This window comes from Vibrio sp. 10N.286.49.B3 (assembly GCF_002873395.1).
Classification (GTDB): domain Bacteria; phylum Pseudomonadota; class Gammaproteobacteria; order Enterobacterales; family Vibrionaceae; genus Vibrio.
The window spans coordinates 1-57,671 of sequence record NZ_MCUV01000046.1; the positions used below are offsets into that span (position 1 = coordinate 1).

Genomic DNA, 57,671 nt, shown 5'->3' on the forward strand with positions numbered 1-57,671 from the left:
TTTGATTCCTAAGAATCAATGATTACCTAAGTAATCTTTTTGATTATCATCAACGAGTGCCCACACAGATTGATAGGTCTAAATTGTTAAAGAGCTTACTTTAAGCTTTTGCTCAAAGTGGACGGCTATTCTATCGATTTAACTTTCAGTGTCAAACACTTTCTTGTTATTTCTTTAACTACGTTAAGTAGTTAACCGTCATGGTTGACCGGTAACACCGTGTGGTGTTTATCGTGACAACGGGAGCGAAGTATAGAGACTTAACCAATTAACGCAAGAGAAAAACCAACAAAAAGAGACAATCATGCACTGTTCGTTCAAAGGTTAAGCAAAGCACTCAAAAAAACAGCAAAAAGGGAGTCCTAAGCCTCCCTTCCTTTAATCAAACACACTAAGGTTAAACTTGATGGGCAATAATTTTGTCGTTATGTACCAATAGCGTCACGCTTTTATCTGGTATCACTTTCCCAGCAAGAATAGCTTTAGCTAATGGGTTTTCGATACTTTGTTGAATCGCGCGTTTTAATGGTCTTGCTCCATAGACAGGATCAAAGCCAACTTGAGCGATCCACTCTAATGCCGCTTCCGATACATCAAGGTGATACCCCTGCCCTTCCATTCTCTGACCGAGGCGCTTCAATTGAATGGCTGCAATTGACTGAATATGCTCTTGACCTAAAGGATGAAAAACAACACTTTCATCGACACGATTTAAAAATTCAGGTCGGAAATGCTGGCTAACAATATCCATCACCCCTTGCTTAATACCCTCGTAATCTAGCGTTGCGAAATTATCTTGAATCTGAGATGAGCCTAAGTTAGACGTCATAATGATAACAGTATTGCGAAAATCAACCGTACGCCCTTGTCCATCCGTCAAACGTCCGTCATCAAGAACCTGTAATAAGATATTAAAAACATCTGGGTGTGCTTTCTCTATTTCATCTAACAAAATGACAGAGTAAGGCTTACGTCTGACGGCTTCTGTTAGGTAGCCACCCTCTTCATAACCCACATAGCCAGGAGGCGCTCCCACCAAACGGGCAACAGAATGCTTCTCCATAAATTCAGACATATCAATTCTGACAATGGCATCTTCACTATCAAACATAAAGTGAGCAAGCGTCTTACATAACTCTGTTTTCCCGACACCCGTTGGACCTAAAAATAAAAATGAGCCAATTGGACGATTGGGATCAGACAAACCAGCACGACTACGGCGGATAGCATTAGAGACCACTTCGACCGCTTCAACTTGCCCAATCACACGTTTATGTAATACATCTTCCATACGTAATAATTTTGATTTCTCAGCTTCCAGCATCTTTGCAACGGGTATTCCGGTCTGCTTCGATAAAACCTCAGCAATTTCTGCATCCGTCACTTTATTTCTTAATAAAGTCATTTCTTGCATTTCTGCTTGAGTGGCTAAATCGAGTTTCTTTTCTAACTCAGGAATACGACCGTATTGAAGCTCAGACATTCGATTTAAATCACCCGCACGGCGAGCAAAGTCCATATCCATTCGCGCTGTTTCTAATGCCGCTTTAATATGCTGAGTGCCAGAGAGCGCCGCTTTTTCACTATTCCAAATCTCTTCTAACTCTGCATACTCACGCTCTTTCTCATTCAGTTCATCGACTAATATAGATAAACGTTTAACACTGGCATCATCATCTTCATTAAATAAGGCTTGTTGCTCTATCTTTAATTGGATAATTTTGCGTTCTAGTTTATCAAGGGCTTCTGGTTTAGAGTCAATTTGCATACGAATACTAGAAGCCGCCTCATCAATAAGATCGATAGCTTTATCTGGCAATTGGCGGTCCGAAACATAACGGTGCGATAAACTTGCAGCAGCAACAATCGCAGGATCGGTAATTTCAACATGATGATGAAGCTCATAGCGCTCTTTTAGACCACGTAAAATAGCCACTGTGTCTTCAACGCTTGGCTCATCAACTAATACTTTTTGAAAACGACGCTCTAAGGCTGGGTCTTTTTCAATATATTGGCGGTACTCATCTAAGGTCGTGGCACCAACACAATGAAGTTCGCCACGTGCTAACGCCGGTTTTAGCATGTTACCGGCATCCATCGAGCCTTCACCTTTGCCGGCACCCACCATGGTATGCAGTTCATCAATAAAGAGGATTACATTACCCTCTTCTTTCGATAACTCATTTAAAACCGCTTTTAATCGCTCTTCAAATTCACCACGATATTTAGCACCAGCAATCAACGCGCCCATATCTAAAGAGAGAACACGGCGTCCACGCAGACCTTCTGGCACTTCATCATTAATAATGCGTTGAGCTAAGCCTTCGACGATCGCTGTCTTTCCGACCCCAGGCTCCCCAATAATGACTGGGTTATTTTTAGTACGGCGTTGTAAAACTTGAATCGTGCGACGAATTTCATCATCTCGACCAATAACAGGATCGAGTTTCCCTTGCTCAGCTCGTTCAGTAAGATCAATGGTGAACTTATCTAGCGCTTGGCGGGTTTCTTCGGCATTAGGATCATTGACTTTTTCACCACCGCGGATTTGGTCAATGGCTTTAGTAATGCCAGCTTGGGTCAAGCCCGAGTCTTTGAGTAACTTACCTAACGGACCTTTATCCTCTATGGCAGCAAGGAGAAATATTTCTGATGAGATATAGGTATCTTGGCGTTTCTGAGCAACTTTATCGCATAAGTTAAATAACGACCCCATCGCACTGGATAGTTGAACATCGCCACCAATGCCACTCACCTTTGGAACTCGCTCTAAGATTTCACTCAATTTAGAGCGCAGTTGCACGACATCAATATCCAAAATCGTTAATAAAGGACGGATAGTGCTGCTATCTTGGTTTAGCAAAGAAACCATAAGATGCACGGGTTCAATATATTGGTGATCTCGACCTAAAGCCAAAGACTGGGCATCTGATATAGCCACTTGAAATTTACTGGTAAAACGATCTAAACGCATAGCAACCTCCGAACTCAACTGAGACGTTTCTTACTTAAAAGATGGTTACACGATAGATTGTTTTCAAGGGGGGAGCAGGAAAAGAGAGGAACTTAAAAAAAGCTTAGTCTTCCAACCAGATAAAGCTCGCTTGTCTCCCAGTCACGCCATCACGGCGATACGAGAAAAAGCGTTCAGGATCTTGATAAGTGCATAAATCACTCATCGTTATCGCACTAACACCAATACAATTAAGACGCTGCTTAACCAATAAAGGCATATTCGCTAGCCATTTATTCGGCTGTTCAGATTGGTTTGATTTACTTTGAAATGCGAGGTGAGCATTAGAGTCAACATCCATAAAGGCTTGACGAACATCGTCACCCACTTCAAAGGCACTTGGTCCAATCGCTGGACCAACCCAAACACTGACCTCTTGAGAAAATTGCTCAATGGCATTTTCCACAATACCATCAGCAAGCCCTCGCCAACCGGCATGAACGGCTGCGACTTGTTGCCCTTGCTTATCACAAATAAGAATAGGCAAACAATCTGCTGTCATTGCTGAACATACTACGCCCGTTGAACGAGTAAACACACCATCGGCATCTAAAACTTGTTCAGTAGGATGAGAAACTTCAACAACACGAGTCGAGTGCGTTTGATTTAACCAAACTGGTGCAGACGGCATCGTTGCTGCCTGCATCAATTGCTCACGATTTTCAGCAACAGAGCTTATCTTATCCCCAACATGCGCACCCACGTTTAAACTTGCATAAGGCGCAAGTGATACACCACCTCGTCGCGTTGACGAAATCGCTTTAACGTGTTTTGGCAGCGACCAGTTAGGGATAATAAAAGGCATTAGATATCCTCAGAGATATTCTCTTTTGCATCTTGACGTAGTGCTTCTGCCATCACAATCATATCTGTTGGAATAGGTGCGTGGAATTCCACCTCTTCGCCCGTGATTGGGTGATCAAAACGCAGCATTGCAGCGTGTAGAGCTTGACGATCAAAAGCACGGATCATAGTCGTTAGCTCTTCTGATGCACCACGTGGAATACGCGCACGACCACCATAAGCAATATCACCTAATAGTGGATGCTGTAGGTATGACATGTGAACACGGATTTGGTGAGTACGACCCGTTTCTAGGCGTAAACGAAGACGTGTATGCTCACGGAAGTGCTCAGCAACGCGATAGTGAGTAATTGCAGGCTTACCTGTTTCATTTACCGCCATCAGAGTACGTTTCGTTGCGTGACGGCTAATCCCTTTCTCAACCATGCCACCAGCGGTCATTTTGCCGATTGCAATGGCTTCATATTCACGAGTAATACGACGCTTTGCCAACGCTCGAACTAAGCGAGTTTGAGCAGGAACCGTTTTTGCAACAACCATCAAACCCGTTGTGTCTTTATCCAGACGGTGCACAATACCTGCACGAGGTACTTCAGCAATCGATGGGTAATGGAATAGCAATGCATTCAATATAGTACCGTTTGGAGTACCTGCACCTGGGTGAACAACAAGATCACGCGGTTTATTGATTACAATGATATCGTCATCTTCAAAGACAATGTTTAATGGAATATCTTGTGCTTCCCAGCGCTCTTCATCTTCAAGTTCAGCCTGAACAATGATCTCTTCGCCACCCATAACTTTGATGCGAGGTTTGGTTATAACAACGCCATCCACTTGGATTTTGCCGTCTAAAAGCCACTCTTTAATACGAGAGCGGGAGAAATCAGCGAAAAGTTCAGCAACGGCTTGATCTAAACGTTGACCAAGCTGGCTATCTTTTACTGTGTTTGTTAATGTGATTTGTTGGGCCATATCGAACTTTTTTAAAAACCGTGAGACTAATACCCATTACTATGGATAGAATAGGACAATAGTATCATTGTATCTGTTACTGTGATGAAAGTAACGGAACCTTACGAAATATTTACTTCAAGGAATCGACTCCTGACATGAAACACCAAACTTTAATTGGCTTACTTGCCTTCTCTCTACTCGCCGGCTGCTCAAGTAGCAAAGAAGCGATAGTACCGGATCTTCCACCATCAGAGCTTTATTCGGATGCCACCATACTGCTTCAAGGTGGTAACTGGCTTTCTGCTATTGAAAAGCTAGAAGCATTAGATTCACGCTATCCATTTGGTGCTTATTCTGAGCAAGTCCAACTTGATTTAATTTATGCTTACTATAAAAACGACGATCTAGCGCTTGGTCTCGCGACTATCGCTCGCTTTACTCGATTAAACCCAACCCATGCTAAATCTGACTGGGTACTATACATGCGCGGTCTAAGCCAAATGGCTCAAGATCGTAACTTTATGCATGATATATTTAATGTTGATCGCAGTGATCGAGATCCTGAGCCGGTTAAGTTAGCCTTTAGCGATTTCAAAACGCTTCTGCAACGTTACCCTGATAGCCCTTATGCAGAAGATGCGCAAAAGCGTATGTTTTCACTTAAAAATCGCTTAGCTGACTATGATTTGGCAACGGCTGATTTTTACTTGCGCCGTGAAGCTTGGATCGCTGCTATCAACCGTAGCCAAGAATTACAAAAGACCTACCCAGATACAGAAGCAGCAAGAAAGTCATTAAAAATCCAATTAAAAGCTTATCAAGCACTTGGATTAGAAGATGCGATAGAAAGAACCCAAACTTTAATTGCTCTTAACTCAATCAATTAGTCTCCATTTTGCAAATATTGAGTATAAATTGCCAAAAGAAGGCTTGTATTCATTACTGCTGCGAAATAAAAAACCACCACAGATTGGTGGTTTTTTATTATCTATGAAAATTGATGTCTCTTAAGTCTGTACCTATGCTGAATAGTAAATCTTCAGATATGGGACCGACATCGCATGAAAAAGATAGTAACGCTACTGTGCGTTTGGCTCTTGTCATTGCCAAGCTACGCGCTTGAGTTATCCCCTATGACAAGAACGCCTTATACTGGTGACTTAGATACTTTAGCTGATACTCATGTGTTACGCGTTCTCGTTGCAGCAGATTTAGGCTTTTACTATATCGATAATGGTAAGCCAACGGGAATTGTTGCAGAACTGCTTTATCACTTTGAAGTCTATAGCCAGAAAAAAAATAGTGCCTTAAAGATACAAGCTATCCCAGTGCAAAGGGATGAGTTGCTGATTACGTTAGAGCGCGGTTATGGTGATATGGCAATCGCTAATTTAACCATTACCGATCAACGATTAGAACGTATCGATTTTAGCGATCCAATCATCACAGGTGTTGAAGAGTGGTTAATTACACGCGATAAAAGCAAGGATATTACCCAAATTTCACAACTCAGCGATCGTGATATATGGGTAAGAGAAAGTTCAAGCTATTATGAAAGCCTGCAAAAAATTAATGAGCAGTTAAAAAAGGATAACCTTTCACCAAGCAAAATCCGTTTTATTGACGAGTCCTTACAAGATTATGAAGTAATAGAAATGATCAAACAGGGCTATATCAACACCACAGTACTCGATAGCCATAAAGCTTACCTTTGGGAGTCAGCGGTAACTGGTCTAAAAGCACACACAAAACTCCCTCTGCGCAGCGAAGGTAAAGTAGGTTGGGCAATAAGAAAGGATAGCCCTAAACTCAAACAACTGATTGATGGGTTTATTAAAGAATCGAAGAAAGGAACTCTGCTCGGTAATGTTATTTACAACAAATACATCACTCGTACCACTTGGCTAAAGAGTGCATTAAACCCCAAAGAGTTAGACAAGCTCGGTCAACTCTCTACATTATTTAAAAAATACTCTGATGAATACGATTTTGACGCTTTGCTTATCTCAGCACAAGCCTATCAAGAATCCGGGCTTGATCAGCGCAAAATATCCAGTAAAGGTGCGATTGGTATTATGCAAGTCCTTCCTACCACTGCGAAGGATCCCAATGTAAATATCAGTAATATTCATAACATTGAGAACAACATTCATGCTGGTGTAAAGTATATGCACTTTGTTAAAGACCGTTATTTTTCAAATGCTGATATGACGGATGATGACAAGATTTACTTCTCATTAGCGGCTTATAATGCTGGTCCTGCCAGAATTACTCGTTTACAGAAACTGGCTAAGCAACATGGCTATGATCCGAATAAATGGTTTAAAAACGTCGAAGTGATTGCCCGAAGAAACATTGGTACCGAAACCGTTTCTTATGTCGCAAATATCAACCGCTACTATGTCATTTATAATCAGCTAACGAAAATACAAGAGGTGCGTGAGTCTCAAAACGCTTGGTTATCACCTATGCTCCCTGTACTGATGGCACCAGTACTTGACCCATAAAAAAATGGCGCAACCTATCATGTTGCGCCACTCTTAAATTTGAATCATGGCTGTACTTATTCGTATCCATATCACAAAAATCGGGTGAGCATTTATTAACCAACCTTAAGTCTCGGCTCATAAAAACCCCCTAAAAACAGTACATTTTTAGCGTATAACCCTTTCCAATCTATCAATATTTCGAACAATAACAAGGAATTTCGGAATAAAAAAAACCAACATTTGCGAAAGATCACATTTAATTTTTGCAGTACATATCACCACTATTACTGTGATCTGCATCACATTTATTCCAGCTCAAATGAGTAATCTGTAGTTAACCCATAAGGGATGACACAGAGGAAATAATTTATGAGAGTAAACATCACTGGCAAAAACATCGACATCACCTCTGCTATCCGTGAGCATATAGAAAGCAAATTTAACAAATTAGAAAAATGGCAAGTCGACGTCATTAATTGCCAAACGAGCTTTAATGAAGAGCCGAATAAACAGAAAAAATTTGAAGCTGTCATCACTATTCCAAAAGGACAACTCATCGCCTCTGCGATTCACAACGATCTTTACGCTGCCGTTAACGAAGTTGAACAAAAACTCGAACGTCAACTCAATAAACTAAGACACAAACCAGAAGCTCGACGAGCTGAAAAGCCTGACTTCGAAGAAAAAATAGAACAAGCTGAAGAACAAACTGAAGAAGAAGCGGTTCTATAAGTAAAACTCCCTTCCCTATAGCGCCTTTAAGGCGCTATTTTTTTGCTTGACGCTCTACCCTACCTTGCTTATTGTGGTAATGCATTCATACGGATAAACAAATTAATGACATTAACCCAGCTGTTCTTTTTTGACTTCTTTTTCTCATTCTTTTCTCTGCCATATTAGAGAGAGGCTCAATCGTTTAAGAACAATAAGTCAAAAACGAGCAGGAAGCCTCCCATAACGGGGGGCTTTTTTATAAGGAACTTTTTGCATGACAGACAACCCGCTATCTCTTGATGATATTCGCCTCAGATTGAATGAGCTTGATGATCACCTATTACGTTTATTATCAGAACGACGCCAACTCAGTATTGAAGTGGCAAAAAGTAAAGTTGAGACATCAAAACCTGTTCGTGATGCCGTTCGTGAGCAGCAATTACTGGTCAAGTTGATTAATAACGGTAAAAGTAAATATCAGCTGGATGCACAATACATCACCAAACTCTTTCACACTATTATTGAAGACTCGGTTTTACTTCAGCAGTCTTACTTGCAAAACCTCGCTAATCCACAAAGTCGCAAGCCATTAGCAAGAGTGGCATTTCTTGGCTCTAAAGGGTCATACTCTCACCTTGCTAGCCGTGAATACTTCAGCCGTAAGAACACTGAACTGATTGAACTCAACTGCGAGCATTTCAAAGATGTGACTTCAACTGTTGAGTCCGGTCATGCAGACTACGGGGTACTGCCAATTGAAAATACCAGTTCAGGTTCTATCAATGAAGTGTATGACTTATTGCAGCACACTACGCTTTATATCGTTGGTGAACTAACTCAACCCATTGAACATTGCTTAGTGGCAAAGAGTGATATTCGCTTAGAAAGCATTAAAACGCTCTATTCACACCCTCAACCACACCAGCAGTGCAGCGAGTTCTTAAGTCACCTGAAAGGAGTAACACTAGAGTCTTGCGTAAGCACCGCAGATGCTATGCGTAAAATTAAAGAGTTGGATCGTGATGACGTTGCAGCTATTGGTCATGCATCAAGTGGAAAACTGTATGGCTTACAGTCTATTCAAGGCAATATAGCAAACCAAACCGAAAACCATACTCGCTTTATTGTTGTTGCGCGTAAGCCCGTTGAAGTATCGCCACAAATTCCAGCCAAGACGACCGTTATTATGTCAACGTCCCAACAAGCAGGATCATTAGTGGAAACTTTACTCGTTTTACAGCGATACGGCATTAACATGACGAAGCTAGAATCTCGTCCTATTATGGGCAATCCATGGGAAGAGATGTTCTATGTTGATCTAGAGTCTCATCTTGATTCACAAGAAATGCAACAAGCCATTGCTGAGCTAACTAAAATTACTCGCCACTTGAAAGTGCTTGGTTGCTACCCGAGTGAAAATGTAAAACCAACCCAAGTGAAGTTACTTTAGGGGATCCATCGCAATGAAAATCGTGGTTATTGCTTCATTAAACCCTGCGAAAATTAATGCGGTGAAAAGTGCCTTTCAAGCGGCACTTCCTCAGCAGATATTTGACTTTAAAGGTATCAGTGTTGCCAGTGGCGTTGCTGATCAACCGATGTCAAATGAAGAAACACACCTTGGTGCCTCTAACCGAGTTGCCAATGCTCGTGTCATGCACCCAGAAGCTGATTATTTTGTCGGACTTGAAGCGGGTATTGAAGAAAACATCACTTTTGCTTGGATGGTGATTGAATCTCAAAATCAGCGTGGAGAATCTCGGTCTGCGAGCCTAATGCTTCCACCTCTTGTGATTGAAAAACTCAAAACAGCCCATGAACTTGGCGATGTCATGGATGAGCTATTTGGCACTGATAACGTGAAGCAAAAAGGCGGGGCAATTGGCTTGCTTACTCAAGATTTACTCAGTCGAAGTGCGGTCTATCATCAGGCATTAATTTTAGCCTTGATTCCGTTCATCAACCCAGAGCACTTCCCTGACAACCTGTAGTGCTCTAATGACTACTTAGCTCTAGTGACTACTTAGCATCAATAACCTAAGCACTAGAATAGCGTATACAACTATCTCAGGCATAATAAAACCTTAGACATAATAAAACGCCACTTAAAAATAACACCATATCGGTATTATCTTTAAGTGGCGTTTTTGATCTTATGTGGATTAAAGATTAAGTAGTAGCTGCTCTAAAGCCTGTTTCTCTTCTACCGATTTTCTTTTTAATTCATTGGATCCACGGGTTATGGTTGCAACACCCACCCCAAGCTTTTGACTCACTTGACGCTGAGATAACTCACCTTTAAAAAGCTCACACAAAATGTTTGCCCTTGCGACTAAAGATTCTCGCTCATCAGGTGTCATCATCATAGTAAGTAACATATCATGCTGATCACTGTCCGCGGCTTTTTTTACCAATGCCATCAACTGCTGCCAATCATAGTATTCAGGATTCTGTTCCATATTACTCTTCGCTTTATCCATCGAACTTCTATTGTAGAGATTTATCTCTCTTTTTTAATCAATATTTTGCTTTGTTTTCAGACTCAGTCAAAAAATCCCCCTCTACATTGAGAAGATTTCGATAATAAGTCTCAAACATTAAGATATTTTGCACATAACCGCGTGTCTCTTTAAATGGAATAGACTCAATAAACGCATAAGGGTCAAGTTGACCAGCACTACGCTCACGCCACTGTTTCACTCGATTAGGACCTGCATTATAGGCTGCTAAAGCAAAAATTCGGTTATTATCATATTGATCTAATAAGCTCGCTAAGTACTGACTGCCAATCTCAATGTTTTTTTCCACAATATATAAATCATCAGCACCACTATAATCTATCTTAAATTTCTTAGCGGTATGACTGGCTGTGGTTGGCATAATTTGCATCAAACCTCGCGCACCAACCGGCGAATTAGCATCGACATCTAACGCACTCTCTTGCCTTGCCAATGACACTAAAGTGATTGGGTCTAAGTCATGTTTTTCAGCGTAGAAGTTAAACCACCAGCGATGGGCAAGTGGAAAGCGCAAGTCCATATAATCCCACATTTTTGCAGAGATCGTCGCCAGTACCGTCAAATGATGCCAACGTTGCTGACCGGCATAAGCGGCTAACATTTGCTTCTCATCAATCGATGCATTGCGTAATAACCAGCGCCACTCACTTTTTGCTGCTGATATTTTATCAACATCAATTAGTTCTTTAACTCGTTCAAGGGCTTTTTGATCAGCGGCTAACTTCGTTTTATCAAAAGTGATACTTTGCTCTGGATACTGAATCGTTTTATTTAAAGCGGTTGCTGCTGCGACACTATAGAAATTGCGCTCGCCAAGAATCGCATTTAACCGCTTCTCCCCTTGAGATTGACGACCTAACGCCATTTCAGCTCGTCCCTGCCAATACTGCCAGCGTAAACTGCTTTGATTACTTTGCGGCAGACGGCTAATCCAACGGATGATCCCTTGCCAGTCGCCATGCTGAACGGCTAGCTGTGCACGTCTCTCAAGCATTGCACTACTTGCAGAGCTCATCAGTGCACTATCACGCCATTCAATGACCTTAGGATCGTCGCTATTTATCACTCTAAAGATGGCGTAATCTCGTAGTGCTTGCGTGCGCTGTTCGCCTAAGTTTTGCGACAAACTCGCCCCTTCAATTACTTTACTGGCAGCGACGGCATCTTTTCTTGCCCAAAGTTGTACCGCTAGCTCGGTTTGCTTTTGATAAAAAGGGGTGATTTTATGTTTCTCGGCAAAAACGGCAGCGAGTTGCGGCTTTTGAAACAATGCCAACATATCCTTCGCTTGCACTTGAGCTAAGTCGGACGCGGGTAACTTAGCTAAATACTGTAGCGTGCTTAGATTCCTCTGCTCAAAAGCAAGCAGCATGCGCTGTAAAATTAATTCATCCGTGCGCAGTCCCGCCTCACTCCATGCTGAAAACAAAGGATCGCAACGAGCAGAAATATCCTTACCGCTTAACCACAACTGCTCAGCCCCGGCAAAAGCGGCTTGGCTCTGCTGGGTTTCATACTGTGCATAATGATAAAGACACAGGTACTCTTCACCGACAGGCGGTTGCTTTTGAAACTCTAATAAGGTTTGCCACTTTTCTTGCTGGGCGAGAGATCGTAAATAAGGCGCACGTATTCGCCCTGAAAAAGGCAAACCATCAAATTGCGTAATAAAGTGATTCACTTCATCGGGTGACTTCTCATCTAAGTTAACTAAAAAAGCGCGATAATCGGTGTAAGGTGTTAATGAATACGTTTCTATTTTCGGTCTTAACTCTTGATAAGCTTTAATATCTTTCTTATCAAGTAAATCTTGTGCTTGCTGATACGCTAGACGCTGTTGCACTAAGTTTTGCTCTGCTGCAGTCGCATATGAAGCCCCGAAACTGAATGCACTCACCGCTAACATCGTTGAAGCTATTGATGTTCGACCGGTGAGGAAAGTGAGATGTTTGATAGACGACATCATGAGTTTGATTCCTTGCAGTGGACCTTGATATTGAACAGATAAGTACCATAGACGTTAAAATTGTACGCTATGAAATCATCGTTTCTATGACAGTACTATAATGAAACCTTATTGATCATAGAACAGCTTCTGCTATTAGAATGTAATTAAGTGTTATAAACGACTTTAAATCTACCCTAGGAGTAACAAACAGGGTCATCTTGGTATAAAATCATGCTTTTCATATCCAATAATATTAGGACATCACGGTAATGGCTGAATACGTATATACCATGTCTCGGGTAAGCAAGACGGTACCCCCTAAACGTCAAATTCTTAAAGATATTTCTCTTAGCTTTTTTCCTGGCGCTAAAATCGGTGTTTTAGGTCTGAATGGTTCAGGTAAATCAACGCTATTGCGCATCATGGCTGGCATTGATACTGACATTGATGGTGAAGCTCGCGCACAACCAGGTCTTAATGTTGGTTACCTTCCTCAAGAGCCGGTACTAGACGAATCAAAAACCGTTCGTGAAATCGTTGAAGAAGCGGTGGCTGACGTTGCCCATGCATTAACTCGTATTGATCAGGTTTACGCTGAATACGCAGAACCAGATGCTGACTTCGATGCACTAGCGAAAGAGCAAGGTGAACTAGAAGCGCTGATCCAAGCAAAAGATGGTCATAACCTAGAGAACGTTCTAGAGCGTGCTGCTGATGCATTACGCTTACCAGAATGGGATGCAAAAATTGAATTCCTATCTGGTGGTGAGCGTCGTCGTGTTGCTATCTGTCGTCTGCTACTTGAAAAGCCAGACATGCTACTACTTGATGAACCAACCAACCACTTGGATGCGGAATCTGTTGCATGGCTAGAGCACTTCCTTGTTGATTACAGCGGTACTGTTGTGGCAATTACCCATGACCGTTACTTCCTTGATAATGCAGCAGGTTGGATTCTTGAGCTTGACCGTGGTGAAGGTATTCCATGGGAAGGTAACTACACATCTTGGCTAGAACAGAAAGATGAGCGTCTAAAGCAAGAGAAAGCGGGTGAAAGTGCTCGTCAAAAGACCATTGAGAAAGAGCTAGAATGGGTTCGTCAAAATCCAAAAGGTCGCCAAGCGAAATCAAAAGCGCGTATGGCACGCTTTGAAGAGATGACAACTGGCGATTACCAAAAGCGTAATGAAACGAATGAACTGTTCATCCCGCCAGGTGAGCGTTTAGGTGATAAAGTTCTTGAAGTTAAGAACCTAACTAAATCATTCGGTGATCGCGTTCTTATCGATGACCTATCATTTAGCATGCCTAAAGGGGCTATCGTTGGTATCGTTGGTGCCAATGGTGCTGGTAAATCGACACTATTTAAGATGTTAAGTGGTGCAGAGCAACCTGACTCAGGTACTGTTGAATTAGGCGAAACCGTTAAACTGGCTTCGGTTGATCAGTTCCGCGATAGCATGGATGACAAGAAAACCGTCTTCCAAGAGATCTCTGAAGGCGCTGACATCATCAAGATCAACAACTTTGAAATCCCAGCGCGTGCATACTGTTCTCGCTTTAACTTCAAAGGCATCGATCAGCAAAAAATCATCGGTGAGTTATCTGGTGGTGAGCGTAACCGTGTTCACTTAGCAAAACTGCTAAAAGCGGGCGGTAACGTACTGTTACTCGATGAGCCTACCAATGACTTGGATGTTGAAACGCTACGTGCTCTTGAAGAAGCACTGCTTGAGTTCCCAGGCTGTGCAATGGTTATCTCGCATGACCGTTGGTTCTTAGACCGTATTGCAACGCACATCCTAGATTACCGTGATGAAGGTCAAGTGAACTTCTACGAAGGTAACTACACGGAATACAGCGAGTGGATCAAGCAAACGCTTGGTGCTCAAGCTGCTGAACCGCACAGAATCAAGTACAAACGCATCTCAAAATAGTAATATCATGATGTAAATGCTTGAAATTCAACCTAAGGCCGCTAATAATAGCGGCCTTAATTATATGAAAATACTATATTTGTTGTTCTACTTATTATGTTGCATAAAATTTCTGTCGCTATCCCCACACCTAAAGGGTTACAAACCTTTTACTTTGGTCGTACCGCATTAGTGCTGATTATTGCCACTACCCTATTACTTCCTACTGCTCTTGGTACTGCTCTTGGTACTGCTCTTTATCTTGAATATAAAGAAAAGCGCGATGCTCAACATGAATTGATACAAACCCAACATGTTTTACAGCAACAACTCAGTGAAGTGACGAAAGAAAAGCAAAGCATTGAAAATCAGTATCAAGTGCAAGTGGCAACAACGCACTCCTTATCACAGGATATCGCGGATAAAAATGCTCAAATTCAACTGCTCGGAAAACGTGTTTTCGATGTGGAAACGGTACTTGGTTTAGCCGATGAAGATTTGCTTGCCGATGATTCTAATTTAGAAGAAAGAATGGATGCCGCTGCCATTGATTCTGCGGTTAGAGCGACAATGTTTCGCCTTATCCCCAATAACAGCCCAATTAATTATCAGCGTATTTCTTCCTCTTATGGCAGTCGTACCAACCCTATTTATAAGAAAAACCACTTTCATACCGGCATTGATTTAACCTGTAAAGTGGGTGATGAAGTCGTTGCGCCAGCTGATGGTGTGATTGAAACCGTACGCCCAAGTAAGCAGGGTTATGGTAACTTCCTTACCATGCGCCACTCTTTTGGATTTATGAGTTCTTACGCTCACTTAAACAGCTTTAAAGTTCGCAGTGGTCAGTTTGTCAGTAAGGGGGATGTGATTGCTCTGTGTGGTAATACGGGCAGCTCAACCGGTCCACACCTTCATTATGAAGTGCGCTTTTTAGGTCGTACTCTCAACCCTCAGTACTTGATGGATTGGACGCCTGATAACTTCAACTATCTATTTGAAAAAGAGAAGAAAGTGAAGTGGGCACCGCTGGTTAAATTAATCGATAATATGGTTCGCTTACAAGTCAACCTGACAAGCATACCTTACCTTGATAAGAGTATGGATACGGCGGTTAATGAGAGTGTACAAGATGAGCATTACTCAACGAACTAGTTGCTACTCGTTCATTACTGCTTGTTAACTGAAAGGCGATGAAATAACAATGCGATAAGATAGCAAAGGGCGCATATGCCCTTTGCTCAATTGAAATGATGAACTGAGATGGCTACCCACGATGTATCGCGTCATTCGCTTGCTTGAGCAGATTCTGACTTTCATCTAAAAACTGCTTTGAGTAATCGCCAAACCAATCACTTACCTGATTAAAATTATCAACAAAAGCGGCTTTGTCATGACGGTCAAGCAGAGCAATCGCTTCACCAAAACTGTGGTGGAAACGCTTTATCATATCGATATTGTCTTGTGATGATAAAATGATATCACCATAAAGATTTGGATCTTGACCAAATAGTCGCCCTACCATTGCGAGCTCTAAACGATAAATCGGTGAGCTTAACTGCAAAAGCTTCTCTAAGTTCGGGTTCTCTTTACTCAGGTGTAAGCCATAAGCAAACGAAGTAAAGTGACGTAATGCTTGAATCAGGGTCATTCCATGATCATGCTCACTGGCTTCAATTTGGCACAGACTCGCCCCCCAAATACCAAACTGCTCTAATAGCCATTGATATTTGTCTTCACCACGGCCATCACAATACACAATCACCTGCTTGGCTAAGCTTGGCACATCTGGACCAAACATTGGGTGTAAACCGACAACTGGACCTTGGTGATGAGTGAGCATGGTCTGTAATGGTTTCGATTTTATTGAGGTCAAATCACATAAAATGCAATCTTCAGGTAAGTTACCTAAACGCTCAATAACACCTTCGGTTAAATGAATCGGTACCGTGACTACAACCAAACCAGCGTCATTTAAAATCTCATCAGCACGGTCCCAATCTTGGCTACCCAGCACTTTGACATTGTAACCTGACAGCGTAAACATTCGACCAAATAGACCACCTAACTGACCGTGACCACCAACAATAACAACGGAACGCAATTGCGGATTGAGACATTTAAAGCCCGAATCTTTTTCACTTGCGTACGACTCACGCATGGTTCGGCGTAAAATATCTTCGATCAATTGTGGGGGAACGCCCTGTTTTGCAGCTTCTTCACGACGAGAAGCCAACATAGAAGCCTCTCGCTCAGGAACATAAATCGGTAATCCATGTTCACTTTTTACTTCACCCACTTTTTCAACTAATGCCAAACGGCGAGCAAGTAGCTCAACCATTTGTTTATCAACTGCGTCAATTTGGTCGCGTAATTCATTCAGTTCAACGGCCATAGGATATCCTTCTCTCTACCCTTGTAAACGATCTTCTAAAAACGGTACTAACTCTTTGTGAGCTTGACGTAATAGTGCCTCAGTTGTATCCCAATTGATACACGCATCGGTAATAGAAACGCCGTATTCCATCTCACTCAGAGGAATATCAGAAGATTGATTACCTTCATTAATATGGCTTTCAATCATCAAACCGATGATCGACTTGTTGCCTTCACGAATCTGATGAATCGCATTTTCGGCGACGAGAGGCTGACGACGGAAATCTTTGCATGAGTTGGCATGGCTACAGTCAATCATTAGCGACGCATCTAAGCCACCTTTTGCTAACTCTTGCTCACACTCATGAACCGACACTGAATCGTAGTTTGTCTGTTTGCCGCCACGTAAAATCACGTGACCATTCGGGTTACCTTGAGTGGTTAATAAAGCAACCTGCCCTTCTCGACTAATACCCATAAAGCGGTGGCTCGATGAAGCAGCTTGCATCGCATTGATCGCTGTCCCTAAGTTACCATCAGTGCCATTTTTAAACCCAATTGGCATGGATAAACCACTGGCCATCTCACGGTGAGTTTGTGATTCTGTCGTACGCGCACCAATCGCTGCCCAGCTAAACGTATCAGCTAAGTATTGTGGACTAATAGGATCTAATGCTTCAGTTGCCAGTGGAATATCCATTTCAGCTAAATCCACTAAAAGCTCACGCCCCACATGCAGACCGTGCTCAATATCAAACGTACCATCAAGTTGCGGATCGTTAATTAAACCTTTCCAGCCCACGGTTGTTCTTGGCTTTTCAAAGTAAACGCGCATCACAATGTACAGTTGGTCATTAAGCTCTGCAGACAAGGCTTTCAGACGCTTTGCGTACTCTTTCGCTGCATCAATATCATGGATAGAACACGGACCACACACAACAAGTAGGCGATGATCTTTTTTATGGATAATGTTAGCAATCGCATCGCGTGAATCTTGAATAGAACGACGAGCTTTCTCACTCAAAGGTAGCTTCTCTTTTAGCTGCGCTGGTGTAATTAGCACTTGCTCGTCAATGATGTTGATATTACTTAATTCACTTTTTTGCATAACATTACCCGTACATTTATTTTTACACTTAATATTAATGAGATATCGCCAAACGGCTTAACAACTAACATAACAAGATAAAAACCAAATGCAAGTGTAAATATTAAAAAACATAACCGTAAATATTAATTTACACTAACCATTTGACCGCTTGATAAGCTCTGCTGTTTGCTTCCACTGCGTAGTTAAACGCAAATCCGACAAACTAAATGAGTGTTTTTTCAGGAGTGTAGTGGCATGAGACACAGAGCTAATCGGCAGGTTATCTAATACATTGGCCGCAGCATCACGATTATTACACATCAACAGCATGTCACAGCCCGCTTGTAATGATTGCGCTGCTCGTTGAGCGGGACCACCCATAATACTCGCTCCTTCCATGTTCAAATCATCAGAAAAAATGATGCCCTGAAAACCGAGTTGCTGACGTAATACCTGCTTTAGCCAATACTCTGAACCACTTGCTGGTTGATCGTCATATTGTGGGTACACCACATGGGCAGGCATCATAGCATCGAGTATTCCCGCCTCAATTTGCGCCTTAAAGATGGTCATATCATCCGCGAAAATTGTCTCTCTTTGATCATAAGGCGTCTCTAAATGAGAATCGGCAATCACGCCACCATGGCCTGGAAAGTGCTTACCGGTTGTTGCCATTCCAACCGATTTCATCCCCTGCATGAACGCAGAACTATGACGCACAATGGTATCGATATCTTCACCAAAAGCGCGGCTGCCAATCGCCTTGCACTCATGACCTTTATCGAGAACCGGTGCAAAACTCAAATCAATATCATGGGCAATCAACTCCGCGGCCATTAACCACCCTGACTGCTTCGCCAGTGATTCACCATCACGATGTTGAGCATACTCTTGCGCTGCTGGAATTAAGGAGAAACCATCTCGAAAGCGCTGCACTCGCCCACCTTCTTGATCAACACCAATCAGTATCGGTCTTTTCGCCGCCACTCTTATCGCCTTATTTAAAGCAACTAACTGATCGCTTTCTGCATAGTTACGCGCAAATAAGATCACCCCACCCACTGTTGGATGTTGCAGTATCTCTTTATCTTCAGCGCTCAGCTCATAGCCTTCCACATCTAGCCACAGTGGTCCCATCTTTGCCTCTCGATTCATAGTCACTATTTTATTATTTGAGATTATTCGCTTTAATTTTGCTTTACAATGTTTTTCATTACCTTGTAGAGGAAAGCAGTGATGACAGGAAAAGAGCTTTATATCGGTGTGATGTCAGGCACCAGTTTAGATGGCGTTGATACGGTACTGGTTAGTATTAATAAAGGTGACCTAACTGGCAGCAGCATTCGGTTAATTGCTCACAATGAATTCGCCCTACCCGATGATCTTAAGCAGGGGTTACTTGGTATTTGTTTAGGTCAAGCGACCGACTTAGTCACTATTGGTCAGCTCGACCACCGCTTAGGGCATTTATTTGCTGATGCCGTTAATGCGCTTTTAGATAAGCAACAACTCAAAGCAGAGCAAATCACTGCGATTGGTAACCATGGGCAAACCGTATTCCACCAGCCAAATAGCGCAATGCCTTTTACCATACAACTCGGCGATGCCAATATTATTGCCGCTAAAACAGACATTGATACTGTTGCTGATTTTCGCCGTAAAGATATGGCGTTAGGTGGTCAAGGTGCGCCTCTTGTTCCCGCTTTTCATCACACTATTTTTACCCCTAAGGACTCAACGATTGTGGTACTTAATATTGGTGGGATAGCGAACCTCTCGGTCTTACGCCCTAATCAGACAGTGATTGGTTATGATACAGGACCAGGCAATATGTTAATGGATGCTTGGGTTAACCTGCACAAGGGATGGAAATACGATAAAAATGCGGCGTACGCGCAATTAGGCAAGGTCAATGATGCCCTTCTCTCCTTATTAATGGCCGAGGAATACTTTCAGCTTTGTGCGCCCAAAAGTACGGGAAGAGAACTGTTTAACTTACCTTGGCTAGAAGAAAAGTTGGCTCTGTTTAACCAGCAAAACCAAAACCTCACAGCCGAAGATATCCAGGCAACATTGACGGAGTTTAGTGCTGTCACTATCGCCAATGAAGTTGCCCAATACCAACAGGGGCCACAACCTGAACTACTGGTGTGTGGCGGCGGAGCACATAACCCACTGCTGATGAAAAAGCTCACACAACACCTACCAGACTGGCAAGTGGCATCAACCAGTCAGCGTGGTGTGGATAGTGACAATATGGAAGCGATGGCGTTTGCATGGCTTGCTCAGCGCCGCATCTATGGATTAACCAGCAATTTACCTGAAGTTACTGGCGCAAAAAAACTCGCCTCTCTTGGTGTTATCTACCCTGCGAATTAATCAAATCGGTATACAGAGAATGACTGAGTACGGCGCTAGTTTTGCGTCGTAAAGTCATTCCAGCCACGCTGCCATTCCATACGAAATTTTTGTCCATCTTTAGTACCAGAACAAACACCTTCATAGGTAAAACCAGACATACCAATTTGATAAGCATGGTTAGGATCGCAATACTCATCAACACCAACCGCATAACCTTCACTATAACGACCTGGATCAGCATCACCTAACGCTAAGAGAGAATTATAGCTACGCGCAATATTGCCTTTAACCCCATCTTGATAACCGATCTGATACCAATTTCCCTGCTCTGCTAAAGTGTCAACATTGCTACTACACCCAGCAAGACCAGCCGTAATGAACATTAATGTAACTAATGGCTTACTCATCTTTTAATCCTTTTTATATCCGATAGCAACAGTTTATGTCGACTAACGCTTAACTGCTAGTTACATACACACAATAGCGATCATTCATCCCATTCTTCAAGTAAACAAAGTCATCATCGAGCAAACAAAATGTGCACATCCAATAAAGCATAAAACCGCTTAACCAGAGCAACAACCACTCAAACGGCTATTTGACCACTCAGCGAATAAGCCCATGACATAACCATAGTCACCTCCTAACATCCAACATGAATCATTCATCTAATTTAGGGATAACATATTATGCTATGGTTTCTAACCTGTGTTGCCGCACTACTCGGTGGCTACTTCATCTACGGCCTATTTATTGAAAAGATCTTCGGTGTAAAACCACAGCGTACCACGCCGGCTTACACGAAGCAGGATGGGGTTGATTTCGTACCGATGTCGACACCCAAAGTCTACCTAGTCCAGTTACTTAATATTGCAGGGGTTGGACCTATATTCGGCCCTATCATGGGTGCTTTATACGGCCCAGCCGCCATGTTATGGATCGTCGTTGGCTGTGTCTTTGCTGGTGCTGTGCATGATTACTTTTCAGGTATGCTTTCCATACGAAATGGTGGGGCGTCGGTTCCAACCATCACTGGCCGATACCTAGGCAATGGCGCTAAACATTTTATGAACATTTTTGCCGTTGTCTTATTACTGCTTGTCGGAGTGGTATTCGTCTCAGCACCAGCCGGTATGTTAACTAACCTGATCACTGACCAAACCGATATTACGATGAGTGCAACGACCATGGTTGTGATCATCTTTGCTTACTATATCGTTGCGACCATAGTGCCTGTCGATAAAATCATCGGTCGCTTCTATCCTCTCTTTGGCGCACTTCTCATCTTTATGTCGGTTGGCTTAATTAGTGCTGTTGCCTTGTCAAGTGAGCACCAAATTTTAGGTGGCTATAAGATGAGTGATATGTTCACCAACATGAACCCTAATGATTTACCACTTTGGCCAGCACTCTTTATCACCATTGCTTGTGGGGCAATTTCTGGCTTCCATGCGACACAATCCCCACTGATGGCTCGCTGTATGGAAAACGAAAAAAATGGTCGTTTCGTGTTTTATGGTGCGATGATTGGTGAAGGTATTATTGCCCTTATCTGGTGTACGTTAGCGCTCTCTTTCTTTGGCTCTATGGATTCATTAGCCGAAGCGGTGAAAAATGGTGGTCCAGGTAACGTAGTTTACAGCGCATCCTTTGGCCTGCTTGGTGTATTTGGCGGTATCTTAGCCTTCTTAGGTGTGGTGATTCTGCCAATTACTTCTGGCGATACGGCTTTCCGCTCTAGTCGTTTGATTTTAGCTGAATACTTCAATTTAGATCAGAAGACATTGCGTAACCGCCTACTTATGGCAATGCCGCTGTTTGTTTTAGGTGGCATTCTGACCCAAGTTGATTTTGGTATTATTTGGCGCTACTTCGGATTTGCTAACCAAACGACGGCAGTCATGATGCTGTGGACGGCATCTGCTTACTTACTGCGTTATAACAAGTTCCATTGGATCACCACCGTACCAGCCATGTTTATGACCACGGTATGTATTACCTTTATCCTAAACAACAGCCAATTAGGTTTTGGCATCCCAATGCAAATAGCAACGGTAACAGGGATGGTGGCAACGCTACTTATCACTCGCTACATCATCACTATCTCTAAAGGAAAAGGCGATACTGATTATGCGGATTTGAAAGAAGATAAGAAGAAACCAACCACCGAAGCCAATTTATAAAGCAAAATAACAAAATCAATCGCTTTAACCGTGCCATCAACATCATAGGTAAACAAATCGTCCTCAATTGATGTTTCTTGTCACACTATAAGAAAAGTTGCCCACACTGATCAAAATTCAGTGCTGGGCGCTACTCTTTTTACTGGCTACTAATGCTATGGTTTATTTTACATTGCACTCCTTTCGCTAGGTTTTCCCTCTATGGAATTAGTCGTTTCTCTGCTGCAACAAATGTGTGTTTACCTTGTACTGGCCTATACCTTAGCCAAAACACCATTAATCTTACCCTTACTTAATATCTCACCACGCATTAGCCATAAAATATCCTGCTATGTAATTTTTTCCTCTTTTTGTATTCTTGGCACCTATTTTGGCTTGCAGATCAACGATGCAATCGCTAATACCCGAGCCATTGGTGCTGTAATGGGCGGGGTATTTGGTGGACCTATTATCGGCCTTCTGGTGGGATTAACTGGTGGCATGCATCGCTACAGTTTGGGTGGGTTTACCGATGTGGCATGTGCTATCTCAACCACTAGCGAAGGGTTGATTGGCGGGATTTGTCATATCTACTATGTGCGCCGTAACAAGGCTAATGAGCTGTTTAATCCTCGGGTACTATTTGGCATAACCTTAATTGCAGAAGTCATGCAGATGGCTTTGTTGCTCTTAATTGCGAAACCTTTTGACCAAGCGTTAACGCTCGTTTCTGCGATTGCTGCGCCGATGATCATCACTAACTCCATTGGCGCTGCATTTTTTATGAGTATTATCCTCGATAGAAAAACCATTTTTGAAAAATACTCTGCCACCTTTTCTCGCCGCGCTTTAACCATCGCAGAACGTTCAGTGGGAATTCTACACTCTGGTCTAACTCATCAAAATGCGGATAAAATAGCTCGAATCGTTTATGAAGAAACCAATGTTGGCGCTGTTGCGATTACTGATAAAGAAAAAATTCTCGCCTTTGTCGGCATTGGTGATGATCACCACCAGCCAAATACTCCCATATCATCAGCCAATACGCTTTCATCCATAGCCAGTAATCAAATCATTTATTTAGATGGGATCGAGTCAGTGTATCAATGCTCGATATCCAAGAAGTGCAAACTAGGCTCTGCACTGATTATCCCGTTACGGGCGGGCGAAGAAGTGGTCGGAACCATAAAACTCTATGAACCAAGACGTAAACTCTTTTCAACTATAAATATGTCGATGGCAGAAGGGATTGCCCAACTGCTTTCCAGCCAGATCTTATTTGGCAACTACCAACAGCAACAACAATTACTGACTCAATCAGAAATCAAACTGCTGCATGCCCAAGTCAATCCTCACTTTTTATTTAATGCACTCAATACCATTAGCGCGGTTATACGTCATAACCCAGATAAAGCACGCACCTTGATCCAGCATCTATCACACTTCTTTCGCAGTAACCTTAAGCAAAATATTAACAATGTCACCTTGGAAGAAGAGCTCGCCCATATCAATGCCTACTTAACGATAGAAAAAGCCCGCTTCACCGATCGGTTAGAGGTAAATATTGATATCGCACCTCACTTATTACCACGCTTACTGCCCACTTTTACCCTGCAACCTTTAGTTGAAAATGCCATAAAACATGGCATTTCCGATATGCTCGAAGGCGGTATCATTACGATTTACAGTCAAGCAACGGCAGATGGCGATAAGATTATTGTCGAAGATAATGCCGGCGTATATCAAGCACCACCGGAGAATCATGCTGGCTTAGGGATGGAAATTGTGAACAAGCGCCTGACTAGCTACTTTGGTCGTGATGCAGCGCTAAAAATCGACTTAAAAAAACACCATTACACTAAAATGAGTTTTATTATTCCGTCATCACATTCGCTCAATAAAAAGGCATAAGCATGTTAACTGCATTGGTTATCGATGACGAACTCTTTGCTCGCGAAGAGTTGACCACCTTGCTAGAAGAAACGGGGGAAGTCGAGGTACTTGATCAAGCCAGCAATGCGATTGAAGGGCTACAAAAAATTAATGCCTTGCGACCCGATGTAATTTTCCTTGATATACAGATGCCAAAGATCACCGGCATTGAACTACTAAGTATGCTGGATCCTGACAGCATGCCATCTGTTGTCTTTGTCACAGCTTATGACCAATACGCTATTCAAGCCTTTGAAGACAATGCCTTTGATTACCTACTCAAGCCTATAGACCCTTGCCGATTAAGAAAAACCATTTCACGCTTAGTTAAAGTCGCGCGTTTTAACGGTCGACTCGAAGCACAAAATATCACCGCGATTGCTCCCTCCTATTTAGAACAGATCCCTTGCGTTGGTCATCATCGAATTGTCATTATTGCCACTAAAGACATTGAGTGTGTTTGTAGCGATATCAGTGGAGTAAAAGTTAAAACGGCAGAGCAAACCGCATCGACACAATTAACGTTAAAACAAATTGAAGAAAAAACCGATCTGATTCGCTGTCATAGGCAGTGCTTAGTCAGCATTAAGGCAATCAAGGAGATTAAATTATTAGATAATGGATTAGCGGAGATCATTACACTCAGTGGCTTTGATATCCCAGTGAGTCGCCGATTTTTAAAGGCATTAAAAGAGACGCTAGGTGTGCAGTAACCTAACGTCATTTAGGGCTATATAACAAATGATAACCGTTAATCGATCTGCTTTATTTGTAGCTCTTTTGGCACTTCAAAGAACATGTTCTCTTCACGCCCTGCGACTTCTTCCATTGAATCAGCACCAAGCTCTTTAATACGATCTAAAATTTGATTCACTAGCTCTTCTGGTGCTGACGCGCCTGCTGTTACACCAATTTTGCTCTTACCCACAAACCACTCCGGCTGGATATCTTCCGCACAATCGGTTAAGTAACCTGGCGTACCGAGCTTTTCCGCTAACTCTTTTAAGCGTGTCGAATTGGATGAGTTTTTAGAGCCAACAACGACAACAATATCCACATCGGCAGATAACTCACGTACGGCATCTTGACGATTTTGCGTTGCATAGCAGATATCATCTTTACGTGGACCTTGAATCTTAGGAAAGACCTCACGAAGTCGATTGATCACATCTGCCGTTTCATCGACCGATAGTGTTGTTTGGCTTACGTAATGCAAGTTACTTGGATCTTTGACAACCAGCAGTTCAACATCTTCTGGTTTTTCCACCAAGTACATTCCGCCTTCTTCACTGGCGTATTGCCCCATCGTGCCTTCCACTTCTGGATGCCCTGCATGACCAATTAAAACCACTTCCATATGTTTACGACTGGCTCTTGCCACTTCCATATGTACTTTTGTTACCAATGGGCAGGTTGCATCAAAAACGGTTAAGTCTCGCTCTTTTGCTTCTTTACGTACCGATTGAGGTACACCATGAGCTGAAAAAATAACGATATTGTCATCAGGCACTTCACTTAATTCTTCGACAAAAATCGCACCACGTTGCTTCAAACCTTCAACCACAAAACGGTTATGCACGACTTCATGACGAACATAGATTGGCGGTTGATAGATCTCTAATGCACGTTCAACGATGCTGATTGCACGATCAACACCAGCACAAAAGCCACGTGGGTTTGCTAACATTATTTTCATTGGATTGCTCATGGAAAATGAATTGATTGCGTTTTATTCTACAGATAGATCGCTATTGACACCATACTCGATATCAGACGCCACATTACTCGACACCAATAATATCGACATCAAAGGTAACATCTTGTCCTGCTAGAGGGTGATTAAAGTCAACGGTCACTGAATCACCGGCAATCTCACTAATGATGCCAGGTATCTCCATACCATCAGGTCCACTAAAAGCCATGATCGTACCGACTTCCACTTCAGCATCGCCGACAAATTTGGCTCGATCCATATAATGAATATGATCAGGGTTAGGCATACCAAATGCATCTTCTGCACTTAGCTCAATACTGCGCTGCTCACCCATAGTTAAGCCAAGTAAACAGTGCTCAAAGTTATCACTTAAGCTGCCATCGCCCATAACAAACTTAGCGGGTTTACCCATATTGTGCGTGCTATCCGCGACGGAACCATCGGCGAGTTTGATGGTGAAATGTAAGGTTACTGCACTCTGATTATTAATTATCGACATATCATTCCCTTGTTTGCTGTCATGCCTGCTTATGCTCGTGACATCGAACATATTTTATCTAAGGCATCGTATGGCTAATCTTAGTCTTAGTCTTAGTCTTAGTCTTAGTCTTAGTCTTAGTCTTAGTCTTAGTCTTATAGCGGTTATAATAAAAAGCGCCGCCCGAATCAACGGACAGCGCTTAAGGTTATTCTAAAACTGTGTACTCACGACGCTTTTAGCCATGATTCAATATCATTTAATCACTCGACACTTGATCGGTTTTTTTCTGACGAAAGCCATCAAGAATGATCATAGCGGCACCAATACAAATGGTGCTATCGGCTAAATTAAATGCTGGCCAGTGGTAACTGCCCCAAAAGAAGTCCAAGTAGTCAACGACAAAGCCATGCACAACTCGGTCAAACACATTACCAATTGCGCCACCAATAATGAGGGCATAGGCAATGTTGTTCCACTTCTCTTTCGCTGGTAGTTGACGCATCCAATACGTCAACATCCCAGTGACCACAAACGCAATGCCAGTAAAGAACCAACGCTGCCAACCACCCTGCTCACTTAAAAAGCTAAACGCAGCACCGTGGTTGTGCACATATAGGAAGTTAAAGAAAGGCAAAACCTCAACTCGGTTTGCCCAACCGTATCCCATATTATCCATCACGAATAATTTAATACTGATATCAGCGATAAACACTAGAGCCGCTAACCATAGCCAGCGCACTCCAGATTGTTTCAGTGAGAAAGTCTTCTCGCTCATACTAAGTCCTTTTAAAGTCTTGATATTAAGCGAATTGACGAGTTTCACCTTCGCCATCGATGTTTGAAGCACAGCGACCACATAAGTGTTCGTGACCTGCAATCGTGCCTACATCTGTTGTATGGTGCCAGCAGCGCTCACACTTCTCAGCTTCTGTTGCTGATACTTCAACAAATAAGCCTTCAAGGTCAGTGGCATGAGCAGAGTCGCTCTTTTCACTTACCGGCTTAATAACCGCTTGAGACGTTAGTAGAACAAAACGTAGTTCATCTTGTAGCTTGTTGATGGTTGCAGCAAGTGCATCATCAGCGTATAGCGTTACTTCAGCTTGCAATGAACCACCAATAGTCTTCTCTTTACGAGCGTCTTCTAAAAGCTTGTTCACAGCACCACGAACCGCTTGGATTTCAGTCCAGAATTCGTTGTTAAGCTCTTCTGTTTCAGATAGATCGACAAGACCTTGGTACCATTCACCAGTGAATACGAACGTATCACGCTCACCTGGCATTTCATTCCAGATTTCATCGGCGGTGAATGACATGATAGGTGCCATCCAACGAACTAGTGCTTCAACAATGTAGTACAGTGCTGATTGACAGCTACGTTGTGCGTGTCCGCCTTGCTTAGCTGTGTATTGACGGTCTTTGATTACATCTAAGTAGAAAGAACCCATTTCAATAGAACAGAATTGCATTAGACGCTGAGTTACACCGTGTGTGTTGTACTCATCGTAAGCTTTAACAATCTCTTCTTGTGCAGCAAATGCTCGACCTACAGCCCAACGATCCAGTGCAACCATATCTTCAACAGGTACTAGATCTGTCTCTGGGTTGAAGCCGTTTAGGTTCGCTAGGAAGAAACGTGCTGTGTTGCGAATACGACGGTAAGCATCCGCCGAACGCTTAAGGATCTCATCAGAAACCGCAACTTCACCTGTGTAGTCGGTAGAAGCAACCCATAGACGTAGGATATCGGCACCTAGTTTATTGGTTACATCTTTTGGTGATACTACGTTACCGATAGATTTTGACATCTTACGGCCGTTACCATCAACCACGAAACCGTGCGTTAGTACTTGCTTGTATGGCGCCACATCTTTCATCGCAATAGAGGAGATTAGCGATGATTGGAACCAACCACGGTGTTGGTCAGAACCTTCTAGGTAAAGATCAGCACTGTGTGTACGGTTTTCTTCTGGGAAGTTTAGCTCTTCACGAGAGTCAACAACAGAGAAGTGAGTAACACCTGAATCGAACCATACGTCTAGAGTATCAAGTACTTTTTCGTATTTATCAGCATCTTCAGCACCCATTAGGTCAGCGGCATCAAGATCCCACCATGCTTGAATGCCTTTCTCTTCAACAAGCTGTGCTACTTTTTCAATTAGCTCAGCACTGTTTGGATGCAGTTCAGCGGTTTCTTTGTGTACGAATAGAGCAATTGGAACACCCCAAGTACGTTGACGAGAGATACACCATTCTGGACGACCTTCAATCATACCTTCAATACGGCTTTCACCCCATTCTGGTAACCATTGAACGCTCTTGATTGACTCTAGTGCCTTCTTACGTAGACCCGCTTGATCCATAGAGATGAACCATTGTGGTGTCGCACGGAAGATGATTGGCGTTTTGTGTCTCCAACAGTGTGGGTAGCTGTGCTCGTATGCGTGATGGTGCAGTAGTGCGCCTTTCTCTTTCAATACTTCAAGCACTGAATCGTTCGCTTTAAACACGTGCTGACCAGCAAATAGCTCAGTATCCGGTAAGTAAACACCGTTTGAACCCACTGGGTTAGCCACTTCTAGGTTGTATTTTTTACCAACCACGAAATCTTCTTGACCGTGGCCAGGAGCAGTATGAACAACACCGGTACCTGAGTCCGTTGTAACGTGCTCACCTAAGATTGCAGGCACAGTAAAGTCGTAGAACGGGTGATTAAATTGCACCAACTCTAAGTCTTCCCCTTTACAGAAACCTAAGTTATGGAAATGCTCAATACCTGCACGATCCATCACATCTTTAGCTAGGTCAGCAGCAACGATCAGACGTTGTGCAGCTTGATCTTCAGTCGCTTCAACTTGAACCAGTACATACTCAAGATCATCACGTAGAGCAACCGCGCGGTTAGCTGGCAATGTCCATGGTGTCGTTGTCCAGATAACCACTGAAAGATCACCTTCACCAGCATGTTCTGCTGCTAAAGTGAATTTAGCGATTGTCGCAGCTTCGTCTGCCGCTAGGAATTTAACGTCAATTGATGGCGATACTTTATCTTTGTATTCAACTTCTGCTTCAGCAAGTGCACTACCACAGTCTGTACACCAGTGAACAGGTTTGAAACCTTTTAATAGGTGACCTTGATCAGCGATTTTACCAAGTGAACGAATGATGTTCGCTTCAGTACCGAAGTCCATAGTGCGGTATGGTTTATCCCACTCGCCCATGATGCCAAGACGCTTAAAGCTCTCTTTTTGGCCTTCAACTTGAGTCGTTGCGTATTTGCGACACTCTTCACGGAACTGAGCTGGAGTAATTTTCTGACCCGGCTTACCTTTTTTCTTCTCAACCATCAGTTCAATCGGCAGACCGTGACAGTCCCAACCAGGAACGTACGGTGCATCAAAACCAGATAGTGTTTTAGATTTGATAATAATGTCTTTAAGAATCTTGTTTAACGCGTGACCAATATGAATATCACCGTTTGCATACGGAGGGCCATCGTGTAATACGAAAGATTTTTTACCTTTCTTGGCTTTACGGATTTCACCGTATAGATCTTCTTTGTACCAACGTTTAAGCATTTCTGGCTCACGATTAGCCAGGTTACCGCGCATTGGAAACCCTGTTTCAGGTAGGTTCAGGGTATCTTTATAATCACTCATCGATTCTTAATTCCGTTGTATTGGGCGAAGTTAGACATTATGTATGTTAATCGGTGGAATTATCCGATTAAGCTTTAAGCTGACGCAACCACACCCTTGCTGCCTCAGCATCTAATTTAATTTGATCTTTTAGTGCATCAAATGATTCGAATTTCTTTTCATCACGTAGCTTATGTAACAACAATACTTCGAGTTGCTGGCCATAAATATCAGCGGCAAAGTCAAAAAAATGGACTTCGAGCTGTAGCCTTGTACCATTAACGGTTGGCCTTTGACCTATGTTGGCCACACCACCGAGCATATTCCCTTCTGCATTTTGAGCCTGTACAACGTACACACCCGATACCGGAGGGACACAGCGTTTAAGCGGTATGTTAGCGGTAGGAAAACCTATTGTTCTTCCTAACTTACGACCATGAGAAACACGGCCACTAATGCTATATAAGCGACCAAGCATCTGCTCTGCATCGTCCAAGTTATCAACCGCAAGCGCATCACGAATCGCAGTACTACTTACACGGACTTTGGACGTGGTTTGCGTTGGCACACAGAAGCTATCAGTACTGACGACCTCAAAGCCATATTGCAGACCCGCTTGCTGTAGCATCGCAAAGTTACCTTCACGACCTTTACCGAAGCAAAAATCATCACCAACAACCAGAAATTTAACACCCAAACGCGTAACCAACAAGTCACGAATAAAAGCTTCTGCTGATAAGTTGGCAAAATAAGTATTAAAATTGACGCATAATAAGCGGTCAATATTCAATTTACTTAGTTGTACATATTTATCACGTAACCGTGTCAAACGAGCAGGCGCTTGGTCTTTAATAAATAATTCCATTGGTTGAGGTTCAAAAGTCATCACGACTGAAGGTAAACCTAATTGGCTTGCCCGTTCAGAGACTTGGCTTAAGACTTCTTGATGCCCTAAATGCACACCATCAAAATTACCAATGGTTAACACACAGCCATGATGCTGCGGTTTAATATTACGTATGCCTCGAATTAATTCCATTGCGAGCGACTAACAACCTGTATTTTCATTGAACACGATGTGAAACCGACGGATTATATACTAATAATCTCACTTTCACTATGCGTCCATCGGTTTCGCCTAGCATCAAGATGTGACGACTTTTAAATCTTTGATACGCAAACCAAGTAATAGTGCGCTAGTTAAATAACTTACACCACCCAATCCTATCAAAAAGGTTAAGTGCATAATGCGCTGCACGGTATCCATAACGAGCCACTGCGCCATATCATCAAGCTGCCAAAGTAGAGCCATAACCATCATTGAACCTGAGATCACTAGCTTGATAAAAAAGACCAGCGTTTGACGGCTAATTTTATATACTCCAGCTAAATGCAAACCTCGATATAATAAGCTCATATTGATAAAGGCGGATAATGCGGTCGCCATAGCGAGGCCAATATAGCCATAGAACCAAGCAAAGATCGCATTGAAAACCATATTGGTGACCATCGCGATAATGCCATATTTCACGGGTGTTTTTGTATCTTGGCGAGAGTAGTACCCCGGCGCTAAGACTTTAATCAACATAAAGTTTAACAGTCCTGAGGCGTATGCCACTAACGCCATTGAGGCATTCGTTACATCACTTGGCAAAAACTCACCACGCATAAACAGCACCATCAGCATAGGTTTGGCTAAGACAATCAAGCCCAGCATCGCCGGTAAGCCCAATAAAAGCACCATACGCACGCCCCAGTCCATCGTCTGAGCAAATGAGTCACTTTGAGCGTCCGTGTGCTTACGAGACAGCGTAGGAAGAATTACCGTTGCGATTGCTATGCCAAATAGACCGAGTGGAAACTCAAGTAAGCGGTCAGCGTAGTAAAGCCAACTAATTGACCCTGTTGTTAAGAAGCTGGCAATAAAAGTGTCAAATAACAAGTTAATCTGACTAACTGAAACCCCAAATAGTGCAGGGATCATTAAAGTGCGAATCTTTACTACTCCAGGATCGCACCAGCCCCATTTTGGTTTTACCAGCACACCTGCTTTACGCAAAAATGGGATCTGGAAAAGAAACTGAACCAAACCACCTAAAAAGACCCCGATAGCAAGACCGATTTCTGGCTGCTCAATATTAGGTGAGATAAACCATGCACAGCCGATGATCATCACATTAAGAAAAACGGGCGTAAAAGATGAAACAGCAAACTGACCTAAGGTATTTAAAATCGCGCCAGATAAAGCAACGAAGGTAATAAACCACAAATAGGGAAAGGTAATCTTCAATAGCAAAGTGGCTAATTCAAATTTTTCCGCTGAAGGGCCACCATTGAGCCAATCAATAAACCACCCGGCACCAAATAAGGCTGTGATAACACCAGAGCCTAAAACGCCACATAGAGTCACGATAGAGACAATGACACCCAATGTACCTGAAGCCTTAGCAATTAAGTCTCGGGTTTTATCCATATCGCCAGCGGCATGCGATTCTGTCAATACCGGGACGAAGGCTTGAGAAAATGCACCTTCAGCAAATAAGCGACGTAAAAAGTTGGGGATTTTATTGGCAAATAAGAAAACATCGGCACTTGCCCCTGCCCCCATTAAATTTGCTACCACTACATCGCGTACTAGACCGAGAACTCGGGAAATAAGAGTCATAGCACTTACTATCATGCCGGACCGTAATAGTCGTTTACTCACAAAAACCTCAAAATTTAGTCGCTGCTATCTCATTGACTTACCATAAAGAATAAAACTGTGTGCTTTTGGCAAGCATAATTATTAGCATTGGTATAGAAATGCTGTTAGAATCCCGCCATCTTAACCGCGATGACCTTTCCTTACCAAAGTTTGTTTGGAAGAGTTGGGTTTTTGCACAAATCATTTGACATTTGAGCGCTTATGAGGGATAGTCCTCGCCCTTAAATTGTCACCGAACTAAGTTTTTGGGAGTTAGACCCTTGGCAAACAGTAAATCTGCTAAGAAGCGCGCTATCCAAGCTGAGAAACGTCGCCAGCACAATGCTAGCCGTCGTTCTATGATGCGCACTTACATGAAAAAAACTATCACAGCTATCGAAGCTGGTGATAAAGAAGCTGCAACTGCTGCACTAGTAGCTGTTACACCACTTCTAGACCGTATGGCGACTAAAGGCCTTATTCACAAGAATAAAGCTGCTCGTCATAAGTCTCGTTTCACTGCTGCAATCAAAGCTCTTTAATAGAAATTTGATTCTTCAGTAAGCGAAAAAACCGGCCTTGGCCGGTTTTTTTTTGTCTGTCATTTAGGCTAACGCTCATTACTTACAATACAAACCATGCAATAGTTCTATCATTGCTTTTACTTCTGTACTGCTCAATGAGTAATAAACTGTCTGAGCTTGTTTGCGCGTTGCTACCAATCCGTCTCTACGTAACCAAGCTAAGTGTTGTGAAAGTGCCGATTGGCTTAGCTGTAACTGGGTCGATAAATCTCCCACCGACAGTTCCTTGTCATGCAACAAACATAAAATCTGCAAGCGACGCTCATTAGCCATTGCTTTTAATAGCGTGACGGCCTGAGCTGAATTTTTCTCCATATCCTGAAGATTCATCATATCCTCTCATTTCATTATAAAATATAACGGCATTATTTATTCAAATAACTGGCTAAAGTCCGCTTCACAAATATTTTTTACAGCAGGGTGCTGGATCATACGCTCAGCAAAAATAACATAATACTCTTCTTTTAACTCATCAATCTTGCCGATAATCTGCAAGTTTGGCTGATCGTCTGCTTCATTAATATATAAGCTTGGTGCTAAAAAAATCACATCATTGTGATAATGAGAGAAGGCTTTCATTAATGCTAAGTCATCAAACTCACCTAGTATGTTTGGACTTAACCCTTGACGGTCAAACCACTGTAGTACTTTTCGCCCCATCGAAGTACGGTTACCTGGAATAAGCAGCTTATGGTTATTCAGTACTGCAGGAAAATCTTCACCTTTCACATCCCCTGTAGCAAAAAAACTCATGCTACTTTCGCCGAGCTTAATACTAAAGAGACCTGGGCTTTGACTCGAGTTGACTGGGCAATCAGATAAAATCATATCCAGTTTATGCTGAGATAATTGCTCCAATAATAATTCATGCGTCGATTCAAAGCAGCGCAAATGAATACTGTCATCTTCTGGAACTGTGCTCATTAAAATCTTACTGACTAAACGCTTTGACAACGCATCCGCCACACCGATTTCAAATAACATATTCGAGTGCTGGCTATAATTGACAATATCCAGCATCTCATAGCTTAAGCCAAACATACGATCAGCGTATTTAAAAACAAGCTGTCCTAGTTCTGTTGGCTCAACGCTACGCCCATGACGCTTGGTTAATTTTCCAGACATTCTATCTTCTAGCGCTTTAATCTGCCCAGTAACCGTCTGCGGCGTTAAAAAAAGTGCATCGGCTGCCTTTGTTACTGATCCTTGCTTACAGACCATCCAAAAATAATACAGATGGTTATAATTTAAATGAGACATATCTATTTGACCTAACCTAAAGCATCATCGTAATGATGGGATGTACCTATTAAACCTAATATGACGGATAAAATCCACCCTTTCGTTATTTCCGAAATAAAAGTGCGCATACCCCTGCATTTACCGAATTAAGTGTAATTTCATATGCTAAATATTTAAGCAATCCGGTTTGATTTACAAAAAAACAGAAAAAAAATCAATAATTTCCATAGATGAAATATATAACAATAACAATAACTTAATATGTTTATTGTTGCGCAACAATGAATAAAAACGACAAAGTCCACAAAAAAAAAGACCTGCAACTAAAATGTCATATTAGTGAAATATTTCACCTCTAACATCGCCTTCAGATTAACTAACAAAACAGAATCAGACCCAATAAGGTCAATGGAGAATATTATGATGAACCAAGCTACTACTACAGCAGCGCCAATGTCGAGCAAAGCTCGCTGGTTGCGCTGGGCTAACTTGGCATTCATGCTGTACCTACTATTACTTGCCGTTTCTATGGTTGGTAGTGGTTTTAAGATTGCTACAGGCGAACAAGCAAAAGTTTTATTTGAATTTGCCTCTCACCCTGTTGCAGGATTAATGATCGGTTTAGTGGCAACTGCCCTAATTCAATCATCAAGTACAGTAACATCTATTATCGTTGGCCTCGTTGCTGGCGGCTTACCTGTTGAAATCGCAATTCCTATGGTTATGGGTGCTAACATTGGTACCACCGTAACTAATACGATTGTAAGTCTTGGTCACGTTCGCTGTAAGGTCGAGTTTAAACGCGCCTTTGCAAGTGCTACGGTACATGACTTCTTCAATCTACTTGCTGTTTTAATCTTCCTACCACTGGAGATTATGTTTGGCATTTTAGAGAAAATCTCTCACTGGTTAGTTTCGCCTATGCTAGCGACTGGTGATATGAGCATGAAAGGGTTAGATTTCATCAAACCACTGACAGCTCCTGTTTTAAATGGCATTCAAGGTCCTTTAGCTTCATTTAGTGATACTACCGCTGGTGTAACGCTTATTATCCTAGGTATTGCGACTATCTTTGTAGCAATCACTGTTATGGGTAAATTAATGAAGAGCCTAATGGTTGGTCGTGCTCGTGACATTCTTAAGAATGCGATTGGTCGTGGTCCGCTGCACGGTATTGCTTCTGGCTCGATTGTGACTATTCTTGTGCAATCTTCATCGACAACAACAAGCTTAATGGTTCCTCTTGTTGGTAGTGGCGTTCTAAAAGTACGTGATATCTACCCATTCACATTAGGTTCTAACATCGGTACTTGTATTACCGCTCTACTTGCTGCGACAGCAGTATCTGGTGAGTTTGCTGTCTTTGCACTACAGATTGCTCTAGTACACTTAGTGTTTAATGTATTAGCCACGTTATTTATTTTCTGTATTCCATTTTTACGTGACTTACCACTTAAAGGTGCTGACTTTATCTCTGAACTTGCAGTTAAAAATAAAGCAACGGTTGTTATTTACTTAGTTTCTATCTTTGTTGTTATGCCAATTGCTGTAATTTCTGCGACAACTTAATCGATACGAACCACTCATATCGATAAAGATAAGAATACAAAAAAAGCCCCGATTATCATAATCGGGGCTTTTTTATTGCCTGCGTTCTAGCTTAACACTTTAAAATAGGTCTTAAACAGAGAACGGATACTTAATCGCTTCGTGACTCTCATAACCAATCACTTCAAAATCATCTAACGTTACCCAAGTTTCTAAATCTTCCAAACTCTGTATCTTTGGATTGATCTTAAACTGAGGCATCGCTAATGGCTCACGCTTTAGTTGAACATCTCGCATTGGTGCTAACTGATCTTCATAAATATGTGCATTCACGATTTTATGGTACGCCACGCCAGGTTTCTTGCCTGTAATTTGCGCCATGATAGCCAGGAATACATACACCTGAACTATATTGAAATTTAGCCCTAGAGGGACATCACACGAGCGCTGGGTGCTATTTAGATATAATGTATCACCTAGCAGCGAAAAGTGGTGACTGTACATACACGGGCGTAAACAGCCCATATGAAATTCACCAGGGTTGTAGAAGTTTAGGATTTCACCGCGATCATCTACGCCCTTACTTAGGTCATCAACGATTTTTCGCAGTTGGTCAATCGACCCACCATCAGGCTTTGCCCAAGCACGACCTTGAACGCCGTAAACACGTCCCATGTCATCTTCACCTTTACGAAACGGGCTATTAAGCCAGACTTCATTAAGGTTAGCATTCGCATCCCATGTTTTTGTTCCTAACCGGCGGAAGTCTTCTGCGTTATCATAGCCACGAATATAACCAAGTAACTCTGCAACTGCCGACTTCCAAAAGCTCTTACGCGTGGTAACTAATGGAAATTGATTCTGACCAACATCATAGGTCAAATCAGCATTAATAACGGTTAAACAACGCTTTCCAGTACGTTCATTTTCAATCCATACTCCGTCATCAACAATTCTCTGACACAGTTCTAAATATTGTTTCACAACGGGTTCCTTTACTAATCTATCGACTTATTGCGTCGCTTTACTATTAAATTTATAAGACCACAAAATCATTAGACCGCCGATTATAATCATAGGTGATGATAAAATCTGCCCCATTGAGATAAACCCACCAAATAGACCAAGCTGAGCATCTGGTTCACGGACATATTCAACCAAAAAGCGGAAAGTACCATAGCCCATCAAAAATAGCCCTGAAACAGAACCTAACGGACGTGGACGACGAATAAACCAATTTAAGATGAAGAACAGCACAACGCCTTCTAGAGCAAATTCATACAATTGAGAAGGATGACGCGCGAGTGGACCACCATTTGGGAATACAATCCCCCATGGCACATCGGTAACGCGACCCCATAATTCACTATTCATAAAGTTACCAATACGACCTAAGCCTAGACCAAAAGGCACGAGCGGAGCAATAAAGTCGGCAACAGCAAAGAAAGGGCGCTGATTTTTACGCGCATACCAAAACATTGCTGTGATGACACCCATTAAGCCACCATGGAATGACATACCACCGGTCCAAACTTGGAAAAGGTAGATAGGGTTTTGTAAGAATAAATCAAAATTATAAAACAGGACATAGCCAATGCGACCACCAAGCACAACCCCTAAGAAGCCAGCAAAAAGTAAATCGGAAACTTGATCGCGTGTCCAACCACTATTAGCTCGATCTGCGCGGCGATTGGCAAGCCACAATGCAAACATAAAACCAAATAGGTACATTAGTCCGTACCAACGAATAGCAATTGGGCCTATTTCAAATAAAACAGGGTCTATATTAGGAAACTGAAACCATTCCTGTGACATAAAAAGTTCTCTTCTTAGTAAAAACTACAGCAACATAGTGCTGGCAACAAACATTAAAAATACCGCAAATACTTTCTTTAAAATCGGTGTGGATATTCGAGTCGCAAGCTTTGCCCCAACCTTAGTGGTTAATACCGAGGTACAAGCAATGGCAAACAGTGCTGGTAGGTAAACATAACCAATACTGTAAGGTGGCAAATTCTGCACATGATAACCTTGCAGCATAAAACCTATCATCCCAGCTAGCGCGATAACGCAGCCACAAACGGACGATGAACCGACCGCTTTACGCATGATCACGCCATGACGATTAAGGAAAGGAACCGATAACGAGCCACCGCCAATACCCGCTAAACTCGAAATAACGCCTATCCCACCACCGTAACACATGGTTAGAGTAGGCGTTGGCATTTGAGCAGGTTGAACGTTGCGTATGGAGAGCAACATCCGCACCCCAATGATGAATATGATTACAGCAAAAATCTTAGGTAAAAGCTCTGTTGGGATCCATTCAGCAATAAAAGTACCAAAGAAGCCACCAGCAAGCACACCAGGCATCAACCATTTAATGGCAAACATATCCACATTACCCAATGCTAAATGATTGATAGCTGACGATCCAGAAGTGATAATGATGGTGGCAAGCGATGTGCCCAAAGCAATCTGCATGGTGATATCAGCTGAAATACCAAAATATGGAAGAAGGTAAAGCAGCGCTGGCACAATGACTACCCCACCACCAATACCCAGTAAACCTGCCAGTACGCCAACAAATGCGCCTAAGACAACCAACAAGCCTAATAATTCGTAATTCACTTTTACCCTTATTTGTTACCAGCTCGGATAAAGCCAGCACAACCACTTTGCTCCAAATACTCCACCATCATAGCATAGATGTGATGACCATAAGGTTGCACTAATGCTTGATTAGCAAAGTCTTTCAGTTGCTCTGTATCGGCTTGACGCAAGAGGTACTTAATGCGTGCAACATTAGAGGTATTCATACTTAAGGTGTCATAGCCAAGCCCAACAAGCAGCAGAGCACCGATAGGATCACCCGCTAGTTCACCACAAATACAAACGGGTAATTGATACTGCTGACAGGTGTCATAAATCTGCTTTAAAGCGATCAATACCGCTGGATGCATGGATTCATAGACATCCGAGACTCGTGAATTGTTCCGATCAACGGCTAATAAATATTGCGTTAAATCATTGGTACCGACAGAGGCAAAATCAATTTTATCGGCAATATGAGGAAGTAAATAAAGCATAGAAGGCACCTCTATCATAATACCCACTTGTGGCATGCTGATTTGCGGATAAATAACCTTCACCTCTTCATAGGCTCGCTGAATTAACTCTTTAGCATCATCAAGCTCTTGTGCCCCAGAAATCATCGGCAATAAGATACTTAAATTATGATGTTCGCGGCTTGCCTTAAGCATGGCGCGTAACTGAATAAGAAAGATATCAGGATGATCAAGTGTAAAGCGAATACCTCGCCAGCCTAGAAATGGGTTATCTTCTTCAATGGGCAGATACGGCAATGGTTTATCACCACCAATATCTAATGTTCTCATTACCACATTTTTATCATGAAAAGCGGAGAGTACCGCTTGATACTGTTGAGTTTGTTCTTCTTCAGATGGAAAGCGATGTTGCAGTAAAAACGAAATTTCGGTTCGATATAGACCGATACCATCAACCGCTTGTGTTATCCCACCGCTGCTGTCTGAATTGAGACCTGCATTCAAACAGATATTAATTTTCTTATCATCTTGAGTGCGGGCTTCAAGAGATAGGCTACTTTCAACCATAGAAAGTAATTCATTCTCTTCCCCCACCAGCGCTTGATACTCGGCAAGGAGTTGACCGTTGGGCTCGATAAAAACGTCACCGCTATAGCCGTCAACAATACCGAGCTGACCATGAATGGTATCTAGATTTAAGCTGACGCCCATGACCGCTGGAATACCCAGAGCACGAGATAAAATGGCCGCATGAGAGTTCGCCGCGCCTTCCATTGAAATGACAGCAAGTAACTTATCTTTGGGGATCGAGGCAAGCACAGAAGCGGTTAACTCTCGAACCATTAGGATAATCGGCTCATCAAGTCGTAACTCTTCCTGCTCGGTATTATGCAAGAAATACAGCAGCCTTTGCCCTAACTCACGAACATCTTGTGCTCGCTCGCGCAAATAGCCGTCGGACATACGCTCAAAACGATCGGAGTAAGTCTCAACGACTTGCTTCAATGCCCAATCAGCCCTATCCCCTTGCTGGATTTGAGCTTTAAGATCGGTACGTAACATTGGATCGTTTAATAAGTGTGTAAAGAGATCAAAAATAGCCAGCGCATCTTTATTGATCTCACTGTCTAACTTTTTACGCATACGACGAAAGTCACTTAACGCACTTTCCATCGCCAGCATAAGCAGTTCTTGCTCTTGTTCGATATTAACGGTAGATGCTGGGTTTACCTCTGACAGTTCAGGCTGAGTGTTATCCCACCAAAACGTGCCAATCGCAACGCCAGAAGAAGCCGCAACTCCTTTCGTTGATTGTAAATTACCTGGCGTTAATACCCACTGCCCTTGCATTTGAGCGTGGGCAATCATGACAGCAAGCTGAGCTGAAAGCGTCACAAGAAACGACTCTTCCATTTCAGTAAATAGACGAGGCGATTTTTGCTGAATAACCAGAACACCCAACACCTTTTTACGGTGAATAATGGGAGTACCTAAAAATGAACGATAAATATCTTCCCCCAATTCAGGGAAAAATTTAAAGTTAGGATGCTCTGATGCTTCATCAAGATTAAGTGGTTCAGCGCTGCGCTTAACAAGCCCGACCAACCCTTCTTGGTAATCAATATGAATAGAGTTGCCTTGTGGTTTTAAACCCTGCGTCGCCATCAACTCTAAACGTTGCATTTCTTCATTGGCAAAATAAACCGTGCAGCACTCTGTCTGCATTGCGCTGCACGTGTTTTTTACAAAGATATCTAGCGCCTCGTAGACATCTTCGACACGAGACACTTTTTCAACTATCTCCCTTAGTTGACTGAGCATGCTCTTTACCCTCTACGAACTTTTCGTTTGGTTTTCATTTTACGTTCTCGAAATGGCATCGCTAATGATGCAAATTCTTTCATCGCACGACGATAAACATCTCGTTTAAAAGACACAACTTGTCGAACCGGATACCAGTAACTTACCCATCGCCAACCATCAAACTCAGGGGTACTACCGCGCTGCATATTGATTTGAGATTCATCACAATCTAAGCGTAGCAGAAACCATTTCTGTTTTTGTCCAATACAGACCGGTTTAGAATCCCAACGAACAAGGCGCTTTGGTAGTTTATACCTTAACCAATGACGACTTGTTGCAACGATCTTAACGTCTCTCTTTGTAAGACCAACTTCTTCGTAAAGCTCCCTATACATCGCTTGCTCAGGGGTCTCTCCTTCATCAATTCCCCCTTGAGGAAACTGCCAAGAATGTTGTCCGTATCGTTTAGCCCAGAAGACCTGACCATGGTTGTTACAAATTACAATACCCACATTTAAGCGGTAACCATCGCCATCTATCACTGGCCAACCTCTTGTAAAATTTTAATTAGTCCGATTTTTCCACAGATCCCCAATATGAGCAAATTTAGTGATGTGATTTGATCGAGATTTATTCCTTTTACTTTGTATTTGAATAACTTTTGTACATGAAATTAGTTATCAACAAAAGAGTGAGACCTACTCCACATTTATACACCTTTTCTGTGAATAAGTATGTGTAGAATTATTTAACAACATGAAAGTAAGGGATAAATACAAATAAAAACAACTATCCACGCATAAATAACACAACAAACAACACAATAAAAACAACAACTTAAACTAAAACTTCCGTTATTGCATGAATAAATAAGCACGATAATTTAGCCAACAACAAGCAAGGGTAAAAATTAACCAGTTCGTATTTTATCCGTACAATAAAGGATTGAACATTAAAAACTGTCTGATTATTAACAGGAAAAAAGCATTAAATACCTGTTTATATGTCCATATAAGTCCAGTTTCTGGTTATTTTCACTCATCACCTGTGGATAACAATTAATTTAATCTTTATAGTAAACCTAACGACACAAGCTATCGACGTTTAGAGAGATGACGCGATCAAGCTCAGTTTGTTACAATGACATTTTAAAATAATGAATCGTATATGAAACCTGAACCTCAATCAGAGCAAGAACTAATCGCCCGAGCACAAGCTATTGCAGGTCTTAGTTTTCAAGAACTTGCTGACGAAGCGAACATGGTTGTGCCACCAGATCTAAAGCGAGATAAAGGTTGGGTTGGGCAATTACTAGAGTGGCATCTTGGTGCTATTGCGGGAAGCAAACCACAGCAAGACTTTCAAGATTTAGGCATTGAATTAAAAAGTATTCCGATCAGCTATCAAGGCAAACCACTCGAAACAACGTTTGTCTGCGTCGCTCCGCTTGTCGGTGTTCAAGGGTTAACGTGGGAAACAAGCCATGTGAGAAATAAGCTCTCACGTGTGTTATGGATGCCTGTTGAGGGGGAAAGAGAAATACCACTCTCAGAACGTCACGTGGGGTCACCTTTGATCTGGTCACCCTCACCGCAAGAGGAGTTACAACTTAAAACCGACTGGGAAGAGTTGATGGAGTTCATCGTACTTGGTCAGGTAGAACAAATTACGGCTAAGCATGGAGAAGTCCTGCAATTAAGACCAAAGGCTGCCAACAGTCGCGCACTAACCGAGGCTTATGGAGCCAGTGGTAAGCCAATAAAAACGCTACCAAGAGGCTTTTACCTGCGTACCTCATTTACTGCCCAACTACTTGAACGCTACTATTTATAAATGGCACTCGAACTTATAAATAGATAGCAAACATCGAGCATCGTCTATACAGGCTCTTCGACTAATAAACCATGCTTAGTCAGTAGACGATACATAGTCGCACGAGAGACTTTCAGCTCTTTTGCGGCTAAAGAAACCTGCCCTTTGTACGAATCAAGCGCTAATTTGAGAGCATTTTTCTCTGAACGTTCACGAATACTTTTCAAGCTACGCAAACCTTCATTATCTTTTGGCAGTTGTAACTGTTCCGCCTCAATAACAATAGAGTTAGACATAATCGCTACACGTTTAATGACATTTTTCAGCTGTAAGAGATTGCCTGGCCAGATATAGTTTTGCAGTTCACACATGGCTTCAAGTGAAAAACTACGTGCTGGTACATTATAATCTTGTGCGTATTGTAATAAGTAGTGGCGTACTAACAGCGGAATATCTTCACTGCGTTCTCTTAGGCTTGGGGTATCAACTCTTAATACATTAATATAATGATAAAGTTCTTCATTAAAACCACGCTCTAATAAAACGGTCTCTATCTCTTCAGAGTTGGTACTTAAAATACGTACATTTAATTTAATCAGTTTCCCACGCTTATCAATTGCAGAAGCTTGGAAAAAGTGCAGAAGTTTTGATTGGTAGCTTTGCGGTAAGGATAGAATGTTATTTAAGATTAACGTCCCCCCATTAGCTTGCTCCAATAATGACGGTTGAGCAGGATCACTGTTAATAAAGAAGTGGCTTTCTTCTTCAGAATGGTTCAAGGCGGCACAGTTTACGATGATAAGAGGTGCATTTGCTCGCTCTGACATATGGTGAATAGACTTAGCAACTCGCTCTTTTTCTGTCCCTTGCTCGCCATTAATAAAGATACTGACTTCGGTTAGACTCACCCTTCTAACTTGCTCTTTAAGGCGCTTCATAGGCATAGATTCGCCTAAGTTATCAAGGTATTGATTATCACCTAACATCGGCCAAACTTTCTTTTCTAGCTTAAGCATTCCTAACTGGTGACCAATGGTACTTAATAGTTGAGCATCAGGAATCGGCGCAGTAAAAAAATCAATGCAGAAGTTAACAATAAATTGGCAAATAGATTCAGATCCCAACTGACTCTCACGAATGAAAGCGAGCCAACGTACTTGTTTATGATTACTCACTAAATTAGCGATACCATTTAAACTGAATTCATCATGACTAAGATCGATAACACCAATACAAGGGCCTATCTCTGTCAATAAATTATCAGCAAAACGTAAGTCCGCGCACTGTGTACACTGCCAACCAACCTGCTCTAATACTGATAACCAAGGCTCATAGGTGCCACCAACCACAACAAGAGAACCAGGAATAGAATCCATTCGAAACTGAGTACCCATTTATTTTTCCTACTACTATCTAGCTAATAAAAACTCTCAACTATGCACAAACTGTTTATAAATGCATGTTGCTGTTTATAAATACATCATGTGCCATATTTAAGACTATACTTAACTTATAGTCTTAAATCTGAGATTACGCGAGAAATCCAGTGCGATGGCGATTGCTTAATAAAAGATTACATAAACAGGTTAATCATTCATAGCACAAATTAGATCTCGTGATCTATTTATTGTTAGAAAAGAGATAGAGTTAAAACTATGCGTATAAAAAAACCACCTCTAGAGGTGGTTTCTTATCAGTATCGCTAAATATAGCGCATTACTATTACACAGTGATTACTGTTGAGGACGCATCGCTGGGAACAGAATTACGTCACGAATAGTGTGAGTATTCGTAAATAGCATCGCTAGACGGTCGATACCAATACCTTGACCCGCTGTCGGTGGAAGGCCGTGCTCTAGTGCAGCAATGTAGTCTGCATCGTAGTACATCGCTTCATCATCACCAGCATCTTTCGCATTAACTTGCGCTTTAAAGCGTTCGTCTTGGTCTTGTGCATCGTTAAGCTCAGAGAAACCATTTGCTACTTCACGACCACCGATAAAGAACTCAAAACGGTCAGTGAAGAATGGATTGTCATCGCTACGACGAGCTAGTGGAGAAATATCTGCTGGGTAGCCAGTGATGAACGTAGGCTGGATAAGCTTAGGCTCTGCTGTTTCACCAAAGATTTCTTCTAGTAGCTGACCACATGTCCAGAACGTTTCAACTTCAACGTGAACAGATTTAGCAATCGCAACCATGAAGTCACGGTTTTGAATGTCCGCTTCTGTCATGTTTTGGATTTCAGCGTGATCTGGGTTGTACTGCTTGATAGCATCAAACATGCTCATGCGTGCGTATGTACCACCAAACTCAACAATTTCATCACCGTAAGGCATTGATGTTGAACCTAGTACATCCATAGCTGCTGTGCTTAGCATCTCTTCAGTTAGATCCATAAGATCTTTGTAGTCAGAGTAAGCTTGGTAGAATTCCATCATTGTGAATTCTGGGTTGTGACGTGGAGAAAGACCTTCGTTACGGAAGTTACGGTTGATCTCAAATACGCGGTCAAAACCACCAACCACAAGACGCTTCAGGTAAAGCTCAGGTGCAACACGTAGGTACATGTCGATGTCTAATGCGTTGTGATGCGTGATAAATGGACGAGCAGTTGCCCCGCCTGGGATCACGTGCATCATTGGCGTTTCCACTTCTAAGTAACCTTTTTGGCTCATGAAGTTACGGATAGAAGAAACCAGCTTAGAACGGATGATAAACGTTTGACGAGAGTCTTCGTTTACAATCAGATCAACATAACGCTGACGGTAACGCATTTCTTGGTCAGTTAGACCGTGGAACTTTTCAGGAAGTGGACGAAGTGCTTTAGTTAGCAGTTCAAATTCTTCCATGTTCACGTAAAGATCGCCTTTACCAGACTTATGCAATGCACCTTTAACACCGATGATGTCACCGATATCTAAACCGTGGTATTGCTCTTTTAGTACTTTTTGTACATCTTTAGCTGCGTATGCTTGGATACGACCAGACGTTTCTTGAATCGCTAGGAAAGGACCACGCTTTGCCATTACACGACCAGCGATCGCAACAACGTGGTTTAGCTCTTCTAGTTCCTCTTTCGTTTTTTCACCGAATTCAGCTTGAAGATCGCCAGCTAGATGCTCACGACGAAAATCATTTGGGTGGCCATTTGCTTTACAATTTTGGCGGATATGCTCAAGTTTGCTACGGCGCTCAGCAATCAGTTTATTTTCTTCTTGCTCGTTCGTTACTGTGTTTACTGGATCAGTCATCATTAAAACCTTTCGCTTTGTTCGGTGCGCTTATAACCCTGATTTTAGGCTAGCTTCGATAAATTTGTCGAGATCACCGTCAAGTACCGCTTGTGTATTGCGGTTTTCAATGCCAGTGCGTAAATCTTTGATGCGAGAATCATCGAGAACGTATGAGCGGATTTGACTTCCCCACCCGATATCAGACTTAGAATCTTCATTCGCTTGCTTCTCTGCATTTTGCTTTTGCAGTTCAAATTCAAACAATTTTGCTTTTAACTGCTTCATTGCTTGGTCTTTGTTTTTATGCTGAGAACGGTCATTTTGACATTGAACCACAATGTTCGTTGGTAAGTGAGTAATACGTACCGCTGATTCTGTGGTGTTAACGTGCTGACCACCCGCTCCTGATGCGCGATAAACATCGATACGCAAATCAGATGGGTTAATGTCGATGGCAATATTGTCATCAATCTCTGGATAAATAAATGCTGAAGCAAATGAGGTATGACGACGTCCGCTTGAGTCAAAAGGAGACTTACGAACTAAACGGTGTACACCCGTTTCAGTGCGCAACCAACCGTAAGCGTACTCGCCAGAGATACGAACAGTCGCACCTTTTAAGCCAGCTACATCGCCATCTGATACTTCTATGATTTCGGTCTTAAAGCCTTTCGCTTCTGCCCAACGTAAGTACATACGTAACATCATTGAAGTCCAATCTTGCGCTTCGGTACCACCAGAGCCAGATTGCAGATCGATATAACAGTCTGAAGCGTCATGATCGCCAGAGAACATACGACGGAACTCAAGTTTGCCAAGCTTAGCTTCAAGCTCTGCAAGTTCTGGTTCTATTTCATCGAACGTTTCTTGATCTTCTTCTTCAACCGCTAGCTCAAGTAGACCATCGACATCTTCAACACCAATATCGAGTTGATCAATCGTTGCGACTACCGCTTCTAATGAAGCTCGCTCTTTACCTAAGGCTTGGGCACGATCAGGTTCGTTCCATACATCAGGTTGTTCTAATTCAGCATTAACTTCTTCTAGACGCTCTTTTTTGGCGTCATAGTCAAAGGTACCCCCTCAGGACATTCGTGCGTTCAGACACGTCCTGCAGGCGGTTTTTGATAGGATTGATTTCAAACATTTTTGCTCATCATTTGTGAGTAGAAAATAACCGAAGAATTCTACTCAAAAATGTGATGAAGATACAGAAAAAAAATATTATTTTGCTTCTAAATGCTCAACCATTAACTGTAATGACTGATTACCTCTAAATTCATTGATATCTAATTTAAATGCCAAGCGTACGGTTTTAACCGATGCATCAGGCCAGCGACGTAAATCGACATTAAAAGCGATGCCATCAATCATGATATTGGTTGGCATTCCTTTAAATAGCGGCTCTAGCATGAGCTTGAGATGCTTTTCTCCCACTAGTTTTTGATGTAAAACTTTAAATTCACCATCAAATATCGGCTCTGGAAACGCTTGCCCCCAAGGTCCTGCGTTGCGCAGTAACTCAGCCGTATGCATGGAAAACTCTTCAGGCTTCAATTCACCGTCAGATAAGATAATACCTTTTAATGTCGTTTCACCTATCTCTTGGCGCACAACATCATCAAAAAGTTGCTTAAAGCGATCGAAGTCTTTTTCCATGATCGTCAAACCAGCGGCCATCGCATGACCACCAAACTTTAAAATCAGACCTGGATTTTGCGTATCAATGCGATCTAAAGCATCGCGCATATGTAAGCCAGGAATCGAACGACATGATCCTTTTATCGACCCTTCCCCACCATCAGCAAAGGCGATAACAGGACGATGGTATTTATCTTTAATGCGTGACGCTAAGATACCGATAACCCCTTGGTGCCAATCACGCTGAAATAACGCGAGCCCATAAGGTAATTCACTCGCATCACTAAACTCTATGCGCTCACAAAAAGCCAGTGCTTCTTGCTTCATGCTATCTTCAATTTCTTTGCGTGTTTGGTTTAAGCCATCCAATTCGCTCGCCATACGACGCGCAGCATGAATATCATTACTCATCAATAGTTCAACGCCAAAAGACATATCATCTAAGCGACCTGCAGCATTAATTCTAGGTCCAAGAGCAAAGCCAAAGTCGGTGGCAACTAAACGATGCGCTGAACGTTTAGCGACTTCGATTAACGCTTGAATACCTGGTCGACCTTTACCTGCGCGGATACGTTGTAAGCCTTGATGAACCAAAATTCGGTTGTTTTCATCTAGAGGTACCACATCGGCAACCGTGCCTAGTGCCACTAAATCAATAAGCTCCATCAACTTAGGCTCTGCCATGTCTTGTTGAGCAAACCAACCTTCTTTACGCATATGAACGCAAAGCGCCATCATGAGATAAAAAGCAACACCAACACCCGCAAGTGCTTTTGATGGGAAGCCACAGGTATCTAAGTTTGGGTTCACCATCGCATCAACATTAGGCAACTCATGTCCTGGTAAGTGATGATCAGTCACTAAAACCTGCAAGCCTTTTTCTTTGGCATAACGAACGCCATCAATAGAAGAAACGCCATTATCCACCGTCATAATCACTTCAGCGCCTAACTCAATCACTTGATCGACCACTTCAGGGCTTAACCCATAGCCATCTTCAAAACGATTTGGCACTAAGTAATCCACATTGCCTGAGCCAAGCATGCGTAAAGCTAATACCGACAGTGCAGAACTGGTTGCACCATCAGCATCAAAGTCACCGACAATGATGATTCGTTTATGGGCTTTAATGGCGTCGAATAACAAAATAACCGCTTGCTCAATGCCGCCCAACTTTTGGTAAGAATGAAGCCCTCTTGCAGCCGTTTCTAATTGGGTGGCATTGGTGATCCCACGACTAGTGTAAATGCGCTTTAATAGATCAGGCACAGAATCAGGTAGGGGCGAAAGTTCAGTTTCAGGGCGGCGTTGGATTTCTATCATACGATGTGTCATTAAAGCCTAACCAATCATTGTTAGGCTTTACTCCTAGTAAATTATTGTTCTAAACGTTGTAAAAGCTGTGCTGGTGGCAGGTAACCACTCACTAATTCACCGTTTGCTAAGAAAATAGCGGGTGTACCTGTGATGCCTAACTCACGACCTAGTTGGTGGTGCGTTGCGATGGTCTGTTGGCACTGAGCTAAGTCTTGCTCAGATGCTGTAAAGCTGCGTTTTGCCTTCGCAGCCGTCATTGCTACAGCAGGATCTTCTGCGCACCAAATTTTTGCCATTTGCTCAGCCACTGGACCAACACTACCTTGGCGAGGGTAAGCGAGGTAACGTACTGTAATACCGAGTGCGTTATACCCTTCCATTTGGCTATGTAATTTGCTGCAGTAACCACAAGAGATATCAGTAAAGACAGTCACTACATATTTTTCATTGCTTGCTTTATATTCAATCATCGTATCTTGTAGTGCTGCAATTTTCTCGGCATTAATCGGCGCTTGGCGCTGTGCTAATACATCTTGGAAACTGCCATCTTCATTCAATTGATATAAAGTACCAGCAATAAAGTGCTCACCATTTGGTGATGAGAAAAGAACGCCACCTGTCGTTTGGATTTCAACTAACCCATCAACATCCGATGGCGTAACGTTAATAACTTCAACGCCAATTTTACTAAATCTTGCCGTCAAGGCAGCAAGGTCAACATCAACGCTTTGTACTGACGTTGGTTTAACTTCTTCTGCCTTAACCGTTGAAGCACCAGCTTCACCATTGCAAGCTGTAAGTAAGAAAGGGAGAGTTAGCAGTGGTAGTCGGCGTAATACGCTCATTAAATATACCTTCAATTATTTAGGGCTAAGATCGAGGGTGATGATCTGCGTGAATTTGTTTTAGTCGCTCAGTAGCAACATGAGTATAAATTTGAGTGGTTGATAAGTCACTATGTCCTAACAACATCTGTACGACCCTGAGATCAGCGCCATAGTTCAATAAATGCGTCGCAAAAGCGTGGCGCAGTACATGGGGAGATAATAGCTCAGTATCGATTTCAGCTAAAACGGCATAATGTTTAATACGATGCCAAAATGTTTGTCGAGTCATTTGCTTAGCTCGGCGACTAGGAAAAACCACATCCGATGTTTTTTCACCTAACAGCTGTGAACGACCTTGTTCAATAAAGGTTTCAATCCAGTCAACCGCACTTTCTCCCATCGGTACTAAGCGCTCTTTGCCCCCTTTACCCGTGACACGCACAACGCCTTGTCGCAAGCTGACGTTTTCCATGGTCAAGCTGATCAGCTCGGTCACACGCAAGCCTGTCGCATACAAGAGTTCTAGCATGGCTTTATCACGCAACTCCAGAGGATCATTTGGATCGGGCGCTTCAAGTAAAGCATCCACTTGATCTTCTGATAAATCCTTTGGTAACCGTTGTGGTAATTTAGGGCTGACCAATAAAGCGCTAGGATCATCCATGCGCACTTTTTCACGGTGCAAGTACTGGAATAAGCGACGGATCGCGGAAATCATTCGAGCACGAGAGGTCTGTTTATAATCTTGATCAGCCAGCCAAGCTTGATACTCATGTAGGCCAGCAGTACTAATAAAGTCGAGTTTATAGTTATACGTTTCCATCCAAGAGAGTAGCTTAACTAAGTCGGTTCGATACGATGATAAGGTGTTTTCTGATAAGCCCCTTTCCATCCACATCGCATCAAGAAATTGCTCTGTAAGATGACGATCATCAGAAAAGTCTGAAGATGGATTGAGTGGTGCAGAGGTTTCCATTATATAACCGCCTAAAATCATTATTAAATCTCTTGGCAGAGTATGCCAGAGGCTAGTGAAATACCATAAAAAAACAACGATTGATGGATATTGACTGCAAAGCGAATCGTTTTATGGTTAGAATCGGGCAAGACTTTCAATCAGGTACCTTTGATACGATGAAAATTGGATTATTTTACGGCTCAACGACTTGCTACACTGAAATGGCAGCGGAAAAAATTCGCGCGATTATTGGAGATGACCTTGTTGATCTTCACAATGTAAAAGAAAGCCCACTTTCACTCATGAACGACTATGATTTACTCATACTTGGAATTTCCACATGGGATTTTGGTGAAATACAAGAAGACTGGGGGGCTATATGGCAGCAAATCGGTGGCGTGTCACTAAACGAAAAATGCGTAGCGCTGTTCGGACTCGGCGATCAAGAAGGCTATGGCGAGTGGTATCTGGATGCCATGGGACTGCTGCATGATGAGTTACAAGTAACAGGTTGCAAGTTTATTGGTTACTGGCCAAATCAAGGCTACGAATTTGAAGCGTCAAAAGCACTCACCCCAGATGGTAGTCACTTTGTTGGCTTAGCTCTTGATGAAGATAGCCAATATGAGTTAAGTGATGAGCGCATTGACATTTGGTGTGAGCAAATACTCACTCAGTATCACGACTCGCTATAGCTCTATTCACTGTAAGCGACTCACTACACTCTATTTTCTATCGCAGTCTTAATTAAAACACTGGCTATAGAAAAGGCCTCACTTGCTACCAAGTGAGGCCTTTTTTGTATCGATAGAGGGCGTGTTATACCACGTTATTATGCGGCTTCTTTCGTTAACGCTTGCTCTGATGTTTTACCAACAAAGAACATCGCTACGATAGCTGCAGACGTTGGCAGTAACCAACCCATACCAACGCTAAACAAAGGCAGTGCATCGAATGCTGACACATCAAGACCAGCGACTTTAGCTGCATCAAGTAGAGCGAACAGTAGAGATACTGATAGTACGAAACGGTACGCTAAACCTGGGTTTGGCAGACGGTTACGAACAAATGCTAGTACAATCAATGCAATCGTTACTGGGTAAAGAGCAAACAGTACAGGTACTGAAAGTGAAATCAGTTGAGCTAGACCGATGTTTGCTACTGTTGCACAAGCAACACCAATAATGATAACCCACTTTTTGTAGCTTATTGATGTGATTGAGCTGAAGTAATCAGAACATGCAGAGATAAGGCCAATCGCTGTTGTTAGACACGCTAAAATAACAATGCTTGATAGAACAACCTGACCAGAAGGGCCAAATAAAGCTTGTACATATTGCGCTAATACAATGCCACCATTATCGGCACCAGGAGCCACAACTGAACTTGTTGCGCCTAGGTAGAATAAAGAAATGTATACAAAAGCCAAACCTAGCGCTGCAACACATGCCGCTGATACTAAGTATTTACGGATAGCTGAATCATCCGTTATACCTTTCTTACGCAGAGCATCAACAATCAGCATACCAAACATTAGTGCGCCAAAAGTATCCATGGTGTTATAACCTTCCAGGAAACCGGTCGCTAATGGTTGAGTGATATAATCACCTTGTGCAGCCAGAATATCGCCTTGTGGGTTAACAAATACCGTTACCGATAAAATGATAAGACCAAAGAAAAGAACAGGTGTTAATAGCTTACCAATGACATCAATCAGTTTGCCTTGTGCCCATGCAAAGTACATTGCTATAGCAAAGAATCCGATAGAGAAAATCGTTAGGTGCATCTGCTGAGCGTCAGCAAAGAATGGACGAATACCCATTTCGTATGCCACTAACCCAGTACGAGGGGCAGCAAAAGCAGGACCAATGATAATGTAAATAAGTACAGCAATAATAAGCGCTATACGCTTTGGTAGGTCTTGTGTTAAATGACTCCAACTACCACCAGCAACCGCGATCGCAATAATTGTCACAAGAGGAAGACCGACAGCGGTTAATAGAAAACCTGTCATCGCTGATAAAACATTACCACCAGCAAGTTGACCGGCTAAAGGTGGGAATATGATGTTACCTGCACCCAAAAAGAAAGCGAAAAGCATAAAGCCTACCGCAAGAATATCTGTTAATTTTAAGCTCTGTTTCACAGGCTGCCCTTATTGTTATATTTAGAATATTGTTGTGTGTGTTGTGTTTGCATTACTAACTTGTGATAGCTGTCAAAACTTCACAATGTATAATTTATGTCAGGATAATGACTAAACCTTCAATAGTTGGCAACCCCAAAGGTAAAAACGCCACATAAAACCAAATAATCACGTCAAAAGCAGTTTATATCACTGCTTTTTTGATTGAAGTATAGAATTAATCACTTAACATACAACCATCAAATAACGCAACATGTAGAACATAGAACCAAACAAATCATTAACAGTAGCCGTATTCACTTAAATAACTAAAGAAGCCAGCATAAACATGAAAAGCAATGAATCGTCAAATTCTGCCAATAAAACCAAAGACTTTCAGTTCAAGCAGTTCTCAATTTATGGTGGAAATAGCGGTATGCCCGTCAGTACTGATGGCGTTTTACTCGGCGCATGGAGCATATTCACACAGGATCAACAGGTACTTGATATTGGCACAGGGACGGGATTACTGAGCTTAATGATCGCACAACGCTATCCTGAAATAGACATTACCGCTGTGGATATTGATGACTTTGCCTACCAAGCCGCGCACTTTAATTGCCAGCAATCACCTTGGGCAAATAGGATTCAACTGCAACAAGGGGATGTGTTGACGCTTTCTTTTGATCGCTGTTTTGATGGCATCATTTGTAATCCCCCTTATTTTGTCAATGGGGCTCAAGCTCAAAACCAACAAAGAGCGACCGCTCGACATACCGATAGCTTAGAACACAAAGCGCTGCTGATTCGATGCTGGGAGCTACTCAATGAGCAAGGGCATGCCAGTTTTATTTTGCCTATCGTTGAAGGTGAAGCGTTTATTCACAGCGCACAACAATTAGGTTGGTTTCTCGCTAGACGTTGTGATGTTAAACCTTCACCTAAAAAGCCAGTACACCGCATTTTATTTGAACTCAGTAAAAAAGAGACAACTTGCCAGTCAGCAACATTAACAATTCATGCTGAAAACGGTTATAGCGATGCATTTATTGCCTTAAGCAAAGATTTTTATCTCAAGATGTAGAAATATCATGTGATCCAAATCACTAATGCTTCTATAATGGCTGACTATTCTTATATCTCTTGATCCTAACGTTGGGGTCGAGAAAATTTATCGCTTGTGGAGAAACAACAGTGATCAGAACCTTTGCAGACCTCGATCTTGACCAAGATCTACTGAAAGCAATCGACGAAATGGGCTTCGAGCGCCCTACCCAAGTGCAAGCCGAAGCGATCCCACAAGCGTTAGATGGAAAGGACGTTTTAGCTTCTGCCCCAACTGGCACAGGCAAAACAGCTTCTTTTGTTCTACCAGCACTTCAATACCTACTCGACTTTCCACGCCGAAAGCCTGGGCCAGCGCGCATGCTGATCCTAACGCCAACTCGTGAACTTGCTATCCAAATTACCGAGCAAGCAAAAGAGTTAGCAAAATACACCAACCTAAATATCTTTACGATTACAGGTGGTGTTATGTATCAAGAGCACGCGGATATCCTCAGCAAAACTCAAGATATCGTGGTAGCAACACCAGGTCGCCTAATGGAATACATTGAATCAGAGCGCTTTGATTGTCGTGCGATTGAGTGGCTTATTCTTGATGAAGCTGACCGTATGCTTGATATGGGCTTTGGTCCTGTTGTTGACCGCTTATCCACTGAGTGTCGCTGGCGTAAACAAACGCTTCTTTTCTCTGCGACTTTAGAAGGGAAAGGCGTTGAAGGCTTTACGGATGATCTGCTCAAGAACCCAGTAAAAGTTGACTCACAGTCATCACTGCGTGAGCGTAAAAAGATTACTCAATGGTACCACCGTGCTGATACGGCCGAGCATAAGCTTAGCCTATTAAAGCACATCATCACAGAGCAAGCAGAGCACACTATCGTCTTCCTCAAGACACGTGAACGCCTAGGCGAACTGCGCGCTCAATTAGAAAGTGCGCAAATCCCATGTGCATGGATCCAAGGTGAAATGCCTCAAGAGCGTCGTAACAACGCGATTAGCCGTTTCCGTGATGGTAGCGTTAATGTACTGCTAGCGACCGATGTTGCTGCGCGTGGTATCGATTTACCTGATGTTAGCCACGTGATTAACTACGACATGCCACGAACAGCTGATGTTTACTTACACCGTATTGGCCGTACTGCTCGTGCAGGTAAAAAAGGTAGTGCAATTTCTCTTATCGAAGCACACGACCAACTCATGATTGAACGTGTTGCACGCTATACAAAAGAAGCGATCAAAGAACGCTTCATTGAAGGCATGCGCCCAACGCATAAAAAGCCAAGCGTAACGAAGAAAAAGAAAGCCGTAAAAAGCAGCAAAAAAGCCGTTGTTAAAAAGAAGAAAGCTAAGAAAAAGTAATCATACCGATCATAGCCAGTAAGCTTTAAACGATTTAAGCCCTAATGTCTCAGATATTAGGGCTTTTTATTATTCATTGATTGCGATAATTAACGACTCGGTGTCTGCTCTTCGCGTTTAAACACCAATTCTGATTCTGTTGATTCTTCAGCAACAAAATAATAGCCAGCAACATCAAACTGAGTCAGCTCTTCAATCGAATTGACACGCTGTTGAACAATATAACGAGCCATCATTCCACGTGCTTTCTTGGCATAAAAGCTAATCACTTTATATTGCCCATTCTTGCAATCTTTGAAAACAGGAGTAATGACTTTCCCCGTTAATTGCTTAGGTTTAACAGCTTTAAAATACTCATTGGAGGCTAAGTTTATTAATAAAGCCTCGTTTTGATCAGCCATGGTTTGGTTAAGATGATCGGTTATCTTATCACCCCAAAATTGATACAAATTCGTGCCACGTTCATTAGCAAGACGCGTTCCCATCTCTAATCGGTAAGGCTGCATCAAATCAAGCGGCTTTAAGACACCATATAAGCCAGATAACATACGCATGTGTTGCTGAGCATAATCAAAATCAGCCTCGCTTAACGTATTGGCATCAAAACCGGTGTAAACATCTCCCTTAAAAGCAAGAATCGCTTGGCGGGCATTATCGACAGTAAACGCTTCACTCCATTGCGCAAAGCGTGCCACATTGAGGCTGGCAATTTTATCGCTTACTTTCATCAAAGTTGAAATATCAGCGGGCGTTAACTTACGACATACTTCAATCAGTTGTGCTGAGTCACCAACCAGTTCAGGCTGGGTAAAACGGGTCGTTGCAAGAGGAGACTCATAATCGAGCGTCTTGGCGGGAGATACCACTATTAGCATGACTTATACTCTTATAATAATTTTATTGTTTTAAGAGTATAAAAAAGCCACGCGACCTCAACAAGAGAGATTTGCGTGGCTTTGCCTATTAATGCCATAGCCATCTACATTTGTAGTGACCGTCGCATTCAATTATTTCTTTTTAGAAAGATCCCAAATGCCTTCTTCTAACTGAGACTTCAGCTCTGGATAGTCATTTGAATCAAACGTTGGTACTTTACCTGCTTTTAGCTGAGCGTTGTAATCCTTCGCTAGCTTAATAACAATACCAGATAGCAAGATGATGGCTGCTAAGTTAACCATAGCCATTAAGCCCATAGAAACATCCGCTAGTGCCCAAACGGTTGGTAGCGTTGCCAATGAACCAAACATCACCATACCCAGAACAACACAACGGAATAGAGCAAGACCTTTCTTATTATTGTGCTTAAGGAAAATCAAGTTCGTTTCAGCGTATGAGTAGTTAGCAATAATTGATGTGAAAGCAAAGAAGAAGATCGCTACCGCAACAAAGATACCACCCCATGAACCGACTTGCGCTGTTACAGCACGTTGAGTTAGTTCAATACCCGTTACCGCTGTATCTTGTCCGATGTACTCACCTGACATTAAGATAATGGCTACAGTCGCAGAACAGATAACAACCGTATCCATAAATACGCCAAGCATTTGTACGTAACCTTGTGATGCTGGGTGCGGTGGGTAAGGTGTCGCTGACGCTGCTGCGTTTGGCGCAGAACCCATACCGGCTTCGTTCGAGAACAGACCACGTTTGATACCATTAATCATCGCTTGAGCAATGGCGTAACCTAGACCACCCGCTGCCGCTTCTTGCATGCCGAAGGCACTACGGAAGATAAGCAGTAGTACATCAGGTAGCTTTTCAAGGTTCATTAGCATAATAGCCATTGCTAGTGCTAAGTAAGCCAATGCCATAACAGGAACGATAAGCTCTGCAACGCGGGCAATTTTGCGAATACCACCGAAGATAACAACGGCTGACAACACAACAATACCAATACCGACGTACAGCTGATCAATACCAAATGCGGTATTCATCGCGCCAGCAATAGAGTTTGCTTGAACCGCGTTGAACACTAGACCAAAGGCAATGATTAAGAAGATAGAGAATAGAACCCCCATCCAGCGCATGCCTAAGCCTTTTTCCATGTAGTAAGCGGGACCACCTCGGTAGTTACCATCGCTATCACGTGTTTTATATAACTGAGCTAGTGTACTTTCTGCAAATGATGTTGCCATACCTAGCATTGCAATCAGCCACATCCAGAAGATAGCGCCAGGGCCACCTGCTGTTAGTGCAACCGCAACACCCGCCATATTACCAGTACCAACTCGAGCAGCCAGGCTTGTACAAAGAGCTTGAAAAGAAGAAATGCCTGCACTGTCTGAT

General features: G+C 42.5%; 48 protein-coding genes and 1 other annotated feature (1 of these 49 running past the window's edge). Of the genes, 17 read left to right on the forward strand and 31 right to left on the reverse strand.

Going from position 1 to position 57,671, the window contains the following annotated elements; all coding sequences use genetic code 11:
• Positions 1 to 397: 397 nt before the first annotated feature.
• The 3 genes from clpB to rluD all read right to left on the reverse strand — a co-directional run bounded on the left by clpB (position 398) and on the right by rluD (position 4,792).
• Complete coding sequence (gene clpB / locus BCU68_RS14340; RefSeq protein ID WP_102565435.1) at positions 398 to 2,974, reverse strand: ATP-dependent chaperone ClpB; 2,577 nt, start codon at positions 2,972 to 2,974, stop codon at positions 398 to 400.
• 103 nt (positions 2,975 to 3,077) lie between these two features.
• Positions 3,078 to 3,818, reverse strand: a complete 741-nt coding sequence (pgeF, locus tag BCU68_RS14345; RefSeq protein ID WP_102565436.1) for a peptidoglycan editing factor PgeF — start codon at positions 3,816 to 3,818, stop codon at positions 3,078 to 3,080.
• Positions 3,818 to 4,792 (reverse strand): 23S rRNA pseudouridine(1911/1915/1917) synthase RluD, encoded by a 975-nt coding sequence (gene rluD, locus BCU68_RS14350; RefSeq protein ID WP_102565437.1) that lies wholly within the window; start codon positions 4,790 to 4,792, stop codon positions 3,818 to 3,820. Before rluD ends, pgeF begins: the two co-directional genes overlap by 1 nt.
• A gap of 137 nt (positions 4,793 to 4,929) precedes the next feature.
• Here rluD and BCU68_RS14355 point away from each other — a divergent pair, with 137 nt between their 5' ends.
• The 5 genes from BCU68_RS14355 to yjjX all read left to right on the forward strand — a co-directional run bounded on the left by BCU68_RS14355 (position 4,930) and on the right by yjjX (position 9,968).
• Positions 4,930 to 5,661 (forward strand): outer membrane protein assembly factor BamD, encoded by a 732-nt coding sequence (locus BCU68_RS14355; RefSeq protein ID WP_102565438.1) that lies wholly within the window; start codon positions 4,930 to 4,932, stop codon positions 5,659 to 5,661.
• Positions 5,662 to 5,835: 174 nt separating this feature from the next.
• On the forward strand, positions 5,836 to 7,281 hold the full coding sequence (locus BCU68_RS14360) for a lytic transglycosylase F (protein WP_102565439.1): 1,446 nt from the start codon (positions 5,836 to 5,838) through the stop codon (positions 7,279 to 7,281).
• A gap of 351 nt (positions 7,282 to 7,632) precedes the next feature.
• Positions 7,633 to 7,995: a ribosome-associated translation inhibitor RaiA gene (gene raiA / locus BCU68_RS14365; protein ID WP_102565440.1), complete on the forward strand. Its 363-nt coding sequence runs from the start codon at positions 7,633 to 7,635 to the stop codon at positions 7,993 to 7,995.
• Between the two features lie 107 nt (positions 7,996 to 8,102).
• Positions 8,103 to 8,237, forward strand: a sequence feature (Phe leader region).
• Between the two features lie 14 nt (positions 8,238 to 8,251).
• The gene (gene pheA, locus BCU68_RS14370; protein WP_102565441.1) at positions 8,252 to 9,427 is read left to right on the forward strand and encodes a prephenate dehydratase; all 1,176 of its coding nucleotides are present in this window, start codon (positions 8,252 to 8,254) and stop codon (positions 9,425 to 9,427) included.
• Positions 9,428 to 9,440: 13 nt separating this feature from the next.
• Positions 9,441 to 9,968 (forward strand): inosine/xanthosine triphosphatase, encoded by a 528-nt coding sequence (yjjX, locus tag BCU68_RS14375; protein WP_198591745.1) that lies wholly within the window; start codon positions 9,441 to 9,443, stop codon positions 9,966 to 9,968.
• Between the two features lie 171 nt (positions 9,969 to 10,139).
• On the opposite strand, the gene trpR is transcribed toward yjjX, so the two are convergent.
• Positions 10,140 to 10,436, reverse strand: a complete 297-nt coding sequence (gene trpR, locus BCU68_RS14380; protein WP_102565638.1) for a trp operon repressor — start codon at positions 10,434 to 10,436, stop codon at positions 10,140 to 10,142.
• A 58-nt stretch (positions 10,437 to 10,494) separates the two neighbouring features.
• Positions 10,495 to 12,462: a transglycosylase SLT domain-containing protein gene (locus BCU68_RS14385; protein ID WP_241901385.1), complete on the reverse strand. Its 1,968-nt coding sequence runs from the start codon at positions 12,460 to 12,462 to the stop codon at positions 10,495 to 10,497.
• Positions 12,463 to 12,713: 251 nt separating this feature from the next.
• Between BCU68_RS14385 and ettA the strand changes: the two genes are divergently transcribed.
• Both ettA and BCU68_RS14395 read left to right on the forward strand, forming a co-directional pair.
• The gene (gene ettA / locus BCU68_RS14390) at positions 12,714 to 14,381 is read left to right on the forward strand and encodes an energy-dependent translational throttle protein EttA (RefSeq protein ID WP_102565443.1); all 1,668 of its coding nucleotides are present in this window, start codon (positions 12,714 to 12,716) and stop codon (positions 14,379 to 14,381) included.
• Positions 14,382 to 14,477: 96 nt separating this feature from the next.
• The gene (locus BCU68_RS14395) at positions 14,478 to 15,515 is read left to right on the forward strand and encodes a M23 family metallopeptidase (protein WP_102565444.1); all 1,038 of its coding nucleotides are present in this window, start codon (positions 14,478 to 14,480) and stop codon (positions 15,513 to 15,515) included.
• Positions 15,516 to 15,627: 112 nt separating this feature from the next.
• Here the strand turns inward: BCU68_RS14395 and tyrA are convergent, their stop codons facing one another.
• The 3 genes from tyrA to nagZ form a co-directional block, all read right to left on the reverse strand.
• Complete coding sequence (gene tyrA / locus BCU68_RS14400) at positions 15,628 to 16,755, reverse strand: bifunctional chorismate mutase/prephenate dehydrogenase (RefSeq protein ID WP_102565445.1); 1,128 nt, start codon at positions 16,753 to 16,755, stop codon at positions 15,628 to 15,630.
• 15 nt (positions 16,756 to 16,770) lie between these two features.
• Positions 16,771 to 17,844: a 3-deoxy-7-phosphoheptulonate synthase gene (locus BCU68_RS14405; RefSeq protein WP_102565446.1), complete on the reverse strand. Its 1,074-nt coding sequence runs from the start codon at positions 17,842 to 17,844 to the stop codon at positions 16,771 to 16,773.
• Between the two features lie 135 nt (positions 17,845 to 17,979).
• On the reverse strand, positions 17,980 to 18,963 hold the full coding sequence (gene nagZ / locus BCU68_RS14410; protein WP_102565447.1) for a beta-N-acetylhexosaminidase: 984 nt from the start codon (positions 18,961 to 18,963) through the stop codon (positions 17,980 to 17,982).
• A gap of 99 nt (positions 18,964 to 19,062) precedes the next feature.
• Between nagZ and BCU68_RS14415 the strand changes: the two genes are divergently transcribed.
• On the forward strand, positions 19,063 to 20,205 hold the full coding sequence (locus tag BCU68_RS14415; RefSeq protein ID WP_102565448.1) for an anhydro-N-acetylmuramic acid kinase: 1,143 nt from the start codon (positions 19,063 to 19,065) through the stop codon (positions 20,203 to 20,205).
• A 35-nt stretch (positions 20,206 to 20,240) separates the two neighbouring features.
• On the opposite strand, the gene BCU68_RS14420 is transcribed toward BCU68_RS14415, so the two are convergent.
• Positions 20,241 to 20,594 (reverse strand): DUF2799 domain-containing protein, encoded by a 354-nt coding sequence (locus tag BCU68_RS14420; protein WP_102565449.1) that lies wholly within the window; start codon positions 20,592 to 20,594, stop codon positions 20,241 to 20,243.
• Positions 20,595 to 20,876: 282 nt separating this feature from the next.
• Here BCU68_RS14420 and BCU68_RS14425 point away from each other — a divergent pair, with 282 nt between their 5' ends.
• From BCU68_RS14425 to btsR, 3 genes are all read left to right on the forward strand, one after another.
• The gene (locus tag BCU68_RS14425; RefSeq protein WP_102565450.1) at positions 20,877 to 22,370 is read left to right on the forward strand and encodes a carbon starvation protein A; all 1,494 of its coding nucleotides are present in this window, start codon (positions 20,877 to 20,879) and stop codon (positions 22,368 to 22,370) included.
• A 201-nt stretch (positions 22,371 to 22,571) separates the two neighbouring features.
• Positions 22,572 to 24,260, forward strand: coding sequence for a sensor histidine kinase (locus tag BCU68_RS14430; RefSeq protein WP_102565451.1), 1,689 nt, complete (start codon positions 22,572 to 22,574; stop codon positions 24,258 to 24,260).
• Positions 24,261 to 24,262: 2 nt separating this feature from the next.
• Positions 24,263 to 24,994 carry a two-component system response regulator BtsR gene (gene btsR / locus BCU68_RS14435; RefSeq protein WP_102565452.1) on the forward strand — a complete coding sequence of 244 codons (732 nt, stop codon included), beginning with the start codon at positions 24,263 to 24,265 and terminating at the stop codon, positions 24,992 to 24,994.
• A gap of 38 nt (positions 24,995 to 25,032) precedes the next feature.
• On the opposite strand, the gene ispH is transcribed toward btsR, so the two are convergent.
• From ispH to murJ, 6 genes are all read right to left on the reverse strand, one after another.
• The gene (gene ispH / locus BCU68_RS14440) at positions 25,033 to 25,989 is read right to left on the reverse strand and encodes a 4-hydroxy-3-methylbut-2-enyl diphosphate reductase (protein ID WP_102565453.1); all 957 of its coding nucleotides are present in this window, start codon (positions 25,987 to 25,989) and stop codon (positions 25,033 to 25,035) included.
• 73 nt (positions 25,990 to 26,062) lie between these two features.
• Positions 26,063 to 26,494 (reverse strand): FKBP-type peptidyl-prolyl cis-trans isomerase, encoded by a 432-nt coding sequence (gene fkpB / locus BCU68_RS14445; RefSeq protein ID WP_102565454.1) that lies wholly within the window; start codon positions 26,492 to 26,494, stop codon positions 26,063 to 26,065.
• Between the two features lie 238 nt (positions 26,495 to 26,732).
• Positions 26,733 to 27,251, reverse strand: a complete 519-nt coding sequence (gene lspA / locus BCU68_RS14455) for a signal peptidase II (protein WP_102565455.1) — start codon at positions 27,249 to 27,251, stop codon at positions 26,733 to 26,735.
• Between the two features lie 25 nt (positions 27,252 to 27,276).
• The gene (gene ileS / locus BCU68_RS14460) at positions 27,277 to 30,135 is read right to left on the reverse strand and encodes an isoleucine--tRNA ligase (RefSeq protein WP_102565456.1); all 2,859 of its coding nucleotides are present in this window, start codon (positions 30,133 to 30,135) and stop codon (positions 27,277 to 27,279) included.
• A 67-nt stretch (positions 30,136 to 30,202) separates the two neighbouring features.
• A complete protein-coding gene (ribF, locus tag BCU68_RS14465; RefSeq protein WP_102565457.1) occupies positions 30,203 to 31,153 on the reverse strand; it encodes a bifunctional riboflavin kinase/FAD synthetase in 951 nt (316 codons plus the stop codon).
• 105 nt (positions 31,154 to 31,258) lie between these two features.
• Complete coding sequence (gene murJ, locus BCU68_RS14470) at positions 31,259 to 32,821, reverse strand: murein biosynthesis integral membrane protein MurJ (RefSeq protein WP_102565458.1); 1,563 nt, start codon at positions 32,819 to 32,821, stop codon at positions 31,259 to 31,261.
• A gap of 260 nt (positions 32,822 to 33,081) precedes the next feature.
• Here murJ and rpsT point away from each other — a divergent pair, with 260 nt between their 5' ends.
• Positions 33,082 to 33,342 (forward strand): 30S ribosomal protein S20, encoded by a 261-nt coding sequence (gene rpsT, locus BCU68_RS14475; RefSeq protein WP_102523005.1) that lies wholly within the window; start codon positions 33,082 to 33,084, stop codon positions 33,340 to 33,342.
• A gap of 78 nt (positions 33,343 to 33,420) precedes the next feature.
• On the opposite strand, the gene BCU68_RS14480 is transcribed toward rpsT, so the two are convergent.
• Together BCU68_RS14480 and nhaR are read right to left on the reverse strand one after the other, a co-directional pair.
• The gene (locus BCU68_RS14480; protein WP_102565640.1) at positions 33,421 to 33,714 is read right to left on the reverse strand and encodes a metalloregulator ArsR/SmtB family transcription factor; all 294 of its coding nucleotides are present in this window, start codon (positions 33,712 to 33,714) and stop codon (positions 33,421 to 33,423) included.
• A 39-nt stretch (positions 33,715 to 33,753) separates the two neighbouring features.
• Positions 33,754 to 34,644, reverse strand: a complete 891-nt coding sequence (gene nhaR / locus BCU68_RS14485; RefSeq protein ID WP_102565459.1) for a transcriptional activator NhaR — start codon at positions 34,642 to 34,644, stop codon at positions 33,754 to 33,756.
• A 402-nt stretch (positions 34,645 to 35,046) separates the two neighbouring features.
• On the opposite strand from nhaR, the gene BCU68_RS14490 reads away from it, so the two are divergent.
• A complete protein-coding gene (locus tag BCU68_RS14490) occupies positions 35,047 to 36,195 on the forward strand; it encodes a Na/Pi cotransporter family protein (RefSeq protein WP_102565460.1) in 1,149 nt (382 codons plus the stop codon).
• A gap of 111 nt (positions 36,196 to 36,306) precedes the next feature.
• Here BCU68_RS14490 and BCU68_RS14495 read toward each other — a convergent pair whose 3' ends face one another.
• Genes BCU68_RS14495 through rppH form a run of 5 tightly spaced genes read right to left on the reverse strand, consistent with a single transcriptional unit; the run spans position 36,307 to position 41,587 of the window.
• The gene (locus BCU68_RS14495) at positions 36,307 to 37,158 is read right to left on the reverse strand and encodes a thymidylate synthase (RefSeq protein ID WP_102565461.1); all 852 of its coding nucleotides are present in this window, start codon (positions 37,156 to 37,158) and stop codon (positions 36,307 to 36,309) included.
• Between the two features lie 27 nt (positions 37,159 to 37,185).
• On the reverse strand, positions 37,186 to 37,989 hold the full coding sequence (gene lgt, locus BCU68_RS14500) for a prolipoprotein diacylglyceryl transferase (protein ID WP_102565462.1): 804 nt from the start codon (positions 37,987 to 37,989) through the stop codon (positions 37,186 to 37,188).
• 24 nt (positions 37,990 to 38,013) lie between these two features.
• Entirely contained in the window at positions 38,014 to 38,805 is a 792-nt protein-coding gene (locus BCU68_RS14505) for a sulfite exporter TauE/SafE family protein (RefSeq protein WP_102565463.1), read from the reverse strand.
• Between the two features lie 8 nt (positions 38,806 to 38,813).
• On the reverse strand, positions 38,814 to 41,063 hold the full coding sequence (ptsP, locus tag BCU68_RS14510; RefSeq protein ID WP_102565464.1) for a phosphoenolpyruvate--protein phosphotransferase: 2,250 nt from the start codon (positions 41,061 to 41,063) through the stop codon (positions 38,814 to 38,816).
• A gap of 5 nt (positions 41,064 to 41,068) precedes the next feature.
• Positions 41,069 to 41,587 carry an RNA pyrophosphohydrolase gene (rppH, locus tag BCU68_RS14515; RefSeq protein WP_102565465.1) on the reverse strand — a complete coding sequence of 173 codons (519 nt, stop codon included), beginning with the start codon at positions 41,585 to 41,587 and terminating at the stop codon, positions 41,069 to 41,071.
• A gap of 625 nt (positions 41,588 to 42,212) precedes the next feature.
• Here rppH and mutH point away from each other — a divergent pair.
• Positions 42,213 to 42,878, forward strand: coding sequence for a DNA mismatch repair endonuclease MutH (gene mutH, locus BCU68_RS14520; RefSeq protein WP_102565466.1), 666 nt, complete (start codon positions 42,213 to 42,215; stop codon positions 42,876 to 42,878).
• Positions 42,879 to 42,922: 44 nt separating this feature from the next.
• Here mutH and BCU68_RS14525 read toward each other — a convergent pair whose 3' ends face one another.
• The 6 genes from BCU68_RS14525 to xerD all read right to left on the reverse strand — a co-directional run bounded on the left by BCU68_RS14525 (position 42,923) and on the right by xerD (position 50,854).
• Positions 42,923 to 44,251, reverse strand: coding sequence for a VpsR-related response regulator (locus BCU68_RS14525; RefSeq protein ID WP_102565467.1), 1,329 nt, complete (start codon positions 44,249 to 44,251; stop codon positions 42,923 to 42,925).
• Between the two features lie 339 nt (positions 44,252 to 44,590).
• On the reverse strand, positions 44,591 to 46,111 hold the full coding sequence (gene lysS / locus BCU68_RS14530) for a lysine--tRNA ligase (RefSeq protein WP_102565468.1): 1,521 nt from the start codon (positions 46,109 to 46,111) through the stop codon (positions 44,591 to 44,593).
• Positions 46,112 to 46,141: 30 nt separating this feature from the next.
• Positions 46,142 to 47,240, reverse strand: a protein-coding gene (gene prfB, locus BCU68_RS14535; RefSeq protein ID WP_102565469.1) for a peptide chain release factor 2 whose coding sequence is annotated in 2 segments (ribosomal slippage) — positions 46,142 to 47,164 and positions 47,166 to 47,240 — 1,098 coding nt in all. Because the reading frame shifts where the segments join, the coding sequence is not laid out codon by codon here.
• A gap of 77 nt (positions 47,241 to 47,317) precedes the next feature.
• The gene (gene recJ / locus BCU68_RS14540) at positions 47,318 to 49,057 is read right to left on the reverse strand and encodes a single-stranded-DNA-specific exonuclease RecJ (protein WP_102565641.1); all 1,740 of its coding nucleotides are present in this window, start codon (positions 49,055 to 49,057) and stop codon (positions 47,318 to 47,320) included.
• A gap of 53 nt (positions 49,058 to 49,110) precedes the next feature.
• Positions 49,111 to 49,896, reverse strand: a complete 786-nt coding sequence (locus BCU68_RS14545) for a thioredoxin fold domain-containing protein (protein WP_102565470.1) — start codon at positions 49,894 to 49,896, stop codon at positions 49,111 to 49,113.
• 25 nt (positions 49,897 to 49,921) lie between these two features.
• Positions 49,922 to 50,854, reverse strand: coding sequence for a site-specific tyrosine recombinase XerD (gene xerD, locus BCU68_RS14550; protein WP_102565471.1), 933 nt, complete (start codon positions 50,852 to 50,854; stop codon positions 49,922 to 49,924).
• 158 nt (positions 50,855 to 51,012) lie between these two features.
• Here xerD and fldB point away from each other — a divergent pair, with 158 nt between their 5' ends.
• Positions 51,013 to 51,531 (forward strand): flavodoxin FldB, encoded by a 519-nt coding sequence (fldB, locus tag BCU68_RS14555; protein WP_102565642.1) that lies wholly within the window; start codon positions 51,013 to 51,015, stop codon positions 51,529 to 51,531.
• A 137-nt stretch (positions 51,532 to 51,668) separates the two neighbouring features.
• On the opposite strand, the gene brnQ is transcribed toward fldB, so the two are convergent.
• Positions 51,669 to 52,982, reverse strand: coding sequence for a branched-chain amino acid transport system II carrier protein (brnQ, locus tag BCU68_RS14560; protein ID WP_102565472.1), 1,314 nt, complete (start codon positions 52,980 to 52,982; stop codon positions 51,669 to 51,671).
• Between the two features lie 328 nt (positions 52,983 to 53,310).
• Here brnQ and BCU68_RS14565 point away from each other — a divergent pair, with 328 nt between their 5' ends.
• On the forward strand, positions 53,311 to 54,045 hold the full coding sequence (locus BCU68_RS14565) for a methyltransferase (RefSeq protein WP_102565473.1): 735 nt from the start codon (positions 53,311 to 53,313) through the stop codon (positions 54,043 to 54,045).
• Positions 54,046 to 54,155: 110 nt separating this feature from the next.
• Positions 54,156 to 55,385, forward strand: coding sequence for an ATP-dependent RNA helicase SrmB (gene srmB / locus BCU68_RS14570; RefSeq protein WP_102565474.1), 1,230 nt, complete (start codon positions 54,156 to 54,158; stop codon positions 55,383 to 55,385).
• A gap of 89 nt (positions 55,386 to 55,474) precedes the next feature.
• On the opposite strand, the gene yaaA is transcribed toward srmB, so the two are convergent.
• Complete coding sequence (yaaA, locus tag BCU68_RS14575) at positions 55,475 to 56,260, reverse strand: peroxide stress protein YaaA (RefSeq protein WP_102565475.1); 786 nt, start codon at positions 56,258 to 56,260, stop codon at positions 55,475 to 55,477.
• A gap of 132 nt (positions 56,261 to 56,392) precedes the next feature.
• A protein-coding gene (locus tag BCU68_RS14580) for a sodium:alanine symporter family protein (protein WP_157935205.1) crosses the window boundary here: on the reverse strand, positions 56,393 to 57,671 show its 3' portion. 155 nt of this gene lie beyond the right edge of the window; the window shows 1,279 of its 1,434 coding nt (coding positions 156–1,434); the start codon falls outside the window, past its right edge; the stop codon is at positions 56,393 to 56,395.

What these genes read in the sequence shown, in the direction of transcription:
- clpB (WP_102565435.1), bottom strand. Translation starts at nt 2,974, where the DNA reads ATGCGTTTAGATCGTTTTACCAGTAAATTTCAAGTGGCTATATCAGAT.
- pgeF (WP_102565436.1), bottom strand. Translation starts at nt 3,818, where the DNA reads ATGCCTTTTATTATCCCTAACTGGTCGCTGCCAAAACACGTTAAAGCG.
- rluD (WP_102565437.1), bottom strand. Translation starts at nt 4,792, where the DNA reads ATGGCCCAACAAATCACATTAACAAACACAGTAAAAGATAGCCAGCTT.
- BCU68_RS14355 (WP_102565438.1), top strand. Translation starts at nt 4,930, where the DNA reads ATGAAACACCAAACTTTAATTGGCTTACTTGCCTTCTCTCTACTCGCC.
- BCU68_RS14360 (WP_102565439.1), top strand. Translation starts at nt 5,836, where the DNA reads ATGAAAAAGATAGTAACGCTACTGTGCGTTTGGCTCTTGTCATTGCCA.
- raiA (WP_102565440.1), top strand. Translation starts at nt 7,633, where the DNA reads ATGAGAGTAAACATCACTGGCAAAAACATCGACATCACCTCTGCTATC.
- pheA (WP_102565441.1), top strand. Translation starts at nt 8,252, where the DNA reads ATGACAGACAACCCGCTATCTCTTGATGATATTCGCCTCAGATTGAAT.
- yjjX (WP_198591745.1), top strand. Translation starts at nt 9,441, where the DNA reads ATGAAAATCGTGGTTATTGCTTCATTAAACCCTGCGAAAATTAATGCG.
- trpR (WP_102565638.1), bottom strand. Translation starts at nt 10,436, where the DNA reads ATGGAACAGAATCCTGAATACTATGATTGGCAGCAGTTGATGGCATTG.
- BCU68_RS14385 (WP_241901385.1), bottom strand. Translation starts at nt 12,462, where the DNA reads ATGATGTCGTCTATCAAACATCTCACTTTCCTCACCGGTCGAACATCA.
- ettA (WP_102565443.1), top strand. Translation starts at nt 12,714, where the DNA reads ATGGCTGAATACGTATATACCATGTCTCGGGTAAGCAAGACGGTACCC.
- BCU68_RS14395 (WP_102565444.1), top strand. Translation starts at nt 14,478, where the DNA reads ATGTTGCATAAAATTTCTGTCGCTATCCCCACACCTAAAGGGTTACAA.
- tyrA (WP_102565445.1), bottom strand. Translation starts at nt 16,755, where the DNA reads ATGGCCGTTGAACTGAATGAATTACGCGACCAAATTGACGCAGTTGAT.
- BCU68_RS14405 (WP_102565446.1), bottom strand. Translation starts at nt 17,844, where the DNA reads ATGCAAAAAAGTGAATTAAGTAATATCAACATCATTGACGAGCAAGTG.
- nagZ (WP_102565447.1), bottom strand. Translation starts at nt 18,963, where the DNA reads ATGGGACCACTGTGGCTAGATGTGGAAGGCTATGAGCTGAGCGCTGAA.
- BCU68_RS14415 (WP_102565448.1), top strand. Translation starts at nt 19,063, where the DNA reads ATGACAGGAAAAGAGCTTTATATCGGTGTGATGTCAGGCACCAGTTTA.
- BCU68_RS14420 (WP_102565449.1), bottom strand. Translation starts at nt 20,594, where the DNA reads ATGAGTAAGCCATTAGTTACATTAATGTTCATTACGGCTGGTCTTGCT.
- BCU68_RS14425 (WP_102565450.1), top strand. Translation starts at nt 20,877, where the DNA reads ATGCTATGGTTTCTAACCTGTGTTGCCGCACTACTCGGTGGCTACTTC.
- BCU68_RS14430 (WP_102565451.1), top strand. Translation starts at nt 22,572, where the DNA reads ATGGAATTAGTCGTTTCTCTGCTGCAACAAATGTGTGTTTACCTTGTA.
- btsR (WP_102565452.1), top strand. Translation starts at nt 24,263, where the DNA reads ATGTTAACTGCATTGGTTATCGATGACGAACTCTTTGCTCGCGAAGAG.
- ispH (WP_102565453.1), bottom strand. Translation starts at nt 25,989, where the DNA reads ATGAGCAATCCAATGAAAATAATGTTAGCAAACCCACGTGGCTTTTGT.
- fkpB (WP_102565454.1), bottom strand. Translation starts at nt 26,494, where the DNA reads ATGTCGATAATTAATAATCAGAGTGCAGTAACCTTACATTTCACCATC.
- lspA (WP_102565455.1), bottom strand. Translation starts at nt 27,251, where the DNA reads ATGAGCGAGAAGACTTTCTCACTGAAACAATCTGGAGTGCGCTGGCTA.
- ileS (WP_102565456.1), bottom strand. Translation starts at nt 30,135, where the DNA reads ATGAGTGATTATAAAGATACCCTGAACCTACCTGAAACAGGGTTTCCA.
- ribF (WP_102565457.1), bottom strand. Translation starts at nt 31,153, where the DNA reads ATGGAATTAATTCGAGGCATACGTAATATTAAACCGCAGCATCATGGC.
- BCU68_RS14480 (WP_102565640.1), bottom strand. Translation starts at nt 33,714, where the DNA reads ATGAATCTTCAGGATATGGAGAAAAATTCAGCTCAGGCCGTCACGCTA.
- nhaR (WP_102565459.1), bottom strand. Translation starts at nt 34,644, where the DNA reads ATGTCTCATTTAAATTATAACCATCTGTATTATTTTTGGATGGTCTGT.
- BCU68_RS14490 (WP_102565460.1), top strand. Translation starts at nt 35,047, where the DNA reads ATGATGAACCAAGCTACTACTACAGCAGCGCCAATGTCGAGCAAAGCT.
- lgt (WP_102565462.1), bottom strand. Translation starts at nt 37,989, where the DNA reads ATGTCACAGGAATGGTTTCAGTTTCCTAATATAGACCCTGTTTTATTT.
- ptsP (WP_102565464.1), bottom strand. Translation starts at nt 41,063, where the DNA reads ATGCTCAGTCAACTAAGGGAGATAGTTGAAAAAGTGTCTCGTGTCGAA.
- mutH (WP_102565466.1), top strand. Translation starts at nt 42,213, where the DNA reads ATGAAACCTGAACCTCAATCAGAGCAAGAACTAATCGCCCGAGCACAA.
- BCU68_RS14525 (WP_102565467.1), bottom strand. Translation starts at nt 44,251, where the DNA reads ATGGGTACTCAGTTTCGAATGGATTCTATTCCTGGTTCTCTTGTTGTG.
- lysS (WP_102565468.1), bottom strand. Translation starts at nt 46,111, where the DNA reads ATGACTGATCCAGTAAACACAGTAACGAACGAGCAAGAAGAAAATAAA.
- recJ (WP_102565641.1), bottom strand. Translation starts at nt 49,057, where the DNA reads ATGATAGAAATCCAACGCCGCCCTGAAACTGAACTTTCGCCCCTACCT.
- BCU68_RS14545 (WP_102565470.1), bottom strand. Translation starts at nt 49,896, where the DNA reads ATGAGCGTATTACGCCGACTACCACTGCTAACTCTCCCTTTCTTACTT.
- xerD (WP_102565471.1), bottom strand. Translation starts at nt 50,854, where the DNA reads ATGGAAACCTCTGCACCACTCAATCCATCTTCAGACTTTTCTGATGAT.
- fldB (WP_102565642.1), top strand. Translation starts at nt 51,013, where the DNA reads ATGAAAATTGGATTATTTTACGGCTCAACGACTTGCTACACTGAAATG.
- BCU68_RS14565 (WP_102565473.1), top strand. Translation starts at nt 53,311, where the DNA reads ATGAAAAGCAATGAATCGTCAAATTCTGCCAATAAAACCAAAGACTTT.
- yaaA (WP_102565475.1), bottom strand. Translation starts at nt 56,260, where the DNA reads ATGCTAATAGTGGTATCTCCCGCCAAGACGCTCGATTATGAGTCTCCT.